At 41.3% G+C, this 56,066-nt stretch carries 49 protein-coding genes (1 of these 49 only partly in view); 19 read left to right on the top strand and 30 right to left on the bottom strand.

What is annotated here, in order from left to right:
* Positions 1 to 331: 331 nt before the first annotated feature.
* The 5 genes from ACT3CD_RS13230 to ACT3CD_RS13210 form a co-directional block, all read right to left on the bottom strand.
* On the bottom strand, positions 332 to 1,099 hold the full coding sequence (locus tag ACT3CD_RS13230; RefSeq protein ID WP_444646116.1) for an MBL fold metallo-hydrolase: 768 nt from the start codon (positions 1,097 to 1,099) through the stop codon (positions 332 to 334).
* A 142-nt stretch (positions 1,100 to 1,241) separates the two neighbouring features.
* A complete protein-coding gene (locus tag ACT3CD_RS13225) occupies positions 1,242 to 2,126 on the bottom strand; it encodes a carbohydrate kinase family protein (RefSeq protein WP_444646115.1) in 885 nt (294 codons plus the stop codon).
* A gap of 2 nt (positions 2,127 to 2,128) precedes the next feature.
* Positions 2,129 to 3,619 (bottom strand): mannitol dehydrogenase family protein, encoded by a 1,491-nt coding sequence (locus ACT3CD_RS13220; RefSeq protein ID WP_444646114.1) that lies wholly within the window; start codon positions 3,617 to 3,619, stop codon positions 2,129 to 2,131.
* Between the two features lie 480 nt (positions 3,620 to 4,099).
* The gene (locus tag ACT3CD_RS13215) at positions 4,100 to 5,818 is read right to left on the bottom strand and encodes a purine-cytosine permease family protein (RefSeq protein ID WP_444646113.1); all 1,719 of its coding nucleotides are present in this window, start codon (positions 5,816 to 5,818) and stop codon (positions 4,100 to 4,102) included.
* Positions 5,819 to 5,842: 24 nt separating this feature from the next.
* Entirely contained in the window at positions 5,843 to 6,670 is an 828-nt protein-coding gene (locus ACT3CD_RS13210; protein WP_444646112.1) for a hypothetical protein, read from the bottom strand.
* A gap of 352 nt (positions 6,671 to 7,022) precedes the next feature.
* Between ACT3CD_RS13210 and ACT3CD_RS13205 the strand changes: the two genes are divergently transcribed.
* The 3 genes from ACT3CD_RS13205 to ACT3CD_RS13195 all read left to right on the top strand — a co-directional run bounded on the left by ACT3CD_RS13205 (position 7,023) and on the right by ACT3CD_RS13195 (position 9,192).
* A complete protein-coding gene (locus ACT3CD_RS13205) occupies positions 7,023 to 7,748 on the top strand; it encodes an NUDIX hydrolase (RefSeq protein ID WP_444646111.1) in 726 nt (241 codons plus the stop codon).
* Between the two features lie 579 nt (positions 7,749 to 8,327).
* The gene (locus tag ACT3CD_RS13200; protein ID WP_444646110.1) at positions 8,328 to 8,915 is read left to right on the top strand and encodes a hypothetical protein; all 588 of its coding nucleotides are present in this window, start codon (positions 8,328 to 8,330) and stop codon (positions 8,913 to 8,915) included.
* Positions 8,908 to 9,192: a winged helix-turn-helix domain-containing protein gene (locus tag ACT3CD_RS13195; protein WP_444646109.1), complete on the top strand. Its 285-nt coding sequence runs from the start codon at positions 8,908 to 8,910 to the stop codon at positions 9,190 to 9,192. Before ACT3CD_RS13200 ends, ACT3CD_RS13195 begins: the two co-directional genes overlap by 8 nt.
* 289 nt (positions 9,193 to 9,481) lie before the next feature.
* Here the strand turns inward: ACT3CD_RS13195 and mtaB are convergent, their stop codons facing one another.
* The 3 genes from mtaB to ACT3CD_RS13180 all read right to left on the bottom strand — a co-directional run bounded on the left by mtaB (position 9,482) and on the right by ACT3CD_RS13180 (position 13,478).
* A complete protein-coding gene (gene mtaB, locus ACT3CD_RS13190; protein ID WP_444646108.1) occupies positions 9,482 to 10,735 on the bottom strand; it encodes a tRNA (N(6)-L-threonylcarbamoyladenosine(37)-C(2))-methylthiotransferase MtaB in 1,254 nt (417 codons plus the stop codon).
* A gap of 218 nt (positions 10,736 to 10,953) precedes the next feature.
* Positions 10,954 to 12,369: a tRNA (N6-isopentenyl adenosine(37)-C2)-methylthiotransferase MiaB gene (miaB, locus tag ACT3CD_RS13185; RefSeq protein WP_444646107.1), complete on the bottom strand. Its 1,416-nt coding sequence runs from the start codon at positions 12,367 to 12,369 to the stop codon at positions 10,954 to 10,956.
* Between the two features lie 449 nt (positions 12,370 to 12,818).
* Positions 12,819 to 13,478, bottom strand: a complete 660-nt coding sequence (locus ACT3CD_RS13180; RefSeq protein ID WP_444646106.1) for an FAD-binding oxidoreductase — start codon at positions 13,476 to 13,478, stop codon at positions 12,819 to 12,821.
* A 250-nt stretch (positions 13,479 to 13,728) separates the two neighbouring features.
* On the opposite strand from ACT3CD_RS13180, the gene ACT3CD_RS13175 reads away from it, so the two are divergent.
* Entirely contained in the window at positions 13,729 to 14,544 is an 816-nt protein-coding gene (locus ACT3CD_RS13175; protein ID WP_444646105.1) for an SAM-dependent methyltransferase, read from the top strand.
* A gap of 563 nt (positions 14,545 to 15,107) precedes the next feature.
* Here the strand turns inward: ACT3CD_RS13175 and ACT3CD_RS13170 are convergent.
* From ACT3CD_RS13170 to ACT3CD_RS13160, 3 genes are all read right to left on the bottom strand, one after another.
* On the bottom strand, positions 15,108 to 16,178 hold the full coding sequence (locus ACT3CD_RS13170) for an NUDIX hydrolase (protein ID WP_444646104.1): 1,071 nt from the start codon (positions 16,176 to 16,178) through the stop codon (positions 15,108 to 15,110).
* Between the two features lie 229 nt (positions 16,179 to 16,407).
* Positions 16,408 to 17,355: a phosphoribosylaminoimidazolesuccinocarboxamide synthase gene (locus tag ACT3CD_RS13165; RefSeq protein WP_444646103.1), complete on the bottom strand. Its 948-nt coding sequence runs from the start codon at positions 17,353 to 17,355 to the stop codon at positions 16,408 to 16,410.
* Between the two features lie 153 nt (positions 17,356 to 17,508).
* Positions 17,509 to 18,450, bottom strand: a complete 942-nt coding sequence (locus ACT3CD_RS13160) for a PhoH family protein (protein ID WP_444646102.1) — start codon at positions 18,448 to 18,450, stop codon at positions 17,509 to 17,511.
* A 135-nt stretch (positions 18,451 to 18,585) separates the two neighbouring features.
* On the opposite strand from ACT3CD_RS13160, the gene mazG reads away from it, so the two are divergent.
* From mazG to ACT3CD_RS13145, 3 genes are read left to right on the top strand one after another with little or no spacing between them, the layout of a single operon-like run.
* Positions 18,586 to 19,365 carry a nucleoside triphosphate pyrophosphohydrolase gene (gene mazG / locus ACT3CD_RS13155; protein ID WP_444646101.1) on the top strand — a complete coding sequence of 260 codons (780 nt, stop codon included), beginning with the start codon at positions 18,586 to 18,588 and terminating at the stop codon, positions 19,363 to 19,365.
* A 60-nt stretch (positions 19,366 to 19,425) separates the two neighbouring features.
* Positions 19,426 to 21,660: an amino acid permease gene (locus tag ACT3CD_RS13150; RefSeq protein WP_444646100.1), complete on the top strand. Its 2,235-nt coding sequence runs from the start codon at positions 19,426 to 19,428 to the stop codon at positions 21,658 to 21,660.
* Positions 21,657 to 22,199: a GNAT family N-acetyltransferase gene (locus ACT3CD_RS13145; RefSeq protein ID WP_444646099.1), complete on the top strand. Its 543-nt coding sequence runs from the start codon at positions 21,657 to 21,659 to the stop codon at positions 22,197 to 22,199. Before ACT3CD_RS13150 ends, ACT3CD_RS13145 begins: the two co-directional genes overlap by 4 nt.
* A gap of 4 nt (positions 22,200 to 22,203) precedes the next feature.
* On the opposite strand, the gene ACT3CD_RS13140 is transcribed toward ACT3CD_RS13145, so the two are convergent.
* Both ACT3CD_RS13140 and ACT3CD_RS13135 read right to left on the bottom strand, forming a co-directional pair.
* Positions 22,204 to 23,577, bottom strand: coding sequence for an SGNH/GDSL hydrolase family protein (locus ACT3CD_RS13140; protein WP_444646098.1), 1,374 nt, complete (start codon positions 23,575 to 23,577; stop codon positions 22,204 to 22,206).
* A 196-nt stretch (positions 23,578 to 23,773) separates the two neighbouring features.
* On the bottom strand, positions 23,774 to 24,985 hold the full coding sequence (locus tag ACT3CD_RS13135; protein WP_444646097.1) for an OmpP1/FadL family transporter: 1,212 nt from the start codon (positions 24,983 to 24,985) through the stop codon (positions 23,774 to 23,776).
* Between the two features lie 847 nt (positions 24,986 to 25,832).
* Between ACT3CD_RS13135 and ACT3CD_RS13130 the strand changes: the two genes are divergently transcribed.
* The 5 genes from ACT3CD_RS13130 to ACT3CD_RS13110 all read left to right on the top strand — a co-directional run bounded on the left by ACT3CD_RS13130 (position 25,833) and on the right by ACT3CD_RS13110 (position 31,334).
* A complete protein-coding gene (locus tag ACT3CD_RS13130) occupies positions 25,833 to 27,365 on the top strand; it encodes a DUF4301 family protein (RefSeq protein WP_444646096.1) in 1,533 nt (510 codons plus the stop codon).
* Between the two features lie 117 nt (positions 27,366 to 27,482).
* Positions 27,483 to 28,907, top strand: a complete 1,425-nt coding sequence (locus tag ACT3CD_RS13125) for a tetratricopeptide repeat protein (protein WP_444646095.1) — start codon at positions 27,483 to 27,485, stop codon at positions 28,905 to 28,907.
* Positions 28,897 to 29,673: a phosphosulfolactate synthase gene (locus ACT3CD_RS13120; RefSeq protein WP_444646094.1), complete on the top strand. Its 777-nt coding sequence runs from the start codon at positions 28,897 to 28,899 to the stop codon at positions 29,671 to 29,673. The genes ACT3CD_RS13125 and ACT3CD_RS13120 overlap by 11 nt, the downstream gene beginning before the upstream one ends.
* 6 nt (positions 29,674 to 29,679) lie before the next feature.
* Positions 29,680 to 30,594 carry a DUF368 domain-containing protein gene (locus tag ACT3CD_RS13115; RefSeq protein ID WP_444646093.1) on the top strand — a complete coding sequence of 305 codons (915 nt, stop codon included), beginning with the start codon at positions 29,680 to 29,682 and terminating at the stop codon, positions 30,592 to 30,594.
* Positions 30,591 to 31,334 carry a shikimate dehydrogenase family protein gene (locus ACT3CD_RS13110; RefSeq protein ID WP_444646092.1) on the top strand — a complete coding sequence of 248 codons (744 nt, stop codon included), beginning with the start codon at positions 30,591 to 30,593 and terminating at the stop codon, positions 31,332 to 31,334. The genes ACT3CD_RS13115 and ACT3CD_RS13110 overlap by 4 nt, the downstream gene beginning before the upstream one ends.
* Positions 31,335 to 31,413: 79 nt before the next feature.
* On the opposite strand, the gene truA is transcribed toward ACT3CD_RS13110, so the two are convergent.
* Positions 31,414 to 32,190 carry a tRNA pseudouridine(38-40) synthase TruA gene (gene truA / locus ACT3CD_RS13105; protein ID WP_444646091.1) on the bottom strand — a complete coding sequence of 259 codons (777 nt, stop codon included), beginning with the start codon at positions 32,188 to 32,190 and terminating at the stop codon, positions 31,414 to 31,416.
* Positions 32,191 to 32,360: 170 nt separating this feature from the next.
* Here truA and ACT3CD_RS13100 point away from each other — a divergent pair, with 170 nt between their 5' ends.
* The gene (locus tag ACT3CD_RS13100) at positions 32,361 to 32,789 is read left to right on the top strand and encodes a hypothetical protein (RefSeq protein ID WP_444646090.1); all 429 of its coding nucleotides are present in this window, start codon (positions 32,361 to 32,363) and stop codon (positions 32,787 to 32,789) included.
* A gap of 242 nt (positions 32,790 to 33,031) precedes the next feature.
* Positions 33,032 to 33,544, top strand: coding sequence for a hypothetical protein (locus ACT3CD_RS13095; protein ID WP_444646089.1), 513 nt, complete (start codon positions 33,032 to 33,034; stop codon positions 33,542 to 33,544).
* A gap of 18 nt (positions 33,545 to 33,562) precedes the next feature.
* Here the strand turns inward: ACT3CD_RS13095 and ACT3CD_RS13090 are convergent, their stop codons facing one another.
* From ACT3CD_RS13090 to ACT3CD_RS13060, 7 genes are all read right to left on the bottom strand, one after another.
* The gene (locus ACT3CD_RS13090) at positions 33,563 to 34,750 is read right to left on the bottom strand and encodes a MalY/PatB family protein (RefSeq protein WP_444646088.1); all 1,188 of its coding nucleotides are present in this window, start codon (positions 34,748 to 34,750) and stop codon (positions 33,563 to 33,565) included.
* Positions 34,751 to 35,253: 503 nt separating this feature from the next.
* Positions 35,254 to 36,339, bottom strand: a complete 1,086-nt coding sequence (locus tag ACT3CD_RS13085; protein ID WP_444646087.1) for a GDP-L-fucose synthase family protein — start codon at positions 36,337 to 36,339, stop codon at positions 35,254 to 35,256.
* Positions 36,339 to 37,454, bottom strand: a complete 1,116-nt coding sequence (gene gmd / locus ACT3CD_RS13080) for a GDP-mannose 4,6-dehydratase (RefSeq protein WP_444646086.1) — start codon at positions 37,452 to 37,454, stop codon at positions 36,339 to 36,341. The genes ACT3CD_RS13085 and gmd overlap by 1 nt, the downstream gene beginning before the upstream one ends.
* A gap of 71 nt (positions 37,455 to 37,525) precedes the next feature.
* The gene (locus tag ACT3CD_RS13075; RefSeq protein ID WP_444646085.1) at positions 37,526 to 38,518 is read right to left on the bottom strand and encodes an SDR family oxidoreductase; all 993 of its coding nucleotides are present in this window, start codon (positions 38,516 to 38,518) and stop codon (positions 37,526 to 37,528) included.
* A 138-nt stretch (positions 38,519 to 38,656) separates the two neighbouring features.
* On the bottom strand, positions 38,657 to 40,186 hold the full coding sequence (gene rny, locus ACT3CD_RS13070) for a ribonuclease Y (RefSeq protein ID WP_444646084.1): 1,530 nt from the start codon (positions 40,184 to 40,186) through the stop codon (positions 38,657 to 38,659).
* Between the two features lie 125 nt (positions 40,187 to 40,311).
* Positions 40,312 to 40,602 carry a cell division protein ZapA gene (locus ACT3CD_RS13065; protein WP_444646083.1) on the bottom strand — a complete coding sequence of 97 codons (291 nt, stop codon included), beginning with the start codon at positions 40,600 to 40,602 and terminating at the stop codon, positions 40,312 to 40,314.
* A gap of 10 nt (positions 40,603 to 40,612) precedes the next feature.
* Positions 40,613 to 40,906, bottom strand: a complete 294-nt coding sequence (locus ACT3CD_RS13060) for a hypothetical protein (RefSeq protein ID WP_444646082.1) — start codon at positions 40,904 to 40,906, stop codon at positions 40,613 to 40,615.
* Between the two features lie 190 nt (positions 40,907 to 41,096).
* On the opposite strand from ACT3CD_RS13060, the gene ACT3CD_RS13055 reads away from it, so the two are divergent.
* Positions 41,097 to 43,046 carry a YgiQ family radical SAM protein gene (locus ACT3CD_RS13055; protein ID WP_444646081.1) on the top strand — a complete coding sequence of 650 codons (1,950 nt, stop codon included), beginning with the start codon at positions 41,097 to 41,099 and terminating at the stop codon, positions 43,044 to 43,046.
* Positions 43,047 to 43,150: 104 nt separating this feature from the next.
* Positions 43,151 to 43,894: a DUF4197 domain-containing protein gene (locus tag ACT3CD_RS13050; RefSeq protein ID WP_444646080.1), complete on the top strand. Its 744-nt coding sequence runs from the start codon at positions 43,151 to 43,153 to the stop codon at positions 43,892 to 43,894.
* Here the strand turns inward: ACT3CD_RS13050 and ACT3CD_RS13045 are convergent.
* The 5 genes from ACT3CD_RS13045 to ACT3CD_RS13025 form a co-directional block, all read right to left on the bottom strand.
* On the bottom strand, positions 43,889 to 44,830 hold the full coding sequence (locus ACT3CD_RS13045) for a TIGR01212 family radical SAM protein (protein WP_444646079.1): 942 nt from the start codon (positions 44,828 to 44,830) through the stop codon (positions 43,889 to 43,891). The genes ACT3CD_RS13050 and ACT3CD_RS13045 overlap by 6 nt on opposite strands.
* A gap of 68 nt (positions 44,831 to 44,898) precedes the next feature.
* A complete protein-coding gene (locus ACT3CD_RS13040; RefSeq protein WP_444646078.1) occupies positions 44,899 to 45,585 on the bottom strand; it encodes an N-formylglutamate amidohydrolase in 687 nt (228 codons plus the stop codon).
* Positions 45,585 to 46,823, bottom strand: a complete 1,239-nt coding sequence (locus tag ACT3CD_RS13035) for a carboxylate-amine ligase (RefSeq protein WP_444646077.1) — start codon at positions 46,821 to 46,823, stop codon at positions 45,585 to 45,587. The genes ACT3CD_RS13040 and ACT3CD_RS13035 overlap by 1 nt, the downstream gene beginning before the upstream one ends.
* 136 nt (positions 46,824 to 46,959) lie before the next feature.
* The gene (locus ACT3CD_RS13030; RefSeq protein WP_444646076.1) at positions 46,960 to 48,411 is read right to left on the bottom strand and encodes a RimK family protein; all 1,452 of its coding nucleotides are present in this window, start codon (positions 48,409 to 48,411) and stop codon (positions 46,960 to 46,962) included.
* Between the two features lie 29 nt (positions 48,412 to 48,440).
* A complete protein-coding gene (locus ACT3CD_RS13025; RefSeq protein WP_444646075.1) occupies positions 48,441 to 49,157 on the bottom strand; it encodes a peptidase-C39 like family protein in 717 nt (238 codons plus the stop codon).
* 166 nt (positions 49,158 to 49,323) lie between these two features.
* Here ACT3CD_RS13025 and ACT3CD_RS13020 point away from each other — a divergent pair, with 166 nt between their 5' ends.
* Positions 49,324 to 50,022 (top strand): 16S rRNA (uracil(1498)-N(3))-methyltransferase, encoded by a 699-nt coding sequence (locus ACT3CD_RS13020; RefSeq protein WP_444646074.1) that lies wholly within the window; start codon positions 49,324 to 49,326, stop codon positions 50,020 to 50,022.
* On the opposite strand, the gene ACT3CD_RS13015 is transcribed toward ACT3CD_RS13020, so the two are convergent.
* From ACT3CD_RS13015 to dapF, 4 genes are all read right to left on the bottom strand, one after another.
* Positions 50,012 to 50,416, bottom strand: a complete 405-nt coding sequence (locus ACT3CD_RS13015; RefSeq protein ID WP_444646073.1) for an RrF2 family transcriptional regulator — start codon at positions 50,414 to 50,416, stop codon at positions 50,012 to 50,014. The two genes, ACT3CD_RS13020 and ACT3CD_RS13015, sit on opposite strands and share 11 nt — an antisense overlap.
* 171 nt (positions 50,417 to 50,587) lie before the next feature.
* Positions 50,588 to 50,800 (bottom strand): hypothetical protein, encoded by a 213-nt coding sequence (locus ACT3CD_RS13010; RefSeq protein ID WP_444646072.1) that lies wholly within the window; start codon positions 50,798 to 50,800, stop codon positions 50,588 to 50,590.
* Positions 50,801 to 50,968: 168 nt separating this feature from the next.
* The gene (gene uvrB, locus ACT3CD_RS13005; RefSeq protein WP_444646071.1) at positions 50,969 to 52,987 is read right to left on the bottom strand and encodes an excinuclease ABC subunit UvrB; all 2,019 of its coding nucleotides are present in this window, start codon (positions 52,985 to 52,987) and stop codon (positions 50,969 to 50,971) included.
* Between the two features lie 32 nt (positions 52,988 to 53,019).
* Positions 53,020 to 53,808 carry a diaminopimelate epimerase gene (gene dapF, locus ACT3CD_RS13000; protein ID WP_444646070.1) on the bottom strand — a complete coding sequence of 263 codons (789 nt, stop codon included), beginning with the start codon at positions 53,806 to 53,808 and terminating at the stop codon, positions 53,020 to 53,022.
* Between the two features lie 295 nt (positions 53,809 to 54,103).
* On the opposite strand from dapF, the gene ACT3CD_RS12995 reads away from it, so the two are divergent.
* Together ACT3CD_RS12995 and ACT3CD_RS12990 are read left to right on the top strand one after the other, a co-directional pair.
* Positions 54,104 to 55,573 (top strand): Do family serine endopeptidase, encoded by a 1,470-nt coding sequence (locus tag ACT3CD_RS12995; RefSeq protein ID WP_444646069.1) that lies wholly within the window; start codon positions 54,104 to 54,106, stop codon positions 55,571 to 55,573.
* Positions 55,574 to 55,649: 76 nt separating this feature from the next.
* Positions 55,650 to 56,066: the start of a sigma-70 family RNA polymerase sigma factor gene (locus ACT3CD_RS12990; protein ID WP_444646068.1), read on the top strand. It continues 444 nt past the right edge of the window; only the first 417 of its 861 coding nucleotides appear in the window; its start codon is at positions 55,650 to 55,652; the stop codon falls past the right edge of the window.

Below are 56,066 nucleotides of genomic sequence, written 5' to 3'. Positions count from 1 at the left end.
TGGTTGATATATTTACAAAACCGCCTACGCATGCCCCCTGACCCCCTTGAGGGGGAACCGCCTGTGCGCGATGTGGCGAGTAATAAATAATTCGGAGTAATTCGTTTAATTCGATAACAAAAATGGACTAGTATAATGCCAAAGAAATAATCAAGTATTCTTTACTGATTGATTGTTGAATTCCCAATAAAATTATAATCCCCTCACGCATGCCCCCTAACCCCCTTGAGGGGGAACCGCCCACGCGCAATGCGGCGGAGCAATAAAGAATTCGCGTTAATTCGCGTAATTCGATGATAAAAAGGGACAAAGTTGAACTATTTTTTAAGCACTAAATGTCAAAGGTAAGGCCATCATAAGCCAGCTCCACCCCTTTGGGAAGCAAGGCATTGACTTCATCGTGCAATCCCATTTGGTGACTGATATGTGTGATGTAGGCTTTTTCGGGTTTTACCTGCGCTATAAAATCCAGGGCTTGTTGCAGATTAAAATGAGAAAGATGTGGTTCAATACGCAAACCATCAACAATCAAGACTTTTGAGCCCATTATTTTTGAGTAGGACTCCTGCGGCACATGATTGGTGTCGGTGAGATAGGTGAAATCGCCGATACGAAATCCCAACACCGGCATTTTATAATGCATCACCCGAATGGGGATAACCGGCACATCGGCCACCTTGAAAGGCTCAACATTAATTTTATGAAGGTTAATTTCCGGTAACCCGGGATATTTATGATCCGAAAAGGCATAGGCAAATTCCTGTCTGAGACTCTTAATAACCATGGGTTCGGCATAAACATGCGCCGGCGTTTTATTGATCCAGTTAAAAGCCCGCACATCATCCAACCCTGCAGTATGGTCCTTGTGACAATGCGTAATCAAAATAGCTTCGAGATGCGCGATGCCCGACCGGAGCATTTGCATCCGGAAATCGGGCCCGGCATCAATCACAATATTTTTATCTCCAACCTGAATCAGAACTGAAGCACGTAACCGCTTATCTTTTATATTTTCCGACTGGCAAACCTTACATTTACACGCAATCATCGGAACCCCCAAGGAAGTTCCGGAGCCTAAAACTGTCACCTTTATTTGCACTCTGTTTCTTTTTGAACAAAGGTAACACTTCTGATGAAACGAACGGCTTTGCCGTAAAACACAAATACAAACTCGCTGTCAAAAAAAATAGTTTTGACAGCGAGCGTAACAAAAAAAAACTTATTGTGCTGACACCAAATCATTATTTCTGTTTCATCAACAACGCTATCTCCCCATCTTCAATTTTAGGGTTGGCCCCTTGCTTAGAAGCCACCAGAGCCCCAACGGCGGAAGCATAATCAAGCGCCACTTGTACCGTTGCACCCGACAGCAATTGACTTATCAATGTGCCCAAAAAGGAGTCGCCCGATCCCACGGTATCAGCCACCACAATCTTATAACCTTTGTTATATGTAAACTTATTGTCCTGAAAAACCACTGCGCCTGCTGCACCTAACGTCACACAGATACTTTTTGTGTGTGTTTTTTCTGCGATAAACCGAATGCACGCTTCAAGCGAATGAGCGTCAGCGTTCATATAATTACATATCTTAAAAATTTCATCGTCATTAAGCTTTATAAAATCGGCTTTCGTCATTAGTTTTAACAACGTATCGAATTCATAATGCGGCGAACGCAAATTAACATCAAACACCTTAAAAAGAGCTGCTTCGAGCAAGGCAAATAAAGTCTCCCGCGAAGTTGATTTACGAGCCGCCAGACTTCCAAAAATAAAGGCATCGGAAGCTTTAACCACTTCAAGGTCTTTGTCCAGCAATTTGATGTCATCCCACGCGCAAGGCATCTTAATCTCATACGAAGCACTGCCGGCCTCATTCAAATAAACCAGGACTTCACTTGTCGCATAATTTTCACTCACCTGCAGGTGGTTAATAGAAGCCGAATGAGCCTTCATCTGTTCCACTATTTCATCGCCGGCAGCATCCTTACCAATGCTGCTAATCACTCTGGCATCGCAGCCAAAGGATTGAGCCCTCAGTGCCACATTTAAAGGCGCTCCGCCTAATTTCTTACCGGAAGGGAGCATGTCCCACAGCACCTCACCATAACAGACAATCTGTTTCATAATCAGGCCAGTTTTTTTTCTAACTCAACAACACATTCTTTTACACTCTTGCTTCGCAGCATCTCCAACGATTTGATGAAGGCAGCAACAAAAGCCTGATTTTTTATCATATCACCAAAAACAGGTTCTATTTCCAGAAACCGTTTGGGATTTTGATGCGATTGGGCCGCAGCACGAATCAACTCATCACTCATGGCATCTTTAATAACATAAGATTTACCCTTCTCATCCACCCCATCGTTGTATTTACACCAGGCGGCCACCACAAAAGCAGCTCGTTCAATATGACCGTCGCCCTGCAACTGGGCCTTAATGGTTGGCAATAAAAAAATAGGAATTTTGGCCGAACTCTCCAGACAGATGCGTGAAATAAGGTCCTTCATGTAAATATTTTGGAAGCGTGCTATGAGGCTCTTCTTATAGCTGTCCAAATCAATGCCTCCCAAATTGCCCAAAGTAGGCGATACTTCGACATCCATAAACGATCTTAAAAACGCATTAAAATCAGCATCGCGTGCCGCCTCATCAATGGTGTCATATCCATGTAAGGCCCCCAGCATTCCCAATACCGAGTGCCCGGCATTGAGCAGTCGCAGTTTCATATTTTCGTAAGGCACAACATCTTTAACGAACTGCGCCCCCACCTTTTCCCATTCCGGACGTCCTGCCACAAAATCATCTTCTATCACCCATTGAATAAAAGGTTCACAAACCACCGGCCACTGATCCTCAACCAAAAACTGATCGGTCACCTTTTGAATATCTGCCGCAACGGTAACAGGCGTGATACGATCGACCATCGCATTGGGAAAGGAGACATTTTTTTCAATCCAGGGAAGCAATTCAGGCTCGGCCGCTTTCACATAATTTAAAAGGGCTTTTTTAGCCACATCACCATTGCCTTGTATGTTATCGCACGACTGGATGGTACATCCTGACACATCCCGTTGCATCCGCAGCTTAAGGGCTTGTGCCAAATAACCAAAGACGGTCTTGGGTGACAGAGGATTTTTCATATCTTCCACAACCACCGGATTGCTGAAATCGAACTGTCCCGTTGCTTCATTCAAATTGTATCCGCCCTCGGTAATCGTCAATGAAATAATCCTGATATCGGGGCTGGCCATTTTTTCAATAACCGCAATGGGATTTTCAGGTGCAAAAAGGAATTCCACCAATGAACCTATAACGCGGGCACTAACCGACCCGTCAAGTTCTTTCACCATCAAAGTATATAAACCATCCTGATCTTTCAGAATATTATAAATACGACGGTCATAATCGAGTAATCCCACGCCACAAATACCACAATCCATTACCCCATAACGCTCCATTAACTCATTGGTAAAATAAGCCTCATGTGATCGGTGAAAATTTCCCACCCCGATATGAACAATACTCGTTCTCACCTTATCTCTATCATAAGAAGGAACTTTAATATTAGGAGGCAATAATCCTAAATTCTCTTGTTTTAACGCGATTGTAGGTTTCATAATTGTTTGTTTTATTTGTAAGTTTCTTTCATCAAAAGATGCTTAATATTTATTGTATAAAGTTCAACTTCTGCGTTACGCTTGCTCTCAAAATGGTCATTTACAGGAGTAAACTCACATTCTTCGAGCGACGCAAGCCTTGAATTTGAACTTTATAGTCCAAACTCACGACTTTATGCACAAGCAAGAAATAGTACTTGCCTGAAAAATCTAACTTCTGCGTTATGCTTGCTCTCAAAATGGTCATTTACAAGAGTAAACTCACATTCTTCGAGCGGCGCAAGCCTTGAATTTGAACTTTATAGTCCAAACTCATGACTTTATGCACAAGCAAGAAATAGTACTTGCCTGAAAAATCTAACTTCTGCGTTACGCTTGCTCTCAAAATGGTCATTTACAGGAGTAAACTCACATTTTTCGAGCGGCGCAAGCCTTGAATTTGAACTTTATAGTCCAAACTCATGACTTTATGCACAAGCACTAAATATATTGAATAAGTGCTTTTTTGCGACGTAGATTCCAATAAGCAAAAACAAAATAGCCAATGGTAAATACGAAAGCATATTTCTGAAACATAGCCTTGTTTATATTATAGGTTTCAATGTCGGGACTACCAAACATAGTGCGGAAAGCCAATACCAAAATAATCAGCAGACATAAAATCGAAAGCGCATTTAAAATTTTAGAAAACAGCGAAGTGTCTTTATGCTGCACCTTTTCTGTTTTGGCTTTTTCCGCCTGATATATTTTGATATCCTTTTGAAGCTGTACTTCCTCTTTTATCTCTTCGGTATAATCGCCTCTGGCGCCAGCTTTTGCGGCCAAAATAGTATATAAAATCAGGGTAAAGAACCATGCAGGAATAAATAAATAGTAAAATGACATCACATTCAATGCATTGAGACCAAAGCCTAAAATAAGACCGGCGAACCATGAAATAACAGCCGGCTTGCTAACCACCATCTTCTTGTAATAAGCCCAATAGCGTGTTAATCCAATCCTGGGAAAGATAAAATGTTCAGCAAAAACAATGGCTCCCACCGGCACCACTAAAAGTCCTGCATAAGTCAACATGGGGAGCATCTTGGTAAATACAAAAGGAAAACAAGCAATAATCACGGTAAATATACCCACCACCAGTGTCGTTCTCTTACGGGAATGATTCTTAAAAATAGCCTGGGCAGCCAGTCCGGCACGATAAAGGTTCGCATTGGCCGTGGTCCATCCGGCAATAATCACGATGACAAATCCCGAAGCGCCTAAGGCGTAATAAGCAACATCTCCCGGATCGAGCGATGCCACAGGTTGATTGAGCAACACAGCTGCACCGGCTCCCATAATACCGGCAGCGATCCATGCCACATAATGGCCAAACAACATTCCAAAACTAGAGTAGACACCATAATAGGATTTCTTGGCAAACCGTAAAATAGCCATATCGATCAACCCCACGTGAGTAATGGTGTTGGCAGCCCATGCAAAGCCAATAACTTCAAACAAACCGATACCTGATTCCCCCGTGTCGGTGACCCCCTTCCAGATAGACTGGTCGCCAATGCTCAAAAACTCCTTCCAACTGGAAATAGAAGTACTTCCGATAACACTATGCGACAGTTCGGGTAACAAAACCAGGGCACCAGCTATAAATAGAGTAAATAACCAGGGCGCACAAATACTCGAAAAGTCGGCGACAGTATTAAACCCGTAAATAGCCACAAATACCACCACCACGCCAACAGCAATAACGACAAGGATGAACCAGATATTTGATGAATACCAGTTGAGCTGAGCGGGGATATTAAATAAAAAACGCACGGCTGACGAGGACACCGTAATCATCGCCGCTGAAATAACAGTGAATATAATGGCATTGGCCCAGTTGTAAAGCTTGGTCATATAATCACCTGCTATCTTATTAAGATAGGTATATAAGCTGAGCCTGGTCTGAACAGCAATTGGCGCCGTAATAAAAGTCCAGCTAAGTACTGCCAGAATATTACCAATAAGTAAACCAAAAAGAATATCACGTGTACTGGCACCCAAAGCTACGAAAGTCGCACCAATCACAAACTCGGTGGCGGCCACATGCTCCCCTGCATATAATCCTGCAAAATGCTTTCCCCCATGTAGTTTGTTTTGTGCGATGGGCAGTTGCTCTTCGTCCAGATGTGAAAAATCACGCATTACTTGGTCTTTCATGATGATAGATTTAATAACGTTAAATTAAAAAAGCATTATGTCGATCTGCAAAGCCCCCTTACCGGATTCAGGATTCCAAAAAGCCGTACCTGAAACAGGAATCTTTTTATTGAGAAACTTCACATCCTGGCTGAGTGTGACTCCCATATTAACGATAGCAGGACTGGTGCTGTAAAAAGTTTTTTCGGTAACAAATGAAAAAGCGCCCCCCACAAAAGCTTTTATTTGAATCTGCTTATCCGCCATAAACAGGTAATTCAACTCAACATAATTGGAATAGGAGTCGGTCACTGTTCCATCTGTCTCGTTGACGTAATCACCACCCTGACCAAATAAAATGGTAGACCAAAGTATGGACAAAGGCATGCGCTCAGAGGCGGTATATGACAAAACGATATCTAAAAAATTTGGAGAAGTATATTTATCATAGCTAAAGATCTTTGGATTTTCAATCTGGCTATAATTATTATGGCTGATTAACTGAGCCTGGAAATTGTTTGTAAATCGGTAAGTCGTATAATAGGAAAACTCCTTATAAGTACCATCAAACCCCGCGCCGCCCCATATTCCGGCGACAAATTTCTGATCATTTGTGGTATATTCCATGCTTGTAGCCATCATTGCTCCCGGGGTAACCACAAAACCTTGCCACAAATGCATGTTTTTGAGACGAAGATCAAGATTAAAATGACTGACAGCGGAATCCTGGGCATAAATGGGTGTAACATTAAACAGAAAGGACATTAATGTGAACACCAGAATCACGTATCCCTTTTTTAAACGTATTTTTCCGTCATCAGTAAAAAAGCGATCCGAACTCATTTTTTCATTGTGATAAGATAGCGTATTCATAAAGAAAATTTTAAGGAGCTTTCAACAAAAAATTAATAAACGTCAATACTACGTTTGTTCGGGCCAAATGTAGGGAATATTATTTAACACCTGCAAATAATTTAACACATAAGTTATGAAAAATTTACTAAAACACTATAATATTGACATTTATAAATTCAATAATTTTAAAAAAACATCTAAAAAAAAAACAATAATCCCGGTATAAACAAACTAAATATTCACACATAACGTTATACATACGTTTATTTCATAAATACATACAAATAGCATTGTTTTTATGGAAAGCAGAATTTCATTCTTATATTTGTAATAATTTTAAAAATCATATAACGTCACAATAACGTTTATTATGGATTTCAGAAAAATACCTAACATATCGGTTGATTGCGTTGTTTTAGGTTTTGACGGCACAGACATTAACATCTTGCTGTCAAAACGCACACTACACATGTACGACGAAAAATACCCCGTAGTTGACGACTGGATACTTACCGGTAATCATGTTTATAAAAGTGAACGACTTGATGAATCGGCATTGAGAATATTTAAAGATCTTACCGGTCTGAAGGATGTATATATGAAGCAATTTCGCACCTTTGGTAATCCCGAACGCATCAAAAACGATAAAGATTTACTTTGGGTAAAAAGCCGAGGTACTGATCCGCGAACAATGTCTGTGGCTTATTACTTCCTGCTCCCTTCCAGTCAGGTTATACTTAAAGACAACAACACCCAATGGTTTTCTATTAATAAACTACCACAACTGGGGTTCGATCATAAAGAAATAATAGCACGGGCCTACACCGATCTCCGACAAAAAGTAATGAGCGAACCGGTTATCTTTGAATTTTTGGAAGATAAATTTACCCTAAACGAGTTACAACTGGCTTATGAAGCGATCCTCGACATACAGATTGACAACCGCAACTTCAGAAAAAAAGCCATTAGCAAAACCTATATAGTCCCTTTGGATGAAAAACGGGTGGGCACCTCCAAAAAACCGGCACAACTCTACATGTTTAGTCGCGACATTTATACTAAAATATCTACCAAACATAGTGTGATTAATATATAGCGTCTGATATGAAGTCTGACTTCGACATTAAATAGTGTTTGTCTATAAAGTCAACTACTTCGTTACGCTTGTCATAAAAACAGTCATTTACAAAAAGTAAACGCCTTGATTTTTATGACTTCGCAAGCCTCGTATATGAACTTTATATTTCAAACACGTAGTTTATGGACAGACTCTAAATATACTCGTAAAATATTCATTTACAGAAGTAAGCCCCCATTGTTAAACAATAGAAATCCTTATTTCATTTCTAATCAATTTCCTTACTTAAATAAGAGTTATTGTTATTACAAATTATTTAATCCCCAATAGTCTTTCAGCCTAATTTGGAAACAACGGTTTACTTTTCAACCGACTTGCAACCTGAAAATATTGCCAAAATTTAATACCAACCTGAATTTCCTCAACAAGTCCCAACACGTTTTTGAAAACGGCTTCTCCCTCGCGATATACTTGTCAGATAGAATATAAGCTATTCACAACACATAACTCTAACTTGTGAAAAGTTTTATAAAATATTTGGTTTATAATATAAACCATTTTATATTTGTGACAACATTAACTATTAAACTTATAATTATGGAAGAAAAACAAATCACCGAAAAAGAGAGTTTGCAACTCATTTCTGAGATGATTGCAAACAGCCATAAACGACTTGAAAACAGCAATGGATATCCTTTTCTTGTGTGGGGATATATTTCCGTGGGCGTGTCGTTACTGATTTATTTCCTATTCTTCAAATTTCAGGATTCCCGAATTCATTACCTTTGGTTTCTCATCCCCATTTTAGGATGGAGTTTCATGAGTTTAAAGAAATCTGGTAAAAAAGAGCGTCCCTATTCCAAAACCCTCATTACAACCATGATAAGCAATATTTGGATAGTTACAGGTATCGCGACACTTTTAACAGCGGTTGGTGCATTTCTGGTTGACATCCCTGTTCTTCAGATCATCGTGCTATTATTAGCCATGGGAGTAACCCTTACGGGAACTGCCATAAAATATCCTTTAATAATAATATTAGGTTTAGTTGGTATGCTTTGGCCTATTGCATTGTTTATGGTAAACGGAATTGAACAAATACTGGTATTTGCAGCAATTTTCCTGATCATGATGATCATTCCCGGACATATACTTCGTTACAAAAATCATAAAACACATGTTTAAACCGCTGAATCCTTTACTTCATTCTGAACTGCGTCTTGCCATAATGTCTATCCTTCTTTCTGTGGAAGAAGCCGATTTTATTTTCATCCGGGAAAAAACGGGCGCCACAGCCGGGAATATAAGCGTTCAGCTTGAAAAGCTTTCTGTTGCCGGCTATATCACAATCAACAAAGGATTTTCCGGCAAACGCCCCCGTACCGTCTGCAAAATTACGCCCCAGGGAGTTAAAGAATTTGAAGCTTATGTAGAAGCGCTCAAGAGTTATCTGAATCCATAAACAGCGTTTGACTATAAAGTTCAACTTTAGCGTTATGAATGCTCGCAAAATGGTCATTTACAGGAATAAGTTTATATTTTAGAGGGTACATAAGCCTCGAAACTTTACAGATCAAACACCGGGCTTTATAGCCAGGCACTAAAAAGTGTCTGGCTATAAAGTTAACAACTTCGGTATGCTTGCCATAAAAACAATCATTTACATGGACAAGCTCTAACAAATTCAATAGAAACTCTTACTATCTGGACATTTTACTCCAAAGACCAATTAACAAGCTTAAATCAGACGGCTATTTTTTATCAGAAATTTTAACTCTGGCTTTTACCACCTCAAAACGGTTGCGTTTTTTATTATCGGAGGCAAACTGCATGGGGACATAATAGTCGTTGTACCCCGATGCCACTCCATCCTTCCATTTTTCCACCAAAATACGTTGCTCGGTGTTGTCAAAACGCGCCTCATAGGCAGCAGTAATTTCTTCGCCCAAAGCGTGTAAACGATGGCTGCGTTCCGTTTTTACCTTGTCGGGAATCTGATCGGGCATACGTTCGGCACGCGTACCCTGACGCACCGAATACTTGAAAATATGCATATGTCCGAAGCCCACCTTACGCGCCACCTCCATGCTCTCTTCAAATTCGGCCTCTGTTTCGCCGGGAAACCCGACAATCACATCAGTGGTGAAGTTAAACAGCGGATCTTTATCGCGAACCCGCTCTACAATTGTCAAAAAATCCTTCACCGTATACATACGTCGCATTTGCATCAAAATACGGTCGGAGCCGCTTTGTAAACACAAATGCAAATGGGGCGCCAGTTTGGGATGTCCAATCAACGTAAAAAAATGATCATCAAACCGGTCGGGCTCAATGGATGAAATGCGAACCCTGAAATCCCCCTCCAGATTCAGAATCATATCCAACAAGCCGGAAAAGCGCACCCCGTCGCTGTCGTAACGACTAATATTCACTCCTGTTATAACAATTTCTTTTGCCCCTTTGGCCACAACATCACGCACATTATCGAGCACCTGCTGAACAGGACGGCTGATTGCGCGGCCCCGCACAAAAGGGATGATACAATAGGTGCAAAAATTATCGCAGCCATCCTGAATTTTAATGAGACTGCGTGTGTGAAACATCTCGGTAAACGACTGGTAGCTAAATAAGTCATATTCATGATTCGACAAATCGGCACTGCCGGTTTTCAGCCATGACTCCACGCTGTAAAAAATTCCACTTTTACCTTTATTGTCGATGATGACAGCTTGCGGGAACTTCTTTTTTAACTGCTCTGAGTGACTCTCTGTCATGCAACCCGTTATCACCATTTTCGCCTTGGGGTTAACACGTCCTGAGTGACTAATGACATATCTTGATTTTTGATTGCTTTGATTGGTCACAGTACAAGTGTTCACCACTATAACATCGGCATCGGCCGCCTGCGCCGACACCTCATAACCGTGCTCTTTAAACTGGGCAGCCAAAGCATCCATCTCGTATTGATTTAACCGGCAACCCAATGTTTTAAACGCGACTTTCATAGTCAATATTTGATTTTTATGGTTACATGAAACTGTGCGAATCAACTCTCATGACCGTTTCATATTGGTAAATTGTACCAGTAATACTTGTCCCCCAAAAGGCCAGCTTCTGCATTATGCTTGTCCTCAAAAAGGTCATTTACAGCAATTGCAAGATGAAACGCAGCGTCATCTCACTAACAAAATTACATTTACTTCAATACCCCGGCCCGTTTTATCTACACTTCAACAGTTTGTTTCACCAATTCCCCTTCGACACTAAAAGGACGAACAGATTCAATTTTAACATCCACAAACTGGCCAATCAGACTCTCGTCAGACGACGGAAAACGGACAATAATTTTGCCTTCGGTATGCCCTGTTAGATAGGCCTCTTTTTTATCCTTTCCGCGTACCAGCATCCGAACTGTTTGCCCTTTCATTTTTTCGGTGTGAACAATAGCCACCTTTTCCAAATCTTTTGTAAGGATGGCATAGCGTTCTTTTTTTACCGCGTGCGACACATCGTCCTGCCAGGCAAAAGAGGCCGCGCCCGGACGTGGTGAATACATGGCAATGTAGGCCATGTTATATTTAAATTCACGCATAGCGGCACGGGTGCTCTCAAACTGCTCTTCGTCTTCGCCTGTGAAACCAACTATCACATCGGTAAACAACGTGGCTGTAGGTAACAGCTCACGAATCCAGGTCACGACATCACGGTACCGGTCCATGCTGTATTTACGGTTCATGCGAATCAGCACCTTATCGCTGCCCGACTGCACCGGGAGGTGTATTTGTTTCGCCAGGGAGCGGTGACGCGAAATGGCTTCAATCACATCACGGGTCATGTCGCGTGGGTGTGGCGATGTAAAATAAACCCACACCTCATTACCTGAGTCGTCGGCCATTTGGCCCAACTGATCCAACAATTCAGCAAACGACAACTCCTCACCTTTTTTATCCAGTCCATACGAATTAACGTTTTGCCCCAGCAAAGTGATGCTTTTATAGCCGCTATTAATGAGTTGCATCGCCTCTTTTAAAATGTCGGACGACGGACGGCTCACTTCTCTTCCCCGGGTATATGGAACGGCACAATAGGTGCAAAATTTATTACAGCCATTCTGAATTGGGATATAAGCCTCAAAACTGCTGTTATATATGGGTTCCACATCCCATGTTTGGGGAGCGGCCGACACATTCGACACCGGCCTGACACCGGCATATTTCAATTTTTGAGCCGCCGTTGCCGGCTTCGCCGCTTCGGCCATATCAGCCTCATAGATCTTTGTTGTATTTGATAGCGGAGTGGTTACACCATACTGACTTAACATAGCCGGAAATGATGCCAGCTCTTTCATATCGAAGACAAGGTCAAACAGTTTCAAAAATTTCTGGCGGTCGTCGGGCAACACACAGCCCGAAACAAAAGTCACCAGATTCTTTTTATTTTTCCACTTGTTCCATTTTGCAATTTTGGAATAGACTTTATCAATCGCCTTTTGACGTACCGAACAGGCAATAATGCCAATCACGTCGGCATCCTCTTCCCGATCCGTGCTTGCATACCCTAACTTAGCCATCACAGCCTGCATACGTTCGGCATCGGCGTGGTTCATTTGGCATCCCAATATTACTAAATGATATTTCATGTGTTTATATTTTGTTTTTTAAGGTCACATGGAACTCACCGGAATTAATCATACTCTCGTATGTAAAGCAATTCCCATGGCTCGTTTCATGTGTTTATATTTTGTTTTTTAAGGTCACATGGAACTCACCGGAATTTATCATACTCTCGTGTGTAAAGCAATTCCCATGGCTCGTTTCATGTCTGTAATTTTTTTATAATATATCTGAAACACCCCTGAATACATTTACCCTCAAATGATCATTTACAAGAATAAATTCACATTTTTCAGACTTCGCGAGCCTTGAATTTGAATTTCCCAGCTCAAACGCATGACTTTTCGGGTAAGCCATAACCAATAAACAGGTCAATCATTGCAAACTGAATATGAAATGTTTCGGCTAAAAAAAAAGCCACTCCCATAATTTTAACGAACAACTATTCCCTGTTTGCAGGTTTAATTCTGCAAAATCAGAAATAGACTTCAGTAAAAATATTAGTTGACTTTACCCCCTGTTTTTCAAGAATATCAAACACATCATAAATCATATCACAATTGCCGCAAAGATAACACAAAGTATCGGGATTTACAGGATTCTTCGCCAGGTAGTCGGTCACCCGGCCATGAAAATCGCCCTTGTGATCACGCGAAGTACAAGCCACATACCTATTGGGATTATACTCGTCACGTTCGTATGCCTCTTCGGCCCACCGAACCCCATGCAACAAGGTATAATCAATTTCGGGATAAGTTTTAACAAAACTATGAAACGGAGAGATTCCGGTGCCACTGGCCACAAATAAAAATCGTCTGCCAGGCGCCACTTCCTTATCAATTGAGAAGTATCCTACGGCATCGTTAATCACCACGCCATCGTCCACGTCAAGCTTTTTCAAAGCAGGAGTCACTAAACCATCTTCCACTTCACGCACCAATATCTCAATAAAATCATCTTTAGGCGTACTATAAACAGAATACTCACGTGTATGAATTCCATTGGGCGGTCCGACCTGAATATGCTGTCCGGCGGAAAACTTCAGCCCGTTTCGCGCCATCCGAAGCACAAAAGTTGAATCTGTTAATACACGCTTGTCGATAATTGTATGTAAATTAAATGAACCTTTACGCATCTTTATATTTTAGTGGCAAATTTGGCAAAAAAGGAAATGATAACCTACGAATAAACAGATTTTAATACCTTCAAGTCTTAATTATCATTTTCTATAAAGTCAAACACTTTCATTTAGGGACAAGTATTAATTAGTATTAGAAAAAACACCATATTTTATTACGCTCGCTTTTAAAACGGTCACTGACACCATAAAACTCACATTTTTCAGTCTCGGCAAGCCTTAACGATAAACATTTCCTGTCAAACACATGAATTTTCGTTCTGATACGGTTGTTTTAGGGCAGGCACAAAGTTTAATTACTGATGTCAGGTCACGCAAAACCCCTCAACTTTTCTATCTTTGCCGTAAAAAAGAACAAATGGCAGGCAAATTATATCTCATACCAAATACCCTTGGCTCGGCAGAAACGGGACATATCCTCCCCACCGAAGTCGCTCAGATGGCTGTTAAATTACGTTATTTTATTGTGGAAGACCTGCGCACAACCCGTCGTTACCTTCGGCAGCTCGACCGGCAAATGGATATTGACGGGTCACATTTTTTCTTGTTGAATAAACGGACAACGCCGGCTCAATTTTCCGAATACCTAAAACCATTAAAAGCCGGTCACGACATTGGCATCATCAGCGAAGCGGGGTGTCCCGGTGTAGCCGATCCGGGCGCAGAAGTGGTACGACTGGCACATCAGGCCGGCATTCAGGTCGTGCCCATGGTGGGTCCCTCCTCTATCCTATTGGCGATGATGGCTTCGGGCATGAACGGCCAAAGCTTTGCTTTTGTAGGTTACATCCCCATAAAAAAAGATGAACGGCTCAAAACCATCAAACATCTTGAAAACAGATCGCGTAACGAGCACCAATCACAAATATTTATTGAGACGCCCTTTCGCAACAATCACCTGGCCGACGATATATTAAAGGCATGCAGTCCGCAAACCCGTTTGTGTATTGCCTGCAACCTCACACTGCCCGACGAATATGTCGTTACCAAAACCATTGCCCAATGGCAAGGCAACCGACCCGAACTACATAAAAAGCCTACCATCTTTATTCTGCAAGGCTAATTAGTCTTTGTCTATAAAGTCAACTTCTGCGTTACGCTTGTCATAAAAACAGTCATTTACGAAAAGTAAACTCCTTGATTTTTATGACTGTGCAAGCCTTGAATTTGAACTTTATATTTCAAACACTTAGTTTATGAACAGGCTCTAATTTGTGTTTGTCTATAAAGTCAACTTCTGCGTTACGCTTGTCATGAAAACAGTCATTTACGAAAAGTAAACTGTCTCCGACTTCTTCCTCCTTGTAAAGCATAATCAAAGCAATAGCTTTGCTTCTGCCTTTACTTCGTTCGTCAGTTCCTTGATTTTTATGACTTCGCAAGCCTTGAATTTGAACTTTATATTTCAAACACTTAGTGTATGGGCAGGCTCTAATTAGTGCTTGCAAGAAAAATCTAACGTCTGGGTTATGCTTGCTCTCAAATGGTCATTTACAGGGGTAAACTCACATTTTTTGAGCTGCGTAAGCCTTAAATTTAAACTTTATAACCAAACTCCCGACTTTATGGACAGGCATTAGGCAGCATAAATGAAAACAGAGAAGCAAACCCTACGCATTACCATCACTATGTCAAGGAAGTAAGGCTCGTTCGGTACAACCCATATTCATATTCAAAATTGGGTGTAAAAACACCTTTATTTAAAGCATCGTCAATTTCACTAAACTGCCATACACGACCGCCATCCAATTCTTCAGGGTTAGGCATAACAGGACCATCGTAACGCATCACAAATGCAAATACCATTTCATTTTCGAGAGGGCACTCCCAATGGTACCGGCCCAATAATTTAACATCATCAAGCTTCACCCCAATCTCCTCAACCGTCTCACGTTGCAACGACAACTCCACCGATTCGTTTACCGTCATGTGTCCTCCCACGGCTGTGTCCCACTTACCCGGCTGCACCAACTTATGCAACGGACGTTTCTGCAGCCACAAGCCGCCATCTTTAATAACCTGAAGATGCACCACCGGATGCAACCAGCGTGTTTTTCCGTTATGCACTACCGACCGGGGCGCTGCGCCAACCATTTTACCATCTGCTTCGACCAACGGCACCCACTCATCGGCCGCCCATTTCTTATTTTGCATACGCTTGCGAGCCAATTCAAACAGGAAAGCAAATCCAATATAAAGATACAACCCGGTACCATTGACAAACGATTGATAATCAATTGGCATCCAAATAATAGCTACCAGCATAACAAGAAAATAGGCGCTCATCCACCAAAAAAAACTCAACATCGTCAGTCGCATCTGCTCCATCTCCCACGGTCCGAAACTCTTATTTTTCAGCAACCGTCCCGACGTCGCCATCAGCACATTATGCTTCGAAAAAGCAGACACCCCAACCATCAACATCATTATAAAAAGATAAATCAACGGTCTGATACGTTCCAACACAGGACCTTCGAGCGTTATGGCCAAAACGCCCAAAACAACCATCAATCCCGTATCGGCCAACGCGTTTTTCTCAAAACGTTTATAACGTATGGCGTAATACGCTAACTCACCCAATCCATAAGCCACTGCCAGCCATAATCCGGTTGCCATTCCCCAGATCCATTCAGCCACAATCAAAATAACCAATGGTATCAATCCGGGAATACTTGTTCGTAATTGATTCAGTTTCAAAATAATTATGTATTAATAGAATCGTCTTCCAACAGGGCATTCATAAAAAAAATATTATCGCCGGCCGAAAGACAAAAAATGACCAAATATCAAAAAAACAAATCAGGACATCACCTGAAGCAATGCCCTGACAAAATAATTTCTTTCAAAATTCAAAACGCAATAGGGTGTCTGCCCTTAGAATCGGGGCATCTGAGCTAAAAATATCAGATATCAAAATGCTCAATACTTATAAAGCTTTAAGGCACTCAACCACATTTTTTTCAATACGAAGCTTCACATCTTCAGCTTTCGCCTTGATAAACCGATCGCCGGTAATTTTCTCAAACAACTCAATATATCGTTCAGACACACTCTTAACAAAAGGCTCATTCATTTCAGGAATTGCTTGTCCTTCTTTCCCCTGAAAATTATTTTCAATGAGCCACTGACGCACAAATTCTTTGGATAATTGACGTTGCGGCTCCCCTTTTTGCAATCGCTCTTGATACCCCTCCTTATAAAAATAGCGTGACGAATCCGGCGTATGAATCTCATCAATCAGATAAATCTGCCCATCTTTACGACCAAATTCATATTTGGTATCCACCAAAATCAGTCCCATTTTATCGGCCATCTGAGTTCCACGCTCAAATAAAGCACGCGTAATACGTTCCAATTCCAGGTAATCGGCTTCCGAAACAATGCCTTGTTTAATAATTTCTTCGCGCGAAATATCTTCATCATGTCCTTCGGAAGCTTTGGTGGTAGGCGTAATCATAGGCTGGTCAAACTTTTGATTTTCCACCATACCATCGGGCATTGGAATACCACATAACTGCCGTTTTCCCGATTTGTACTCACGCCAGGCATGACCAGTCAAATAACCCCTGATGACCATCTCCACTTTAAAAGGTTCACAAAAATGACCCACCGTAACCATTGGATCCGGAACCGCAATTTTCCAGTTAGGCACAATATCTGCGGTGGCATCGAGAAACTTCTCGGCAATCTGATTCAACACCTGTCCTTTAAAAGGAATACCTTTGGGCAGAACCACATCGAAAGCCGAAATACGGTCTGATACAAGCATCACCAAATAATCGTTGTTAATGTTATAAACATCCCGCACCTTACCCACATAAAGGTCTTGCTGGCCCGGAAAATTGAAATTGGTCTGAACAATCGCGTTTTCCATTTTATAAATAGTTAAAATTATATTTTCAAGCACTTAAGTTTTCTTCCTAACACGGCATAATATATATCGTCATTGCAAAAAAGGCCAAAGACTAAATTATTTTTAATAAAAGAAACACCTTAAAATAATTTAATAGAGTCAATAAACCGTCATTTACTCCTTATCGTATGCTTCAACAATATCCTGTACCAATCGGTGACGCACAATATCTTTCACGGTAAAGGTAATCCGTTTGATGCCCTTAATACCCTTTAAAATGCGCATAGCCTGCACCAAACCGGAATTTTGAGGGTTTGGCAGGTCAATCTGAGTCACATCGCCTGTCACCACAAATTTAGCATGATCGCCCATACGGGTTAAAAACATTTTAAGCTGATTGGTGGTTGTATTTTGCGCCTCATCCAATATCACAAAGGCATTATTAAGCGTTCGTCCGCGCATAAAAGCCAGTGGCGCTATTTGTATTGTTCCGTTTTCCATATACTCTTTAAGCTTCACCGCAGGAATCATATCCATTAAGGCATCGTAAAGCGGTTGCAGATAGGGATCAATTTTATCTTTCATATCACCCGGCAAAAAGCCCAGTTTCTCACCTGCTTCCACAGCCGGACGACTTAAAATAATACGTTTCACCACTTTACGTTTCAGCGCTCTCACAGCCAGAGCAATGGCGGTGTATGTTTTACCGCTACCCGCCGGCCCCACCGCAAATAACAAATCATTTTCATCATAAGCTTCCACCATGAGTTGCTGATTTGCGGTTCGCGCTTTAATGGGTTTACCATTCACACCAAATAATATAACACCCGTTTCCTCGGGATTATCAACGCTAGCATTACCAGAGATACCCGTTAATAGTTCGATAATTGTCGACTCCTTTAACACATTATACCGGTGATAATGTTCAATCAAAAGGTTCATTTTCTCTTCAAAAGCCGCAATTTCTTCGGCGTCTCCCATGGCTTTAAGCCAGTTACCCCGGGCAATAATTTTTAATTTTGGGAAATGGGCTTTGAGGATATCAAATTTGACATTTTTAACCCCAAGGAATTCAATTAAATCAATGGATTCAAGATAAATGAGTTTTTCTATCATAAAAAGCAGGTAATTCCTATTTTTGTCCTACAAATTAACGATATTTTTTGCAGAAGGTAAGAGATGTCGCATACAAATTTATGAGAAGGTTGTCTGCTGACACTGATCTCTATTCATTGATAACAGATATATATTATGCCATCAAAAAAAGATACTTTTCAACATTTATTGGAAATTATGGATGAACTACGGACAAAATGCCCGTGGGACAGCGTCCAAACCAATGAGACACTGCGTACATTAACCATCGAAGAAACATATGAATTAGCCGAGGCCTTGGTGCAGGAAGATGAAGAAGCCATTAGCAAAGAGCTGGGCGATTTGTTGTTGCACATTATATTTTATGCCAAAATTGGAGAAGAAAAAGGAACTTTTCACATAGGCACGGTAATGGAGCGACTCATAGAAAAACTCATCTACCGCCACCCACACATATTTGGTGATGTGCAGGTTCGGGATGCCAAAGAGGTGGAAGAAAATTGGGAACAGCTGAAATTAAAAGAAAAAAATGGCAATAAAACAGTGCTTTCGGGCGTGCCCAAAACCCTTCCGGCGATGATAAAGGCCCACCGCATACAGGATAAAGTGCGTGGCGTAGGTTTTGATTGGGAAGAACGTTCGCAGGTTTGGGATAAAGTGGAAGAAGAGCTCAACGAGTTAAAAGCAGAGATTGAAAAAAAGAACCACGATGGCATTGAAGAGGAATTTGGCGATTTATTTTTCTCATTGATTAATACCGCCCGGTTATACAATATCAACCCCGAAAACGCACTGGAACGAACCAACCGCAAATTCACCGAACGCTTTAATTATCTGGAACAAAAAACCATCAAAAAAGGGCGGAATTTAAAAGATATGACGTTAGCCGAGATGGATGAAATATGGGAAGAAGCCAAGCGGCAACAAAAAAAATAGTGAACTTCACTATATCCGGATTTTGTATTACTTTAGGGAGGTAATATTAAGCAATTAATTATGGCAAACAGTAAAATCTCCAATAACAGCGGTTTTGGCACCGCTCCCGTTTTTTTTACAGCCATTTCCACCATCCTGGGAGCTGTTTTATTTTTGCGTTTTGGCATGGCAGTGGGGACTCTGGGCTTTTGGGGTGCCATTGTCATTGTAATCGTCGGCCATATGATTACCTTTCCAACCGCTATGGCCATTTCTGAATTAGCGACTAATACACGCGTAGAAGGAGGTGGTGAATATTTTATTATCTCGCGTTCGTTTGGATTAAAAATTGGTTCCACCATAGGTATAGCGCTCTATTTTTCACAAGCCATTAGCGTTGCATTTTACATAATTGCCTTTACCGAGTCTTTTGAGCCTCTCTTTAACTGGTTCATGGTTCATTTTGAATTTGAACTACCGCGACAGGCGCTGAGCATTCCGGCTCTGGGCATACTGGCTTTTATCATTCTAAAAAAAGGAGCCGCCCTGGGAGTAAAAGCGCTCTACTTTGTAGTCGTTATATTGTTTATATCATTATTGGCCTTCTTTTTGGGTAAGCCCATCGACACCACCGAGGCCCTGCGGTTACCCGGTAATAATTTTGGATTTTTCAACCGCGACAATTTTTTCATGGTATTTGCCATCTGTTTTCCGGCCTTTACGGGCATGACTGCCGGCGTAGGATTAAGCGGCGACCTGAAAAATCCGAGTAAATCAATCCCTTATGGGACATTACTCGGCACCATAATTGGTATGCTGGTTTATTTTTTGGTGGTATGGAAACTTGCCATATCGGCTTCGCAAGCCGATTTAAACGAACACCAACTCATCATGTCCAAAATTGCCATTGGCGGCTCCATCCTGATACCATTGGGCCTGGCAGCGTCAACCATTTCGTCGGCTTTGGGCTCCATAATGGTGGCGCCCCGGACGTTACAGGCACTGGCCTCCGATAGAAGTTTCCCGTTTAAACGCATGAATTTATTTTTAGCCAGAGGAAAAGGTAAAAACAGAGAACCATTCAACGCCTCAATAATATCGTTCATCATAGCCCTGGTGTTTGTCTTGATGGGTAACGTAGATGTGGTGGCACAAATTATATCAATGTTTTTCCTGATAACCTATGGCACCCTATGCCTCATATCCTTTCTAAATCATTTTGGTTCACCACCATCCTACCGGCCCAAATTCAAATCACGTTGGTTTTTCTCGTTATCAGGTTTCATTTTATCCATTTGGGTAATGTTTATGATTAACCCGGCATACACCATTGCTGCTTATATCATTATAATTTTGCTTTACTTATTGGTAGAACATTATAATAAAGACCAAAAAGGGCTCGTTAATATTTTTCAGGGTGCCCTGTTTCAACTTAATCGTAAGATACAGGTTTACATGCAAAAGAAGCAAGCCGATGCTGAAACCAGTGAATGGCGCCCGGCAGCGGTATGTATTTCGGCCAACTCATTTGAGCGCACCAAAGTACTTGATTTAATGAAATGGATCAGTTACCAACACGGTTTTGGAACCTATTTCCATTTTATGGAAGGCTATTACAGCAAGCAAAGCCACAATGAATCCCGTAAGATTCTCACAGAACTGGTAAAACTGCAGAATGAAGACAATAATGGATTGTATATCGACACGATGATTTCGCCGTCGTATACCTCCGCAATAGCTCAGGTTATTCAGTCGCCATCCATCTCGGGAATGGAAAACAACATGGTGGTATTTGAATTTGACAAAAGCCAGCCTCAGGAAATAAACCGTATTCTTGAAAACATCAGTCTGACCAAGGCCGGCAATTTTGATGTCTGCATTTTTGCGGGATCCGGCATTGTACCGCGGTACAAAAACGGCATTCACATCTGGATACGCCCCACCGACTTAATCAACACCAATCTGATGATCTTACTGGGGTATATTATTCTGGCCCATCCCGACTGGCATAAAAGTCATCTGAAAATATTCAGCATTTGTGCACAGGGAACAGAAGAGCAGACCAAAGAAGAACTGGACAATCTCATCGAATCGGGCCGACTGCCCATTACGCTTACCAATATCGAGATTATTGCCCCTCCGGGTAATCAACCCATTCATGAAATAATTAGCAATCACTCAAAACATGCCGGATTGACCTTGATCGGTTTTCGCGAAGAGAAAATAAAGCACGAAGGCGACGAATTTTTCAATAGTTTTCCCGACATGGGCGATATCCTGTTTGTAAACGCATCTGGTTCCAAAGAAATCAAATGATTTTGAGTAAGCAACATTTAATCACTTCAGAATTATTGCGACAACAATTTTGGGCGTTGATGGAAAAAAGTTTTCCTAAAAATGAAACAAGAACATACGAAGACTTTGTGTCTGTACTAAAAAATAAAGACTTCGCAGTTGTTATATTATCAACACAACAATCTAAAATTAAAGGATTTATAACTTATTGGCAGCTGCAGATGTTTCACTTTGTTGAACATTTTGCCATTGCACCTCATTTACGCGGACAAGGCATTGGCTCAGCACTACTTTCAACGTTTATTGCAGAAAATAACCGACCTGTTGTACTCGAAGTGGAACCACCTACAACGGCCATATCCATAAAACGAGTTAAGTTTTACGAACGGTTGGGATTCACATTAACCAATTTTGCCTACCAACAACCGGCCTATCGCTGCAACGAAAAGGCGGTTGATCTTTTGCTAATGAGCAACCAACCGGAACTAATAAACAATAAAAATGGATTTCGGCAGGTTAAAACCGAAATCCATCAAACCGTTTATAAGCACCAACGATGAAATATCAGGGAAATTTCACTGTGCGGTAGTCGTTAATATTTATTGTTGCAACGTTGGCATTATAATGATCGTTAATCGCATTAATAAAGGTATTGGCAATGACTGCATAACCTCTAGGGGTAGCATGAATGCCATCCAGAGAAATTATTCCACCAGTCACAAAATCGGTAGAATAACTTCCGCCATCAATTGTTGTTCCAGCATTAATCTCATTCATCAAAGAAAAAAGGTCGACCAAAGCAAGATCGTAAGTTACCGATAGATCCTTAATTAACAAATTGTAACCTGCTACAGCTGCATGTATTGCTTCTATCTCCTCCAACGCCAACACATATTTGGCCGGCACCGGCACCTGGCTTCCCCAACCCTCTGTCGTCAGCTTCTCCGTAGGAAGGCTCAGCAGTAGTTTCTCTGTGGCAGTCATCTGCCTGAACCGATACGGCTCAGGCAAAAGAACCAATTGCGGGTCTTCAACAATGAGTGCATTTTGTCCGGCGCTAAAAGAAATATTATCGTAACCAACCGAGGCAGCCAAGGCATTATATCCCGAGTACCCCTCGTTTAAAGCATCAGCACTGGCCTGATCGAGCGGCAAGGCATTGTATGGAATCACATTAAAATAGGGCAACGCAACAATATCGGGGATATTTGCGATGGCTCCTTCCCGACCATCTGCCGCCAACTGCCCCACAATCATATTCATATAAACCGCAAAATTGCTGACTGAAGTAATGGAATCCGATTCGCCACCAGCCAATGCAAAACTCAAGACATCATTTCCGCCAATCCACAGCGAAAAAAAAGTGGGATTAGCTAACATGGCATCCGACAACACCGTAGAGACACCTGGCTCAGATGCAAAACGAGCATAGAACGGATTATAATTTCCGGCGCCTTGCGATGGGTCACCAACCAACGGCGTTAACAAGTGAAACGACCGCAACCCGGGCACAGCCATGTTATTATAAGGGCCCTGCTGACCAATCATAGACGCCAAAATTGATTTATCGCCAATTGTTGGAACCGGTTTAAAGCTACCATCCACCACCTTTAGCTCATAATAGCCATTTAAGTCCCCATTTGTGTTAATAACCGTTGTCCCCACACTCTTTCCGTCTGCCGTCAGCGGCTGAACAAACGCACCGCCTCCAGCTGCTTCAAACTGTTGGGCCAACAACGCGGGCAATGACATCAACTGCCCTTCATGCCCCAAAGCCCCATTCATAAAACCTGCCGAATAACTATCGCCCAATGCCACGAACGCTGAAAAATCAGCCGTACCATTAGAAACTTCAAAATCGTCGGTTTTAATATCGCAACCCCATAAAAACAGGGTTGAAATCATTAATGCAAAATATTTAAAACAACTCATTTTCATGTGTTTATAATTTGTTTATTAAGGTCACATGGAACTCGCCGGAATTAATCATACGCCTGTGTGTGAAGCAATTCCCATGGCTCGTTTCATCTGTTTATAATTTGTTTGTACAAAATAGAATGAAACGTCCTTTATACTAATCACTTTGGTAATTTTGTTTTCTGCCACCGGCAGGGTCGTTTCATCGGTGTAAAAATTAAAAATTGATATTAACGCCAAAACCTGGAATAAGCGCATTGGCATTGTAAGTCCCGTAAAAATTAGCAGGCGCATACCCATCCTCCCGTTCCATCGCATCAATATACTGAAGCGAGAAATCGAGCGAAATAAGCTCCGAAAAATGGTATGACAAACCAAACGTGTAATTAAGCTTATTGGCCCCCGGTGTTTCAGGCGTCAGGAAGTCTTCCGGTATGGGGGTTGAATCGTATGCAAACCCAATACGGCCCATTATTTTTGGATGTATAACATATTCTGCGCCCACCCTGTATATCAATGTATTTTCAAAATTACGTTCATTCTGAGAGTCGGGAACAGCCTCAGCTTCAAAATCAAAACTTAATTCCGAATACTCACTCCACAACACATATTGCAGGTCGGCAGCCAACAACAATTTCTCGTTAACCTGCCACCCGGCCCCGAACTGAATGCCGCCTGGCATAGGTAATGCTGCCGTGAAATGGGTATCAGGAAATTGTGAAGCCAGCGAAGCAGGAGTTGAAAAAGAGGCATCGCCCTCAGTCATTTCCATATTAATGGTTGATCGATAACTTAAACCCAAAGAAAACGCGGCATTAACCTGATAAAACAGACCCGCATTAAAACCAAAAGCGTCTGTTTTTCCCGATAATTCAGCCTGCCCGTCGCCTTGCGAATTCTGCACCGGCAATGCTTTATGCAAATCCACATTTCCTACAGCATAAACCAGCCCCGCTCCAACACTAAATTTGTCGTTCAGGCGGTACGATAAGGTTGGTTGAAAATAGATAGCCGCCAAAGAAATATCCTGAATCAGATAACGACCGTCCCAATCGTCGCCCCATACCAATGAATTGCCAAAGGGAGTGGTAATACCCAACCCCGCCACCAAATCAGGTGCTACTTTTGCCGCAGCATAAAAGAAAAATGGCGTTCCCGAAGGATTATCCGATTGATGACTGTAATTGCTGCCTTGTTTTTGAAAAGTATTATTTGAAAAAATGACACTTCCACCCGTTGTAAATCCCATCTTCGAATCCATAAAAGCCAGTGCGCCAGGGTTAAAATGAATTGATGACGGGCCAAAATTAAGCCCCGTTCCGGTATGCCCCATGCCGGTTTGGCGAGCCCCCTGAAGATTAATCTGGTAACCTTCGGCCATCAAGGCCACAGGAATTAAAAATAATAATGCGAAAAAAATACGCCTCATAATAAAATATATTGGTTTAATATCAGCATTTTATGCCCGTTTATCAGGTCTGTTTTTCACGAACAGGCCGACTAAAATAGGAAAAATAATCTGCTAACAAACCTTTTATCTCATTGACTTATTGAACGTTAACGCCATCAAACAAATAGTTCTAAAGTTTAAAAGTTAATATTTGCAATAACTAAAGTCTAAGGAATTAACAACCAAACGGATATAAAAATATCGAAAACATCATCATCCAAAGTTCACGATTCAAGTAACAGTAAATAACTCGAAATTAAAGTTATTTACTGTTACTATTGTCCGGTAAAAAATATATTTTCCATTTAAGTGCTCAAGCCGCACGGGCTTTTACTTTTTTTACTCATTGAAGTTTTTATTTCAAAGGTATTCGTGATCCGCTTCGCTCCACTACAGCAAAAAAAAGTAAACAAAAAATGCCGCCGCTGCAAGTAATTTCCTAAAAATCAATTTCATTGTCTAAAATCCGGGAACTCGCTTCGCTCAAACAACCCGGATTTCTTTACGCCAATAAAATTGATTTTCTTAACGGAAATTTCTTGAGGCGGAAAGCAACCCCAATATCTTCTAAAATCTCTGGCTCGCACATTGGATCTGGGTCTAATCATTTCTATAAATTTTTAGCGGACACCAATAATTTACTGTTTGATATTTCGTATTACATTCACATTCAGTTTTCGGCTCAAAAAGTCCGGATTAATTCTATGATACACTATCTATCGGACCAAAATAAACCTCGGGCAGAATCAGTCGAAAATATAAATACCTCATTCCAATCAAAATTAATTGGCTATATTAGCCTCACTAACCATCAAAAGGACAAAACATGATAAGCAAAACCGACCAAGCATTACTTACCGTGAAAGGCATCTCGCCAGAGAAGTTACAGCAACAACTCACCCGCTTTAAAAATGGGTTCCGCTCTCTAAATGTTCTGCGACCGGCCACCGAAAACGATGGGATTCGTGTTCTTACTAAGAACGACACAATACAACTGATAAATAGCTACGAAGCAGCTTTAAAAGAAAACCTGACTGTGGGGAAATTTGTTCCTGCTTCGGGAGCAGCCACACGTATGTTTAAAGATTTATATCAATTTTTAGAACAGCCTGAAGCTATTGACTCAACCATTGAAAATCAATATATAAATCAGTTCCTCGAGCAGCTGGACAATTTTGCCTTTTTTCCGCTGCTAAAAGCAAAGATGACCTCCGGCGATTTGGAAAACAGAGACAAAAGAAAATTACTGGCCAAAGCAATTGTGTCCGCCGTGTTAAATGAAAATGGACTTAACTACGGGCAGTTACCCAAAGGACTTTTACATTTTCACCAATCGAACGGACGCATCACAACAGCCATGGAAGATCAGATTGGGGAGGGTTGTCGTTATGTCAAAAATGCCGATGGCAGGGTAAAAATTCATTTCACGGTGAGTCCCGAGCATCACCCGTTGTTCAGTCAAAAGCTGGAAGAGGTGCGTAACATGGTAGAAAACCTTTACGACAGCAAATTAGATGTAAGCTTCAGCTTTCAAAAACCGCACACCGACACCATTGCTGTTACGCCCGAGAATACCCCCTTCCGCGATGAAAATGGAGAACTGGTCTTTCGTCCCGGAGGACACGGTGCACTCATCGAAAATTTAAACGACCAGGACTTTGAACTTATATTTATAAAAAATATCGATAACATTGTTCCGTCCTACTTATGGTCGGAGACGATTACCTATAAAAAAGCATTAGCAGGTCTTTTGCTTCAATTGAAAAATAAAATTTTCGCCTTTCTACGTCAGCTGGATAATAACAGCACACCTGAACTTTATTCAGCCATAGAACAATTTCTTAAAGACGATTTACACGTCCGGATTCCGCCATCGATTGGTCAACAACCCGGCGACGAACAAAAGGCTTTTTTCAAACACTACCTGGACCGCCCCATTCGGGTTTGCGGCATGGTACGCAATGAAGGCGAACCCGGTGGCGGCCCGTTTTGGGTGGCCGGGGAGGCAGGCCTTGAATCGTTACAGATTCTTGAAAGTTCGCAGTTAAACCTGTCAGATTCTCATCAGGCTACGATGATTAAGGAGGCCACCCATTTCAATCCGGTCGATTTGGTTTGTTACACTTACAATTACCGGGGTCAGAAGTTTAATTTAACCAGATACACCGATCCGGAAACCGGTTTCATATCAAACAAAACGCTAAATGGCAAACACGTAAAAGCTTTGGAACTCCCCGGCTTATGGAATGGCGCCATGGCGAATTGGGTAACATTGTTTGTTGAAGTACCCATTAGCACTTTTAACCCGGTAAAAACGGTAAATGATTTACTGCGTTCTCAGCATCAACCAAAGAAATAAACAACGAAAAGGCTTTATTAGTAAGGAATACAACATCAAACCCATTACTAATTGCATCCCTTTAGTCGAAAGCTCATTATAATTGAGTAAATTTGCATCATAATCATTGTTTATTTTATGTACGAATCCTGGCAAACCAACTATAACGAGATAAAAGGCGAAATTGAACGTTTTGAACGAATGGATAGCGGCGAAAGAAGCTTTTTTTTCGACGTTCATACCATCGAAACCATATTTGACTTTTTTACCGATAAATACCAATTTGACAAAGCAGAAAAAATACTGTCTATAGGCATACTTCAGCACCCCAATGCCACCTCTTTAAAAGTGAAACAAGCCATTATTTTAATGGAAAAAGGGGATGATAAAAAAGCGGTACGACTGCTTCAAAGCCTATCAAAAATAGAAACTTCAAATCCTGAAGTATATCTTAATCTTGGTTTGGTATACCTGCGTAACGATCACACAGAAGAGGCAGAAACCTGTTTTACCCATGCTCTGAATATAGCTTTTGATGATCGCGAAGATATACTACTCGATATTGGTGTTTTCTTCAATCAGCAGGAAGCCTTTAAAAAATCAATTCAATTTCTGAAACCTGCCTGCGACGAATATCCAGACAATGAAAATATGCTGTTTGAATTGGCTTATGCCTATGATAAAGAGTTTGACTTCAACAATGGTCTCAAGACATATTTAAAAGTTATTGATTTGAATCCATTTTCCGAGAATGCCTGGTATAATCTTGGCATTTTATATATTAAGGACGATGAATTTGAAAAGGCCATAAATTGTTATGATTACGCTCTGGCTATTATGCCCGACCATGGTGAAGCATTATTTAATAAGGCCAATGCTCTGGTAAGCCTGAACAGACCGGCCGAAGCCATTGACTGTTATATCGAATACATATCACTTGGTTTCGATACTGTTTTGCCTTATCATTACATTGCCGATTGTCTGGAACAGATGGGACAGGCAGAAGAGTCGTTACGGTATTATCGTTTAACGACAACCAAAACCCCCGACTATATGCCGGCGTGGTTAAATTATCTGGCCACTCTCATCAATCGAGAAATGGTTGATGAAGCCATAGAGGCTTCGACGGTGGCGCTGAATCACCACCACGACATTGGTGAATTATGGTACTTAAGAGCCCGCGCATTGCTTCTGAACAACGACAAAAAACTGGCTCAGAAAGCCTTTGAAAAGGCATTTGAAGACGATCCCGACAGCTTGCGCAACCTGTATGAATTATATCAATTAAAAATTGAATTGAACCCTAAAGCTACCGGATTTGATTTTTTAAACAAATGGAAACAAAAATATCCGGAGTCGTCTGCGGTGCATTATCTGTTTTGCGCCCATTATCTTCTGGAAGAGAGAAATTTAAACAAAGCCGTTCACTATCTCGATTTGGCGTTGGAAGCCGATCCGGGTATTGATTTCTTTCTGGATTTGTTTCCCAAAGTTGAAAAGATGATAAAGAAGAGTAAGAAATTAAGTCAAGTCATTGATAAACATTTAAATCATGAACTTTAACATCGATTTTTTACCGCAAAGACCTGAAAAACCCCGTACCAACGGCCTCACCATCATGACCGACAAAAGTCTGAGTGTAAAAGAAGCCGAAAATTTTACCGAAGGTAATGTGCCTTACACCGATTTTGTCAAAATGGCCTTCGGAACCAGCCTGTTAATACCCAGTCTGGAGTCGAAGCTCAATATTTATCGGGAAGCTGACATCAAACCTTATTTTGGTGGCACCTTATTCGAAGTATTTGCTTATCGTAAAGCCATGAACGACTATTTCCGCTATCTGGATAAATATGGCATCGAATATGTTGAAGTTTCGGATGGTACCATTCAGATTTCGCATGAGAAAAAAATAGAATATATCAAACAACTCAACATCGACTACGATGTAATAAGCCAGGCCACCAATTTTACCATTAACGGATTTATATCCTTTGACACCTGGCTATCAAAAACACAGGAAGAACTGTCTGCCGGAGCAAAATTCATCATTGTCAAAGAAAGTATCCAATTGCCGGTATACGGAGAAGAAGGACTCGCCTCCTACATTGCCGCCTATAAAATGAATGAAATCAGCATTGATCAACTGATTTGGGATGCACCCTTAAAAGATCAACAAATTGAATTAATAAATCTGTTCGGTAATAATGTAAATTTGTGCAACATCGCCCCCGAAGACATTATTCCTTTGGAGACCAAACGACTTGGACTGCACGGTTCCACATTATTAAAACTCATTGCTCCGGGTACAGAAGAAAACGATACAGAATAAACCATTATGATAAAGCAGTTTTTGACCCTCCTGTTAAAAGGGATGGCAATGGGAGCCGCCAATGTTATACCGGGTGTTTCGGGTGGAACCATTGCCCTGATTACAGGTGTCTTCGGACGATTGATAAACGCCATTAAATCGTTTGATATTAAAGCCCTTAAATTATTACTTACAGGCAATTTTAAAAAATTTGCCATCTATACAGATCTGGCATTTTTAACCTCATTATTTCTCGGTGTAGGTATTGCCATCCTGTCGTTGGCTAAACTGCTTGATTATCTGTTCAAGCATCAACCGGTGTATGTCTGGGCATTTTTCTTTGGATTGGTACTTGCTTCGGTTTGGTTCGTGGGCAAAACCGTTAAAACATGGCACTTTGGTTCGGTTTCCACATTTATTGCAGGCACTGCAATTGCATTGGCCATCAGCGTGATGACTCCAGCCTCCGAAAATACCTCATTTTTCTACTTAATAATATGTGGCATTGTAGCTATCTGTAGTATGATACTTCCGGGTTTAAGTGGTTCCTTTGTTTTAATTCTGATGGGCAACTACCAACTCATCATGATACAGGCTGTTAGTCAGTTTAATTTTGCGATATTACTGCCTGTTGCTATTGGTTGCGTAATCGGGTTAATCGCCTTTTCCCACTTTTTATCGTGGCTGCTGAAACGATTTCCTGATTCAACCATCTCATTGCTCACCGGTTTTATACTTGGTTCGTTAGGTATTTTGTGGCCATGGAAGACAGAACTGGTACAAACCTTTGGCGAAAAAACAAAAGTAATTGGTTATCAGTGGCATTGGCCCGAAATAAATGAAACTCTTGGCTGGGCTATTCTTTTTATTATACTTGGACTGGCAACCATTACTGTCACTGAGATTTTAGGAAAAACAAAAAGCAAAAATACACCATCATGAAAACGTATGGATTAATAGGGCATCCATTAGGACATTCATTTTCACAAAAGTACTTTACTCAAAAATTTGCGGATGAAAAAATGGCGGCACGGTATCTCAATTTCCCCATTCCCTCCATTTCCGAATTCGAAGGTTTGCTTCAGCACCATTCATATATTGCCGGTTTAAATGTCACAATACCCTATAAACAACAAGTCATTCCTTTCCTGGATGAATTGAATGAGGAAGCGGCCAATATAGGCGCCGTAAATGTGATTAAAATTGACTGGAAAAATAAAAAGAGAACGCTAAAAGGATACAACAGCGATGTGATTGGTTTTACCCAATCGTTACAGCCTCTTCTTAAACCGTGGCACACCAAAGCGTTGATACTGGGAACCGGAGGTGCTTCAAAAGCAGTAGCCCGCGGGTTACAAAAATGTGGTATTCCTTATCTTTTTGTCTCACGAGCTCCCCAAAATGTAAATCAAATTTCATATAACGACCTAACGCAGGAAATTTTATCGGAATACAAAATAATTATCAATACCTCGCCACTTGGAACATTCCCCAATGTTGATCAATGTCCTGACATAAATTATAAAGTCCTAACCAATCGGCATCTGGTTTACGATCTCGTTTATAATCCTGATGAAACTCTATTCATGAAAAATGCCTCCAAAAATGGAGCTGTCGTAAAAAATGGATTGGAAATGTTACATCTTCAGGCTGAAGAAGCCTGGCGAATATGGAATTTATAATTTTAAGGCTAAGGGCGAAGGCAACAATATGCAAATCGCATATTTGCTTAGTACAACAGACCACGAAGCGACCTTATAATTAACTTTCATTAAATCTTTTATGAGTCGGTTGAAAAATATCGGTCGGATATACTACATCCACCAAATACAAACCTTCGGCGGCTACAGACGTACCGGCTGCGCCGCGATGTTTGCACTCTATCACCTTGCCAAAACCATCAATATCAAGCTTACCACGACCGACCTCCAGTAGTGTTCCAACCACCGCCCGCACCATGTTACGTAAGAAACGATTTGCTTCAATGATAAAAACCCACCGATTGCCGCGCGGCTCCCAATAGGCTCTCGTAACATCACATAAATTGGTTTTGGCATTGCCATGTAGTTTACTAAAGCTTGTAAAATCCTTGTATCCCAATAACATCTCAGCGGCTTGATTCATCGCATCAAAATCAGGCATATAATTTAAACGCGTTGCCAAACCACGTGTAAAAGGATTTTTCCCTATCGTTACATGATATTCATACCGTCGTGCAACGGCATCAAAGCGACTGTGTGAGTCATCAGCCACAGGAATAACACTAAAAACTTCAATCTCAGCAGGCAAAAAACGACTTAAATGACGGGCCAAATCAGCGGGTGATTGAAGCGGCTGTTGCACATCAAAATGAGCCACCATATAACTGGCATGCACTCCGGCATCGGTTCTGCCGGCACCGGTTACAGAAGTCGGAACCCGCAAAATAGTGCTCAAAGCCTCCGCCACCAACCCCTGCACTGAAACGCCATTGGGCTGAATTTGCCATCCGCAAAAATGAGAACCATTATAAGCCAGTTCCATGAAATAGCGCGCCATAAAAACATCATTTAGATGCAAAGAAAGCCAGTTTTTTCGGATTCTACAAGTTTGTTATACGGATGTGAATTTTTGTTAATTACCCGCTTTCGTTTGACTGAGCCTTCCTTTAGTTGTAAATTATGAAGACTTTTAATTCATGATTATTTCACTAAAAAAACAGATGCTTTATGAAAACAGAACTAGGTATTTGGCTGGATACCAGCAAAGCCTTCATAATTAGTATGGCTGATGGTGACACCCCAAATGTTCACGTGATTAAATCAGAAGTAGAGTCGCGAACCCGCATCCCCGGAGAACGCAAAGCATCACGTATTGGGAGTCTGTTAACCAATGCCGAAAATAAAATTACCAACCGACGAAAGCAACAAAAACAACACTATTTGAATGAGATAATCAAATCACTGCCCCACAATACAGAAGCAATTTTTTTATTTGGTCCATCAAAAACAAAAAGAGAACTGGAAAAAGAACTTCGTAAACAACCAATTTTTTCTAACAAATCCATCTATTTAGAATCGGCCGATAAAATGACCGAACGACAAATGATTGCTCATGTAAAAAGTTTTTTTGAAAAAATGCAATTGAAACAAGCCTGATAAAATCTGTAAAGACACAATAAAAGATATTTGTTTTTTCACCTAAGACTTTTAATATTTGTGTCTTTACATAAATTACTTAGTGCTTGCAACAAAACTCTTGTGGCAGATTAAGAAAACTTCATTTTTGAAACTTGCGCAGCTTGAAAAACAGGAGATTACTGGTGTTAATAACCATTTTAAAGGCGAGCGTAGCGAAAAAATTGGAGTTTTCTTGCTAACACGACTTAAACAAATTACCTATGGATTGGCCGGAAACCCTAATAAGTATTAAATCGGGCGGACAAAGCAAATACTTCTCCAGCTACCTGCAACAGCATCCCGAGGAGTTACCTGAACTCATAAAGACCATTTCGCATTCTGAGCCAAAAATTGCCTGGCGAGCGGCATGGGTAGTCGATAATCTGGCGCGCAATAAACGACACCTTGTTGAACCCTATCTGTCGCAATTGACCAATATAGTATTAAAGACCTCACATCATGGCGTGCACCGGCATATCACCAACATACTACGAATGATCGATCCGGCTGATATTGACAATGGTCATCTGGTAGATACCTGCTTTCATTGGATGACAAATTCCAACACGCCGGTAGCCTTGCAAGCCAACGCCATGGAAATCATCGCCAACCTTTGCACCATCTATCCAGAGCTGGCCAATGAACTAGTCAGCATCATCGATGCAGGCTACGAAATGGGTAGTCCGGGATATCGCAGCCGTGCTACAAAAATCCTAAAAAAACTCAGAAAATAATAAACGAAATAGTCCTCACTAACGTACTTCTGACAAAAATTCTTTCCGCGCATCCCGCAATTGAATCAGCGCCTTCTCAACAATGCGTCGCGGACTGGCCACATTCATCCGCATAAAGCCTTCGCCCATTCGTCCGAAAGTACTTCCATCATTCAATCCCAGACCGGCCTTATCAGTCATAAAACGTTTTAAATCAGACTGACTCATACTCCAAGCCCTGAAGTCCAGCCACAAAAGATAAGTCGCTTCCGGCATCACCATTTTCACCTCAGGCAGGTGTTCTGTCAAAAAATTATGCATCAACATCACATTCCCTTCGAGATATTCCCTCAACTCGTCGAGCCACTCTTCCGAATGGTTATAGGCAGCCTCCAAAGCCAAAGCGCCAAAGGTGTTCCCCATGTGCAAATGATAACCAAAAAGTTGTTGGCGCATTGCTTTGAGCAGTCGTGTATTTGACGCTATGAAGTACGAAGTGCTAAAACCCGCCAGGTTAAACGTCTTACTTGGCGCCATGCATGTCACCGTAATATCGGCTATTGACGGGGATACTGTGGCCAACGGTATGTGCTTATGACCAAACAGCGTAAGGTCGCAATGAATCTCATCTGAAATAATAATGACGTTATGTCGTACACAAATTTCTCCCATTCTGCGCAACTCCTCTTCACTCCATTCGCGACCGACAGGATTATGCGGATGACATAGCAAAAACAATTTATTATTATCGTCGGCAGCCATTGTTTCAAAATGATCAAAATCTATTTCATAGTGATCGTCCTTTTCCACCAAATTATTTTCAACCACTTTACGGTTAAAATCGTTGATGACGCCAAAAAAAGGCGGATATACCGGGGGCTGAATAATCACCCCTTCGCCGGGTTGCGTAAAAGCCTGCACAGCCAGTCCTAAACTAGGCACTACGCCCGGTGAGAATTCAATCCAGCTGTTTTCGACCGACCAGTTATGACGCCGCATCTGCCACTCACGTATAGAATCAAAAAAGGACTCCGGACGAACGGTATAACCATATATGGGATGTTCAATGCGCTGCTTTAATGCCTTTTGAACAGCTGGAGGTGCCGCAAAATCCATATCTGCCACCCACAATGGCAACACATCCTTACGGTTAAACAACACAGAACACCTTTCCACTTTCAATGCACGTGTATCCGCCCTGTCAATAATTTCATCAAAATTCGACATAACTATTTTTTGATTTTAATGCTCTACAAAAAAAACAGTATGTTCATAAAATACCATACCGAGAAAGTTTAAATTAACAAAAAAAAACAACGATACGAAAAATCACAAAGCCTTTTTTATTCCTGAAAAAAGTTAGTCTCAACGACTCACCGTTCAAAAGTCAATCCATAAAAAAAACAACCCTGGTAAGCATTTGGTTGCTCCCGGGGTTCATTATTTAGTGTTTGTCTATAAAATCAACTACTTCGTTATGCTTGTCATAAAAACAGTCATTTACGAAAGGTAAACTTCTTGATTTTTATGACGTCGCGAGCCTCGTATTTGAACTTTATATTTCAAACACTTAGTTTATGGACAGGCACTATTTAGTGCCTGTCCATAAAATGACCTGATTATGATTGTCTTCAAAATAGTCATTTAGCAGAGGAAAATCATATTTTTCGGACTTCACAAGCATGAAATTAGAACAGTAATAATCAAGCGCATGAATTTTCATGCAAGTACTAACTCAAATATTTTTCATAAACACTTTTCACACCATCTTTCAATGAAATGGAAGGCTGCCAGCCCAAATCGCGCAGGCGTGAAATATCCATAAGTTTTTGATAAGTCCCATCAGGTTTGGAATCATCCCAGTTAAGATTTCCCTGAAAACCAACAATTTCTTTGACTAAACCAGCCAACTCGGCAATTGTCATATCTTCTCCAAAACCGATATTTATGTGCGTATTACGCACCTCTTCAAGACCACGTTCTTTTACCACATCCTTAAAGCTGATATGATTCATCACAAACACGACCGCTTGTGCCAAATCATCGGAATGAAGAAATTCACGACGCGGTTTACCACTACCCCACAAACGCAATTCCACCGTTTCGCCATCTTTAAATAGGCCAAACTCTTCCAGCGCTTTAATAATATCACTATCGCTCATGGTATTTGAGAGCCCATCCATGGGGCGCGCCTCCAAATCACGACGTACCCCTGCCATATCATTATTCATCAGACACTTGGCCAGATGCATCTTACGTATAAAAGCCGGTAAAACATGCGAACCTCTCAGGTTATAGTTATCGTTCAACCCATAGAGGTTAGTTGGCATTACCGAGACATAATCGGTTCCATATTGCAAGTTAAATGACTCACACATCTTCATTCCGGCTATTTTGGCAATGGCATAAGGCTCATTGGTGTATTCAAGAGGCGCCGAAAGCAGATGCTCTTCCTTCATAGGCTGGGGACAGTCGCGCGGATAAATACAAGAACTGCCAAGAAAAAGCAATTTTTTCACGCCCGTTTTCCATGCCGAATGAATAATGTTATTCTGGATCTGTAAATTCTGATAAATAAAATCGGCTCTATAAATACTATTAGCCATAATTCCACCGACTTTGGCAGCCGCCAGAAAAACATACTCGGGTTTTTCGGTTTCAAAAAAAGTCATCACCGCCACCTGATCCAATAAATCCAACGTTTTATGGTCCGGCAATATCAGATGGTTATAACCCGATTTCTGCAGTTCACGAGTAATAGCCGAGCCGACCAGACCACGATGACCTGCAACATATATTCTACTATCTTTATTCATTATTCAAAATAATTTAAGGTCTGATATCCACCATCACGCAGATACTTATCCTTTTTCATCAATTTAAGATCTGAACTCATCATGTCTTCCACTAATGTTTGCAAGGTATATTTAGGCTCCCAACCCAATTTTGCTTTAGCTTTAGCCGGATCACCAATCAATAAATCAACTTCGGTAGGTCTGAAATAACGAGCATCAACCTCAACCACACATTTTCCTTTCAGATGTTCAAATTCAGGGTTTGTGCAGGCCACAATCCAGCCTTTTTCATCTACGCCCTTACCGCGAAACTCGACTTCACATCCCAAAAAAGCAAATGACATACGGACAAAATCGCGTACAGAGGTAGTAACACCGGTAGCCACCACATAATCGTCGGGCTCATCCTGCTGTAACATCAGATACATTGCCTTCACATAATCTTTGGCATGCCCCCAGTCACGTTTAGCCGACATATTTCCAAGGTAAAATTTCTCCTGTAAGCCCAGTCCTATTCGTGCCACCGCACGCGTAATTTTACGGGTTACGAATGTTTCGCCCCTGATGGGAGATTCGTGGTTAAACAAAATACCATTACAAGCATACATTTTATAGGCTTCACGATAGTTTACCGTAATCCAGTACCCATATAACTTAGCCACCGCATAAGGCGAACGCGGATAAAACGGTGTGGTTTCACTCTGTGGTACCTGTTGCACCAAACCATACAATTCACTGGTTGAGGCCTGATAAAAACGCGTTTTATCAACTAACCCTAATAAGCGAATGGCTTCCAAAAAACGAAGCGTCCCAATTCCATCGGCATTAGCCGTATATTCAGGCGTGTCGAAACTGACACCCACGTGCGACATCGCTGCCAGATTATAAATTTCATCGGGCTGCGTTTCCTGAATGATACGTATGATATTGGCCGAATCGGTCAAATCGCCATAATGAAGCGTGAAATTCCTGTTTTCGGTGTGCGGATCCTGATAAATATGATCGATGCGCTCGGTATTAAAAAGTGATGAACGCCTTTTAAGGCCATGCACAACGTAACCTTTTTTCAACAGGTACTCCGACAAGTAAGCACCATCCTGACCGGTAACACCGGTAATTAATGCTGTTTTAGACATTTTTGGGTATTATTTTTATGGTGTTGATATTCGAAAAAAGAACAATTTTCTAAACTATTATTACTTTTTGGTTAATCTCTCATTATAAAAAAATCCCGATACCAACCAATAGCTTCTTTCAAGCCGTCGTGAAACTGATGAGAGGGACAATAGCCGAGCAATGTTTTTGCCTTTTCAATACTGGCCAACGAATGAGGAACATCCCCCACTCTTTCAGGTCCGTATTCAGGTATAATGGCTGAGACTTCGGGTTGATATTCAGTCAGTAATTCTTTTATGGATGCCACCAATTCGTTTAACGACACCCGCGACCCGCAAGCCACATTATAAACGGTATTAATCGCTTCTTTAGTATGGACCGTCGCCGCTCTTTCGTTAGCCTGTACCACATTGGCCACATAAGTAAAATCACGTGAAAAAGACCCATCGCCATTAATTTTGGGTGGCACCCCATTTATCAATGACTTTACAAATAAAGGAATTACAGCTGCATAGGCACCGTCCGGATCCTGACGCGGTCCAAAGACATTAAAATAGCGCAACCCTATTAATTCCATACCGTAAACACGGGCAAAAACAGAGGCGTACAATTCATTTACATACTTGGTAACAGCATAGGGCGATAAAGGCTGTCCGATGTGATCTTCCACTTTAGGCAGTTGCTCATTATCACCATAAGTAGAGCTACTGGCCGCATATACAATCCGCTTTACGCCAGCATCACGTGCCGCAACCAACACATTCAGAAAACCGCCCACATTAACCGCATTACTGGTTAACGGATCGTTTACGGAACGAGGAACCGACCCCAATGCGGCCTGATGTAATACAATATCAATATCTTTAGTGGCTTCGCGGCATACCAATAAATCCCGGATATCCCCTTCAATGAGTTTAAAAGATGAATTGGTGAGGTAATTTGCGATATTCTCACGCTTTCCGGTGGCAAAATTATCCAGACACACAACTTCATTATTTTGTGTCAGTAATTTACCGATAATATTAGAACCGATAAAGCCAGCTCCACCTGTCACCAATACTTTTTTATTCTTAATAATGCTCATCTGTTATTCCTCTTAATGGCAAAAATAGGCAATTTATTTCTTTGAGCCTCATAAAAATTACATCGCAAAATAAACGTGTACAAATAAAAAATGCGAAGTTAAAAACTCCGCACTTTTTATCTTTATTATAGCACGCGCTTATTTGGCATAATTAATGGCCCTGGTTTCGCGAATAACGGTAATCTTGACCTGACCCGGATAGGTCATTTCCGTTTGGATTTTACGGGCGATATCGTAAGAAAGCTGTTCGGCATCCTTATCCGACACTTTTTCGCTTCCCACAATTACGCGCAATTCACGTCCTGCCTGAATAGCATATGTTTTCAAAACACCTGGGTAATTCAACGCCAGGCTTTCAAGGTCTTTCAAGCGTTTGATGTAAGCATCAACCACTTCCCGACGTGCGCCAGGACGTGCCCCTGAAATAGCATCGCACACCTGAATTATCGGTGCAATCATTGTATTCATCTCCACCTCGTCGTGGTGGGCTCCGATGGCATTACAAATATCCTGTTTCTCTTTGTATTTCTCGGCCAGCTTCATACCCAAAATGGCGTGCGGTAATTCCGGATCCTCATCCGACACCTTACCAATATCGTGAAGCAACCCGGCCCGTTTGGCCCGTTTGGCATTCAATCCTAACTCAGCCGCCATAATACCACACAAATTGGCTGTCTCACGACTGTGTTGCAACAAATTCTGCCCGTAGGATGAACGGTACTTCATCTTACCCACCAGCCTTATCAATTCAGGATGCAAACCATGAACCCCCAGGTCGATGGACGTCCGTTTACCAATTTCAATCACCTCTTCTTCCACTTGCTTACGAACCTTATTAACAACTTCTTCGATTCGTGCCGGATGGATACGACCGTCGGTAACCAACTGGTGTAAGGCCAAACGAGCAACCTCACGCCGCATAGGGTCAAAAGCCGACAGCACGATTGCTTCAGGGGTGTCATCCACTATTATCTCTACGCCGGTAGCAGCTTCTAAAGCTCTGATATTACGTCCTTCACGACCAATTATACGTCCTTTAATCTCATCCGAATCAATATGGAAAATCGTCACAGAGTTCTCTATGGCTGTTTCGGTGGATACACGCTGAATTGTATTAAGGACGATTCGTTTCGATTCTTTGTTGGCATTAATTTTCGCCTCATCCATAATATCATTCACAAACGACATGGCCTCAGTTTTTGCTTCAGCTTTCAACGATTCAACCAGCATTTCCTTGGCCTCATCGGCTGACATCCCCGAAATACTTTCGAGCTGCTCAACCTGCTGCTTGTGAAGTCTTTCCAACTCATCCGTTTTACGCTCTACAATCTCAATCTGACTGTTTAAACTTTCGCGAACCGTATCAACCTCCTTTTTCTTACGCTGATACTCTTCCATTTTTTGAGAAAAAACAGACTCTCGTTGTTTCAGTTTATTCTCAAGCGACTGCATCTTAGCATTGCGACTGTTAATCTCCTTTTCATACTCACCTTTAAGGTGTAAAAATTTCTCCTTAGCCTGAAGTATTTTATCTTTCTTTATAACTTCAGCTTCAGCCTCAGCCTCACGAATAATTTTACGTGAACGCGATTTTAGTGCCTGACTTATCGCAAACCAAGCCACCAAACCACCAGCCAAAAAACCTACTGCTCCTATTAGTATATCCATTCTTATTTCTATTTAGTTGATACTATAATATAAAAAAACGCATTTCTTTCCTGCCATATCAATAATAGGCCACCAAAAGCAGCCCCAGGAAAAAAATACGGGTAAAAAATATCTATCTCAAGCGGTTATTCGTCCGATAAAACCTGTTCAAGTTTCTGGTCCATTGCAGCAACGGCGTCAAGCACCGGCATCAAATCCTGACCATTTTCCAGTTCCAACGCCTTAATGACATACTGCAAAGCGGCCATGGCCAAAAAATCCTGAACATCTTTATCGTTATAACGCTGCTTATATTGTAATACTTTATCATTAATAAGTTTCGCTGCCTTTCGGATGCGTTCTTCATCGTTCCGATCCACACGCAACGGATACGAACGCTCTGCTACCTTCACATTTATCGAAAGTTTGTTATCCATAATAAGGCCTTTAACGATTCAAAAGAGCTATACACTTATCAATTTCCCGCACTATTTGATTAATCCGCAGCTTGGTTTCCTTAACATCTTCGGACGAGGCCTCCAATGTCTTGGCAATCTTCAACTTATCGTAATTTTCCTCCAGAGAAGTATAAGTAGCCGAAGCCTGACTCAACTGATTGGTTAACTGTGATACCTGATTGCGAAGCATTTTATTCTCCTCTTTTTCAGCCCGGTACCGCTCTATCAGCAGATCTATTTTCTCCTCTAATTTTACGATTAAGTCAATATTTGGATTAACCATGGTTCAAATTATCCTTACAAAATTAACATTGGTTTTAAAATTAAAAAAAAAAGTTGAACTCTTTTGAAAAAAAATAATTTAAGTAACAAATTGCCCTTTTTATTATACATATAACCAACTTCTACAAAATAAACATTATATCAGGTTTTAAAGGCATCGTTGAAAAATCTATCTTTGCAATAAAAAATAGTTGAAAGATTTCAATTCAAAACAACGCTGGCTGCCAATATCAGTAAAAGAAATGAATTTATTGGGATGGGAACAGCCTGATGTCATTCTTTTTTCGGGCGATGCCTATGTGGACCACCCCGCTTTTGGGGCCGCAGTGATTGGTCGTCTGCTCGAATCAATGCATTTAAAGGTGGCCATTGTGCCACAACCAAACTGGAAAGACGACCTACGTGATTTTCGGAAATTCGGGCGACCGCGACTTTTTTTCGCCGTCACAGCCGGAAATATGGATTCGATGGTCAACCATTATACTGCCGGGCGCCGATTGCGCTCTGACGATGCCTATACTCCTGATGGGAAAGCTGGTTTTCGGCCCGATTATGCATCGGCAGTTTATACCAAAATTCTCAAAAATATATATCCGGATGTGCCGGTCGTTTTAGGAGGCATCGAAGCCTCTTTACGCCGTTTAACCCATTACGATTATTGGCGTGATGAATTGAAACCCGGCATCTTACAATGGTCGGGAGCTGATTTGTTAGTCTACGGCATGGGAGAATTACCTATGCGCGAAGTGGTTCGACTTGTAACAAAAGGTGTTCCATTCGACCATTTGACCACCATTCCGCAAACAGCTATTATTCAAAATATTGACATACCTCTGCCACCTCACAAAAAATGGGATAACATCGAGCTGGCTTCGCACGATATTTGTTTGGTTGACAAAAAACGATTTGCAAACAATTTTAAGCATATTGAAACCGAGTCAAACCGGATGGAAGCGGCACGCTTGCACCAGGTGTGCGGCGACAAACGAATTGTCGTGAATCCGCCCTATCCCCCCATGAGCGAACAAGAGCTGGATAAGACCTTTGAGTTGCCATTTACCCGATTGCCACATCCCCGTTATCTGAAACGAGGCCCTATTCCGGCCTACGAAATGATAAAGCATTCGGTAATTCTGCACCGTGGCTGTTTCGGTGGATGTAGTTTTTGCACCATTTCGGCGCATCAGGGAAAATTTATCAGTTCCCGATCCAAAGTATCCGTCCTTAACGAGGTTAAACAAATTAGCGGGATGGCCGATTTTAAAGGTTACATCTCTGATTTGGGCGGGCCCAGCGCTAATATGTATAAAATGCAGGGTAACGATTTAACAATTTGCCACAATTGCAAGCGGCCCTCCTGCATCTTTCCATCCGTTTGCAGCAACTTAAATACATCACACCAGCCATTGCTCGATATTTACCATTCGGTTGATCAATTGCCAGGCATTAAAAAATCCTTCATAGGCAGTGGTGTGCGCTATGATATGCTATTAAATCCTAAAGCTTCGCCAGAAGAACAGCAATCGCACAAAGCCTACACCAAAGAACTTATATTAAAGCACGTATCAGGACGACTGAAAGTTGCACCGGAACACACATCGGATGAAGTTTTAAAAACGATGCGCAAACCATCATTTAACCTTTTTAAAAAATTCACCGGCATCTTCAACGCCCTAAACGAAAAACACGGACTAAAGCAACAATTAATTCCCTATTTCATCTCAAGTCACCCGGCCAGTACCGAAAAAACGATGGCGCAATTGGCCGTGGAAACCAAACAGTTAAATTTTAATCTTGAACAGATTCAGGATTTCACCCCAACCCCCATGACTGTAGCCACCGTTATATACTACTCCGGTTATCACCCGTATACGCTGGAGCCGGTTTATACTGCACACAGTAAAGAAGAAAAACAGAAACAACGGTTATTCTTTTTCTGGTATAAACCTGAAGCAAAAAAAGACATCAGCCTTATTTTGCGCAACAACCATCTGGAATCAATTGAAAAACAACTATTTGACAAACCTCCAAAATCAGAAGAAACCAGAACCAATGAAAAAAATTCAAACAAAAATGGAAAACATAAGTTTAACACAGGTTATAAAAGGGGATCTTTTGATTATAAACGAAAGGCAAAATAGTGTCTTTTCTTAAAGTCCGAGTTTTGAGTCTGAAAGCTCAAATCAAAAGATTGCTTTGCCAAAAGAAACCTCTCAATTTTAAAACTATTACTAATTAACTATTTATGAAAAGATTTTTTTTCTTAGGTCTGATTGCTACCACGGCACTAACCAGCTGCGATGAAGCAGCTGATATTATAGATGAAATATACAATGGCGAACTCACAGAATCGGTGGTCGTCAATGGGTTAAAGGAAGCATTAGAAATTGGAGTCGACTCTGCCGCCTCAGGTTTATCAATAACCAACGGCTATTACGCAGATGAACTGGTAAAAATAGGGCTTCCCTCCGAAGCCGATATTATTGTTGAGAATATAAGTTATATTCCGGGCGGATCAGCTCTCGTTGAAAAGGTAATTTTAAGTATTAACCGTGCGGCTGAAGATGCAGCCAGCGAAGTTGCGCCAGTTTTTTGGGATGCCATTACCGACATGTCTATTCTGGATGGTTTTGAAATTCTTAACGGGGATAACGATGCGGCCACTCAATATCTGAAAAGCAGCACCTATGATGATTTATTCGAGTTGTATCAACCTAAAATACAGACTTCATTAGACAAAGATATTATTGGCGGAATAACGGCCAATGACGCATGGGAAAATTTAACGACACCATGGAACAATTTCGCAAGTTCACTTTCAGGGCAATTACTAAATTTTGAAACAGTAAATACCTCTCTTGACGAATATCTTACCAATAAAGCACTTGACGGTTTATTTCTGAAGTTGGCCGGAGAAGAAGAAAAAATACGAACCGACCCGGCAGCACAAGTAACTGATTTGTTACAAAAAGTGTTTGGCTCATTATAATTTAAACAAACGCCCTTGCCAGGTATCACGTTCGTCCAGCCGTTTTTCGACCAAACGAGCCACCTCAAAATTTTTCAGGCCCCACCTCGGCGCTAGCAATAGTGCCTGGGGCGCCTGACTGGCAAAACGTTCCATTACAATATCGGGACGAACCCGCTCTAAAAAATCGATTATAAGCTCCACATATTCGTCAATTTCAAACACCCTGTATTTTTCAGGATTTTGGAGGTAATCGCGCCCCATTGATGAGCCTTTAACATACTGTAGTTGGTGTATTTTCAAATATTTCACAGGAATCTTCGACATGGCATCGGCATGAGCCAGCATTTGATCTTTGTCTTCGCCGGGGAGTCCCAAAATAAGATGTGCTCCCACTGGTATTTTTTTTGCTGAGAGCCGTTGTACTGCATCACAAGTGGTGGCAAAATCATGTCCCCTGTTCACTCGGTCTAACGTGGCGTCGTTGGTCGACTCCACCCCCAGTTCTACATTCACATATACACGTTGCTGCAATTGTTCAAAATAGTCCAGTAACTCATCAGACAAACAATCGGGCCGTGTACCCACAATCACCCCCCTAATTAAAGGATGGCTAACGGCTTCTTCATACAAACTGATGAGATGTGACAGTTCACCATAGGTATTGGTATAGGCCTGAAAATAAGCCATAAAATCAGTATAGGGATGTTTTTTTTGAAAAAACTCAATTCCCTTATCGATTTGCAGGGTAACCGATAAATCAGACTTACAATAATCAGGATTGAACGTTTCATTGTTACAAAAAGCACATCCCCCCACACCTTTACTACCGTCGCGATTGGGGCAGGTAAAACCGGCATTAATGGATATTTTCTGAAATCTGTGACCAAAAACAGAACGTATATGCCGACTAAAATCATTATATCGTCCACTGTGTCCCCAGGAATAGGTTGTCATTGTATCATTTACTCAATGGTGTATCAGACAAAAGTAAGAAAATAAAAATTAAAGCGATGTGTGTTTTATTATGCCGGTCTGTTACAAAGCCGATGATAGGCATTTACAATACCACATCGCACCCGCTCATCATCGGCGTATTTATTATTCATTTCCAGTTCAATGCCGGCATAATCAACTCCAAACCGAAGGCGCAAAGCAGCAACATGCCCGTCAGTCTTGCCCAGATACGGATAATTAAACCGGATACGAAAATTCGGAAATTCTTTCTGTAGCTCCTGTTTCCACCTAATTGCCCACTTTTTTTCATCACCGTGACCGGGATGAAATAACAAGCCCAAATCGGCATTACGAATCTTACCTTTAAACACAGGGGTAAACGAATGTACCGACACATGAAAAATTTTGGCTCCCTTTAACAGGACTGCTTCAGCAGCATCACCAAAAGATTGGCGAAACGGATAATAATAACCATTAAGGACCTCCTCTTTCTTTCGGGCTGAAAGAACCGCAGAAAACTCGGAGAACAATGTTTTTCGGTTTATAGAACGGTTTAAATCAACCAACAAACGGGTTGTTTCGCTATAAATGGAAAAGGAAGTCGCATCGGAAATCATCGCGCGATAAAGAGACAAAGCCCCGGGGTCCCACCCTCTGTGAGACTTTAATGCTTCGTCGGCATCCGTAAATAAAAATTTATATTCCGGCGGGACTTGATTACCACCATGCTCACACGACAAAAAACAGGATACCATCAGGCGTTAAATAATTGATTGTTTGCCAATGCATCGGCCACCCCCTGGTAAACCTGCTTTATTTTACCATGTGACAAATCTCCCTGAAGTGCTCTAACAATACGTGAACTTAATGTACCGGCACGAACAATTCTGGAAGCCGTCTGGAAAGCTTCGGCCGACAATAACGGTTGTAGTTGCTCCAACAAATGCCCCCAAACATCGCCTGCTTGTGCCGACAGATTGTCAATGCCCCATATACTCAAATATTCAGCATCCGTAATGAGTGCCTTTCCGCCATCTCTGATGGTCGACACCAATATTGCTGCCAGAGAATCTTCGTGCCATTTTTTTTGCTCTGAATAAGCGACTCCTTTTTCACTAACCAACCATTTCAGCAATGCCACAACGACTTCAACAATAGCGAGGTCGGCCTTAGGAGATTCCTGAATATCAATCAACCGTATTTCGATGGCGCTACGATCAAACCGTGCGATGGCGCCCCGCGAATTCAAAAAATGATGGTCCAGCACACCCTCATGGTCATAGGGCCGTATGTCGCGCATTATGGGATTAAAAATCTGTTCATAATAGGCCTCTTCCGTAAACACCGCTTCCGGAATCACTTTACCGGCAATAGAAGGTATTTTCTTTTGATTGTTGCGATATTTCTCGAGACGGCTGTCAGAAAACCCCGTCAGTTGACTATCCAACAAAGGGGTACTGGCGCACAAAGCCGGCAAAAGTGGTAATACCAGACGAATGGCCGCATGCAACCGGCCAAATTCTTCATCGCCCGAAAATGGCAAATTGATATGAGTACTTTGTAAATTACTCCAGCCATGTCCTCTACAATCAAAAATACGATTATAAAGTTCATAAATCTGGTTGTATTCATGTTCCCAAAGACAGGTTTCAGTAAACGGATCCATCCACGGATGAGCGCCCGTAGGCAAAAGCATGGCATTGAAACGCCCCAACAAGTTATTTATCTGTTGGATATTCTCGTAAAATATTCCATCAGCCCCTTTCAGGCTCACCACCGGACCATTGGTCTTCAGTTCCACCACATGATTCACCAATTCGTTGGACCAGGCCACTGCGCCATTTTCATAATCGGCTGTTATTTCACCCGTAACCTCTTGCAAAAGTTGATCACAAACCGGCATCACCGACAAGGTATCCCGGTTCACAATCATATATTCCAATTCAACCCCGGTCACTTCAAAAAGTGAGTACGGCCTTTTTATTTCTGACATCTGAATTAACTATCAATTTATAACATTGAACACACTCAAACCAGTCGACAAAATGGCAATTAATGATGTTTTGCCAGGATTAAGAAGCAAGCTCAACGATAAGATGCTGAACCAACTCCATGAACCCCTTCTGATATCATCGAACCACCAGACTTAAAAGATATTCAATCACCGTATCGTAAATTTTTTCGTGCAACAGCGAGTCTTCAATACCTGCATCAATGTTAGGATTATCGTTAATTTCAATAATCATAACCTTTCCGTCCACCTCTTTCACATCCACGCCATAAAGCCCATTACCAATAAGCTTCGTTCCTTTCAGTGCAATATCAATAACCTGAGGCGGCACCTGATCTATTTCAAAAATATCAAAATTACCTGTGATGTCATTTTTATTTTTACTGCCCCAATTATATATCTGCCAGTGATCTTTGGCCATATAATATTTACAAACAAATAAAACTTTATTATTAAGCACCCCCACCCGCCAGTCGTAATTGGTAGGCATGAATTCCTGTGCAATAATAAGCTCTGAAACCTTCATCATTTGCCTCACCTTAATCTTCATCTCCTCGGGTGTATCGACCTTAACCACGCCTTGCGAAAACGACGAATCGGGCAATTTAAGCACGCAGGGAAAGCCCAGCTTGTTTTCAACCCCCTTAACATTTTCGGAATGGATAATAATCGTTTTGGGCGTCGCAATTTTATTTTGCGACAGCAGCTCGGCCAGATAAACCTTATTGGCACATCGCAAAATCGATTCCGGCGAATCAATAACTGCCAGTCCTTCACGCTGGGCCCTGCGCGACATGCGATACGTATAATGATTGACAGCCGTGGTTTCCCGAATAAACAGCGCATCAAACTCGCCAATACGGCTGTAATCTTCTTTCGTAATCAACTCCACATAACAACCTTGTTTTTCGGCAGCATCCACAAAATTGGAGATGGCCTTTTTGTTGGATGGCGGTTCCGACTCATCGGGGTTTACCAAAATCGCCAGGTCATACTTAAACTTTTCGACTTTGGCCTTATCATATCTTTTAAGCGTGAAGTAGTTTTTGGCCGTATCATAAACAAAATCCAGATGATGTTCCGGAATTTCCTTAAAGGGAATCGTCTTTACCGATTGAATTTCCCATTTCTTACCGTCAAAAATAAACCGCGCTCTAAGCAATGGCGCCTGAAACAATTTATAGAGCACATGTGCCAGCTTGTCGTACTGAGGAGAAATATTGCGTCCAAAATAAACACTCAATACAAATTCTTTGGAGCGAATGTGCTTTAATTTCTTCTGAATTAAATCATCTTCAGCCTCCGAAATCGACTTTACGATAGCCTGCGCTTTTAAATCCAGAATATTTTTAACGGAAGGGATTACTTTCTGTCCTCTGGCAGCTGCCAGCAATGACACATAATAACCGCGGGTTTGATAGGCATAATCGAAGCAAAGATTAAAAACCCGAGCATTCTTCATTTTAGCGTATGTTTCCGATTCCAGGTAAGTTTTTGGGGAAACAACATCGACATCGGAAATTTCAAAATTCCACTTATGTGGATGATTTATTACAATTATTTTTTTCATGAAAAATCTGGAATATCTGTTTTATGTATTTATGTAAACTGACCTTTGGGTATAACAATTAACATGTTGGCATCGTAAGTGACACTACCCAGCAAAATTGAATTTATCAGTCGATTAATATTCACCTCATAGTAGTTATTCCCGGATATGGGATTTTCCTTGTAAGGGTCGGCTACAAATACGGATGAATCTTTCATTCCCGATAAAACCACAAAATGACCCATTGGCTCCCCACGTAAATCATCAAAAACAGATTTGTTCTTTCTGTTGGTATATTCACGTGGTGAGTTGTAAAGATAGGTTGCACTGAGCCCTGTAAGAATAGGAATATCTTTATCGAAGTAAGACTTAAAAATAGCAGGTTGCAAATCTTCAAATAAAATTTCGCCCCCAAGCATGAGAAATGTCTGATACGCACGAGTGGCTTGTTCAAACTTTTTACCCGTTTTAAACTGAAGCTGCTTCTCAAGTAATTCGACCAATTCACTGTTGGAAATACCCTCCCATGAGGGATCAAACATTTTTAGATTATAGCTGTAAATACGGGTTGAGAAACCTTTCTTCAAAGCATCAATACCTAACATTACAGCCAACGTTCCACCCCCCTCCAGCGATTTAACCGAACCAATTACGTCGTCGAGGTCAATAGATAGGCCGTAATGGTTATAGATAGCATGTAAACTGGTAGGACCGCAGGTGATGTCGTCGGGCTGCGACATCATCTTAATAAAATTAACAGGTTTCATTAGTTAAGTATTTAATATATAAGCTAAAAGCACATTGCATCAAAACGCCGTATTGCACTTTGCTTAACCCTTCAAATGAACACATTTTTTTGATTTGATGTACCCGATGACTGTAATTATTTTACTAATTATTTACCTTTGTGACTCAACCAAATGAATTAGGCACATGCAGCTGTTTTATGAACCCGAAATACTCGTCAACGGAGGTGTTCTTAGCCCGGAAGAATCGAACCATTGCATCCGGGTATTGCGACATCAGGCCGGTGATGTTATAAATATACTGAATGGCAAAGGGCATTTATTTGAAGCCCGCATTACTGACGCGTCGCCCAAAAAATGCCGCGTAGAAATTCAAGCTAAAAAAGATGAGGCGGCTCCTTTGTATATCTGTCATATCGCAATAGCACCAACAAAAAATATAGATCGAACAGAGTGGTTTATGGAGAAGAGTACTGAAATAGGGATTGAAGAAATCACCCCCATATTCTGCAGTAACTCAGAACGTAAAGTCATCAAACCCGAACGACTCGAAAAGGTCATAATTGCAGCTACTAAACAGTCTATCAGTTTGTGGCGGCCAATACTCAACCCTGCCATAACCTTTAGTGAATTTGTAAAGAAACCTTTTGCTGGTGACAAATTTATTGCCCATTGTCAGGAAGGCAATACCGTCCATCTGAAGACAGCGGCCCAAAAAGGCAATAACACCCTCATTCTTATCGGTCCGGAAGGTGATTTTAGCGAAGCAGAAATAAAAATGGCTTTAGAATATGGATTTAAGCCTATTTCGTTGGGTCGCAAAAGGCTACGCACTGAAACAGCGGCCTTAACAGCTTGTCATATTATTCGTATAATTAATGATTAATATAGTCGCTCAGCTTTTTATTTTTCATATAATCACGAATATCGCGAGAAATGCGCTTCGACATATCGCCCAAGATGCAACTATCAAAAGGACAGGTCTCCTTTGCTCCCGGACAAGCCTGAACATCCAGAGTGCCCTCAATGGACTCATAAATAGCAAGTAAAGAAATTTCATCCGGATCCTTTCGGAGAGTAAAACCACCACTGGGGCCCCGGTTGGAAGAAATAAATCCCTCTTTGGCCAACCGCTGTAAAATTTTTGCTACATGATGACGGGAACTAAAAATTCTAGCAGATATTTCACCTACATTAAGAACTTCATTGGTCTTCGCAATAAGAACCATACTGTGAAGAGCGATTGATGCTGCCTCTGACAAGGCCACGATATTCGACATAGTTGAATGAGTAAGGTATAATATTTAGGGCTTACAAGAAAAGTCCAACATCTGCGTTATGTTTATCCTCAAAATGGTCGTTTATCATATTAAGCCCAAATTTATCGAGCTGGGCAAGCCTTGAATTTGAAATTTAAGGCTCAAACTCCTGACTTTATGGAGAAGCACTAATTAGTGTTTGTCTATAAAGTCAACTTCTGCGTTACGCTTGTCATAAAAACAGTCATTTACGAAAAGTAAACTGACTTCGTCTTCTTCCTCCTTGTAAAGCATAATCAAAGCATTTATGAGATAAATCCACAACAACAGCTTTGTTTCTGCCTTTACTTCGTTCGTCAGTCCCTTGATTTTTATGACTTCGCAAGCCTTGAATTTGAACTTCATACTTCAAACACTTAGTTTATGGACAGACTCTAATTAGACTACAAATATAAAATAAGGAACTCTATTATCAAATAAAACACTAAACACCACTCATAAAAAAAGCAGATACAACGCTATAAATAAACTATATACATATATAACAGTAACAATAATCTATTTAATATAATTTTATGAATTGATTTTATCTTTCAGCAATGCTTCAAGCCGAAACATTTCATCACGGTATTGTGCTGCTGAGACAAAATCCAACTCTTTGGATGCCGCTTCCATCGCTTTTTTCGTTTTTTGAATGGCTTTTTCAAGGCCATGAATACTCATATAAGCAACCACCGGATCCGCTGCCACATCTGACGATTCAGACTCTACATAAGCTTTTGCCGATGCGGCAGGCGCACTTCCCGGTATAACAGACCCCTTACGGCGGACGGCCTGATGCGGCACAATCTGATTGGCCACATTGTATGCCAACTGTTTTTCACGACGATAATTCGTTGCATCAATGGTCTCCTGCATTGAATGCGTTATTTTATCGGCAAACATAATTACCCTGCCATTCAGGTTACGGGCCGCCCGTCCGGCAGTCTGTGTTAAAGCACGTGCCGACCGAAGAAATCCTTCCTTGTCGGCATCCAAAATAGCCACCAGGGAAACTTCGGGTAAGTCCAGTCCTTCGCGCAAAAGATTTACTCCCACCAAAACATCAAAAAGCCCCTCGCGTAAACCTTCCATTATTTTAACACGCTCAATAGTATCAACATCCGAATGGATATATTCACAGCGAATCCCCATTCTTGTGAGATAGGCCGATAGTTCTTCCGCCATTCGTTTGGTCAGTGTCGTAACCAGAACACGTTCTTCTTTTGGTATACGAATTTGAATTTCATTAATTAACTCATCAATCTGATTAAGCGAAGGACGAACTTCTATTTCAGGATCCGGCAATCCAGTGGGCCGAATAACCTGCTCAACAATAACACCTTCGCTTCGTTGCATTTCATAATCGGCAGGTGTTGCACTAACATATATCACATTTTTGGCCAAAACCTCAAACTCTTCAAATTTCAGCGGCCGGTTATCCAATGCCGATGGCAGACGAAAACCGTACTCCACCAAATTCTTTTTGCGGCTGAAATCGCCTCCATACATGGCCCTTATTTGCGGTATTGTAACATGACTTTCGTCAATCACGATCAAAAAATCTTTTGGAAAATAATCCAACAAACAGAAAGGACGGGTTCCTGCTGGCCGACCATCAAAATAACGACTGTAATTTTCGATTCCCGGACAGTATCCCAACTCTCTGATCATTTCAAGATCATAATTAACACGTTCATCCAGTCGTTTGGCCTCCAGAGCTTTACCTTCCTCACGCATAAAAGCCAAATGAGCCGTTAAATCATCCTGGATATGCGAAATAGCCTCATGAATTCGTTCTTTGGTGGTAACGAAAATATTCGCAGGATAAATAAGGAATTGGTCATGATCCTCCAATTTTATATTATTAACAGGATCAAAAGTCTCAATTGATTCAATTTCATCCCCCCAAAAAATCACCCGGCAGGCTTCGTCAGCGTAGGCCAGGAAAATATCAACAGTATCACCTTTCACCCTAAAATTGCCACGATTAAACTCCACCTCATTACGCGAATAAAGACTATCAACCAAGTGACGAAGAAATTGTGTTCGGCCAATACTAGCTCCCTTTTTAAGAGAAATAACATTGGCATGAAAATCTTCCGGATTACCAATACCATATAAACATGACACCGAAGAAACCACAATCACATCCTTGCGGCCCGAAAGCAAAGCCGATGTCGCACTCAAACGTAATTTTTCAATCTCTTCATTGATGGATAAATCCTTTTCAATGTATGTATCGGTCACCGGGAGATAGGCCTCAGGTTGATAATAATCATAATACGAGACAAAATATTCCACCCTGTTATTTGGGAAAAAATTTTTAAACTCGCCATACAACTGGGCCGCCAGAGTTTTGTTATGACTTAATATTAAGGTTGGCCTACCCAGCTCCTGAATCACATTGGCCACTGTAAACGTCTTTCCTGAGCCGGTAACTCCCAGAAGCGTTTGTGCATTGCTTCCGTCTTTAAAACCTTTCACTAATTTAACAATAGCATCAGGCTGGTCGCCTGTTGGCTCAAAATCCGATGTTAGCTTAAAATCCATATATTATAATCCCCTGTATCTCCACGCAAACACTAAAAAGAATAATGACCTTCAAAAACAAATTTAGCCGGACCATCCAACCATATATTTTTATACACCCCTTTGGAAACGGGCTCAAAACTAACCTTCAGTTCTCCACCAAGAACAGACACCTGATAGTTATTCTTTTTTCCATGCACATAATAATCGGTTAAAACAGAAGCCACACATCCGGTACCGCAGGCCCATGTTTCATCCTCAACACCCCGCTCATAAGTTCTAACCTTAATATGTCCGTCACTGATCACCTCTACAAAATTAACATTAGTACCTTCTGTTTTAAAACGGTCACTATACCGAATTTCCCGGCCTTTGCCAAAAACATCCAGACCATCAATCTGAGGATGAAAACTAACATGATGCGGTGACCCTGTATTCAAATAATAGGTTCCACCGGACTCATCAATGCCACTAACATCAACCATTTTAAGACGCACATAATCCGTCTGACAAATAGCCTCATGTCGCCCGTCAACCGCCTCAAATTCAAACAACTTACCCTTATCAACAAGGCCCATTTTTTCGGCGAAGGCAACAATACAACGCCCCCCATTACCACACATGGTGGCTTCGCGACCGTCACTGTTGAAATAACGCATCGAAAAAGCATAGCTTTTCGAATTTTGCAACAACATAAGCCCGTCTGCACCTATACCAAACCTGCGATGGCACATCGCTTCGATTAGCTGAACCTCCTTTGCATCAAAGAAAAGCGAACGGTTATCAATCAAAATAAAATCGTTACCGGCACCGTGATACTTATAGAATTTAATATCAGACATAGAAAAACAATTAGGGCACAAAGATAAGGAAGAGGAGTCACTCCTACCAATCAAATCGAATTTTTCAATTGACATTAGTGCTTAATTAACTTAATTTTATGTCATTCAAGCCCCCTTCGGTGGCATTTCGGTTTTGTTTAAGGATTAGGGTAGGGTGACCGGAATATCTCCCAGGGGGTTTCTTCACTCCAAAGCGCACCTTAAATCAAACACAAGCCTCGTTAAATTTTGTTAACCGATATTTTAAAGGCATATAATTTGATTGTTATATGCAAACCTTTAAAATTAATATGTCATGAAAAATAAGAAACAACTTTTTGCAACCGTTGCAATATCAATCATCAGTGCTTTTATTGGTGTTTTTATTTTTTCCAAAATTAATGGACCTTTGGTACAGCGGGTCGAAGTCCCTGTTGAAGTGAACCACTCAGCTCGCTACGCTTCCTTATCACAGGAAAAACCGACGACAGGCTATCCTGATTTGACATATGCCGCCGACCAATCGGTTCATAGCGTCGTACACGTGCAAACCAAAGCCACATCATCAGTATCACAGTCATATATGGACAATCCATTATTCGATTTTTTCTTTGGGCCAAACGGTTACCAGCAACGGCCAATGGAAAGACAGGTTATGGGTTCAGGCTCCGGGGTCATTGTCTCAGCTGATGGATTTATTGTCACCAATAACCATGTTATAGACGATGCCAACGAAATTGAAGTTATTCTGAACGACAAACGAACGTTTAAAGCCGTTGTTGTAGGCACCGATCCCACCACCGACATTGCACTTTTAAAAATCGATGCATCCGAATTGCCTTATATGCAATATGGTAATTCAGATGATTTAAAAATTGGCGAATGGGTGCTTGCAGTCGGCAACCCTTTTAATTTGACCTCCACCGTAACGGCAGGTATTGTGAGCGCCAAGTCACGTAGTATTCAGATTCTCGGACAAATGAGCATAGAAGCATTCATTCAAACCGATGCTGCTGTAAATCCGGGTAACAGCGGAGGCGCGTTGGTCAATACATCCGGAGAACTGGTTGGTATTAATACAGCTATTGCCTCACAAACAGGATCATACACAGGATATTCATTTGCCGTTCCGGTGAGTATTGTACAAAAAGTGGTATCAGATCTGATGGAATTTGGCGAAGTACAAAGGGGACTGATTGGTGTTAATATTCGGGAAATGGACAACGAATTAGCCAAAAAAATGAACCTCGACCCCGGCACCGGAGTTTATGTAGTTGAAGCCATAGACGGTGGTGGCGCACAAGTGGCAGGCATCAAATCGGGTGATGTAATAGTCAGTGTAAATGGCGATAAAGTCAATACCGTACCCCAATTGCAGGAAAAAATAAGCCGATACCGTCCTGGCGATAGTGTACAAGTAGAAATAATACGTGACGGTAAAAGAAAACCTTTTACCATTACCTTACGTAACATTCAAGGTAATACTGATATTGTTAAAACAACTGGAAAATTCGGTCAGCTGGGAGCCACATTTGAGCCACTATCCAGCAGCGAAAAACAACGGTTTGGATTACGCAATGGATTAAAAGTTAAAAATGTAACTTCAGGAAAATTCAAAGATGCAGGCGTCAGCAAAGGCTATATAATAACCCAGGCCAATAGGGTGCCTATCAACAGCGAAGAAGACCTGAAAAAAGTAGTAGAAGTTTTAAATGATGGACTTTTTCTGACCGGAATTTATCCGAATGGAAAAGTCGCCTATTATGCGATAAATCTTCAGGAATAATAATAATGTAATACACCGTAGACCTATTGCTTTAGTCTGAAAAAAAGCGTACTTTTGCGGCGTATTTGGAGGAGACATGAGACAACTAAAAATAACAAAATCAATCACCAATCGCGAAAGCGCATCATTGGATAAATATCTTCAGGAAATTGGTCGTGAGGAACTAATATCTGTTGAAGAGGAAGTAGAACTGGCGCAGCGCATAAAAAAGGGAGATCAAACAGCCCTCGAAAAGCTGACCAGAGCCAATTTGCGTTTCGTAGTATCGGTAGCCAAACAATACCAGAATCAGGGCTTAAGTTTGCCCGACCTTATAAATGAAGGTAATCTGGGACTAATAAAAGCAGCTGAGAAATTTGATGAAACCCGTGGTTTTAAATTTATCTCATATGCTGTATGGTGGATTCGTCAATCAATATTGCAGGCTTTGGCCGAGCAGTCAAGAATTGTACGTTTGCCACTGAATCAGGTTGGCTCATTAAATAAGATAAAT

This window comes from Geofilum sp. OHC36d9 (assembly GCF_052400685.1).
In the GTDB taxonomy this organism is placed as follows: Bacteria; Bacteroidota; Bacteroidia; order Bacteroidales; family Marinilabiliaceae; genus CAZHHH01.
Note: the sequence above shows the minus strand (reverse complement) of the source record. Positions and strands in the feature narration are given on the sequence as shown.

Coding starts and splice junctions, on each gene's coding strand:
- ACT3CD_RS13225 (WP_444646115.1), bottom strand. CDS start 2,126: ATGAAACAGATTGTCTGTTATGGTGAGGTGCTGTGGGACATGCTCCCT.
- ACT3CD_RS13220 (WP_444646114.1), bottom strand. CDS start 3,619: ATGAAACCTACAATCGCGTTAAAACAAGAGAATTTAGGATTATTGCCT.
- ACT3CD_RS13215 (WP_444646113.1), bottom strand. CDS start 5,818: ATGAAAGACCAAGTAATGCGTGATTTTTCACATCTGGACGAAGAGCAA.
- ACT3CD_RS13210 (WP_444646112.1), bottom strand. CDS start 6,670: ATGAATACGCTATCTTATCACAATGAAAAAATGAGTTCGGATCGCTTT.
- ACT3CD_RS13205 (WP_444646111.1), top strand. CDS start 7,023: ATGGATTTCAGAAAAATACCTAACATATCGGTTGATTGCGTTGTTTTA.
- ACT3CD_RS13200 (WP_444646110.1), top strand. CDS start 8,328: ATGGAAGAAAAACAAATCACCGAAAAAGAGAGTTTGCAACTCATTTCT.
- ACT3CD_RS13195 (WP_444646109.1), top strand. CDS start 8,908: ATGTTTAAACCGCTGAATCCTTTACTTCATTCTGAACTGCGTCTTGCC.
- mtaB (WP_444646108.1), bottom strand. CDS start 10,735: ATGAAAGTCGCGTTTAAAACATTGGGTTGCCGGTTAAATCAATACGAG.
- miaB (WP_444646107.1), bottom strand. CDS start 12,369: ATGAAATATCATTTAGTAATATTGGGATGCCAAATGAACCACGCCGAT.
- ACT3CD_RS13180 (WP_444646106.1), bottom strand. CDS start 13,478: ATGCGTAAAGGTTCATTTAATTTACATACAATTATCGACAAGCGTGTA.
- ACT3CD_RS13175 (WP_444646105.1), top strand. CDS start 13,729: ATGAATTTTCGTTCTGATACGGTTGTTTTAGGGCAGGCACAAAGTTTA.
- ACT3CD_RS13165 (WP_444646103.1), bottom strand. CDS start 17,355: ATGGAAAACGCGATTGTTCAGACCAATTTCAATTTTCCGGGCCAGCAA.
- ACT3CD_RS13160 (WP_444646102.1), bottom strand. CDS start 18,450: ATGATAGAAAAACTCATTTATCTTGAATCCATTGATTTAATTGAATTC.
- mazG (WP_444646101.1), top strand. CDS start 18,586: ATGCCATCAAAAAAAGATACTTTTCAACATTTATTGGAAATTATGGAT.
- ACT3CD_RS13150 (WP_444646100.1), top strand. CDS start 19,426: ATGGCAAACAGTAAAATCTCCAATAACAGCGGTTTTGGCACCGCTCCC.
- ACT3CD_RS13145 (WP_444646099.1), top strand. CDS start 21,657: ATGATTTTGAGTAAGCAACATTTAATCACTTCAGAATTATTGCGACAA.
- ACT3CD_RS13140 (WP_444646098.1), bottom strand. CDS start 23,577: ATGAAAATGAGTTGTTTTAAATATTTTGCATTAATGATTTCAACCCTG.
- ACT3CD_RS13135 (WP_444646097.1), bottom strand. CDS start 24,985: ATGAGGCGTATTTTTTTCGCATTATTATTTTTAATTCCTGTGGCCTTG.
- ACT3CD_RS13130 (WP_444646096.1), top strand. CDS start 25,833: ATGATAAGCAAAACCGACCAAGCATTACTTACCGTGAAAGGCATCTCG.
- ACT3CD_RS13125 (WP_444646095.1), top strand. CDS start 27,483: ATGTACGAATCCTGGCAAACCAACTATAACGAGATAAAAGGCGAAATT.
- ACT3CD_RS13120 (WP_444646094.1), top strand. CDS start 28,897: ATGAACTTTAACATCGATTTTTTACCGCAAAGACCTGAAAAACCCCGT.
- ACT3CD_RS13115 (WP_444646093.1), top strand. CDS start 29,680: ATGATAAAGCAGTTTTTGACCCTCCTGTTAAAAGGGATGGCAATGGGA.
- ACT3CD_RS13110 (WP_444646092.1), top strand. CDS start 30,591: ATGAAAACGTATGGATTAATAGGGCATCCATTAGGACATTCATTTTCA.
- truA (WP_444646091.1), bottom strand. CDS start 32,190: ATGGCGCGCTATTTCATGGAACTGGCTTATAATGGTTCTCATTTTTGC.
- ACT3CD_RS13100 (WP_444646090.1), top strand. CDS start 32,361: ATGAAAACAGAACTAGGTATTTGGCTGGATACCAGCAAAGCCTTCATA.
- ACT3CD_RS13095 (WP_444646089.1), top strand. CDS start 33,032: ATGGATTGGCCGGAAACCCTAATAAGTATTAAATCGGGCGGACAAAGC.
- ACT3CD_RS13090 (WP_444646088.1), bottom strand. CDS start 34,750: ATGTCGAATTTTGATGAAATTATTGACAGGGCGGATACACGTGCATTG.
- ACT3CD_RS13085 (WP_444646087.1), bottom strand. CDS start 36,339: ATGAATAAAGATAGTAGAATATATGTTGCAGGTCATCGTGGTCTGGTC.
- gmd (WP_444646086.1), bottom strand. CDS start 37,454: ATGTCTAAAACAGCATTAATTACCGGTGTTACCGGTCAGGATGGTGCT.
- ACT3CD_RS13075 (WP_444646085.1), bottom strand. CDS start 38,518: ATGAGCATTATTAAGAATAAAAAAGTATTGGTGACAGGTGGAGCTGGC.
- rny (WP_444646084.1), bottom strand. CDS start 40,186: ATGGATATACTAATAGGAGCAGTAGGTTTTTTGGCTGGTGGTTTGGTG.
- ACT3CD_RS13065 (WP_444646083.1), bottom strand. CDS start 40,602: ATGGATAACAAACTTTCGATAAATGTGAAGGTAGCAGAGCGTTCGTAT.
- ACT3CD_RS13060 (WP_444646082.1), bottom strand. CDS start 40,906: ATGGTTAATCCAAATATTGACTTAATCGTAAAATTAGAGGAGAAAATA.
- ACT3CD_RS13050 (WP_444646080.1), top strand. CDS start 43,151: ATGAAAAGATTTTTTTTCTTAGGTCTGATTGCTACCACGGCACTAACC.
- ACT3CD_RS13045 (WP_444646079.1), bottom strand. CDS start 44,830: ATGACAACCTATTCCTGGGGACACAGTGGACGATATAATGATTTTAGT.
- ACT3CD_RS13040 (WP_444646078.1), bottom strand. CDS start 45,585: ATGGTATCCTGTTTTTTGTCGTGTGAGCATGGTGGTAATCAAGTCCCG.
- ACT3CD_RS13035 (WP_444646077.1), bottom strand. CDS start 46,823: ATGTCAGAAATAAAAAGGCCGTACTCACTTTTTGAAGTGACCGGGGTT.
- ACT3CD_RS13030 (WP_444646076.1), bottom strand. CDS start 48,411: ATGAAAAAAATAATTGTAATAAATCATCCACATAAGTGGAATTTTGAA.
- ACT3CD_RS13025 (WP_444646075.1), bottom strand. CDS start 49,157: ATGAAACCTGTTAATTTTATTAAGATGATGTCGCAGCCCGACGACATC.
- ACT3CD_RS13020 (WP_444646074.1), top strand. CDS start 49,324: ATGCAGCTGTTTTATGAACCCGAAATACTCGTCAACGGAGGTGTTCTT.
- ACT3CD_RS13015 (WP_444646073.1), bottom strand. CDS start 50,416: ATGTCGAATATCGTGGCCTTGTCAGAGGCAGCATCAATCGCTCTTCAC.
- ACT3CD_RS13010 (WP_444646072.1), bottom strand. CDS start 50,800: ATGAAGTTCAAATTCAAGGCTTGCGAAGTCATAAAAATCAAGGGACTG.
- uvrB (WP_444646071.1), bottom strand. CDS start 52,987: ATGGATTTTAAGCTAACATCGGATTTTGAGCCAACAGGCGACCAGCCT.
- dapF (WP_444646070.1), bottom strand. CDS start 53,808: ATGTCTGATATTAAATTCTATAAGTATCACGGTGCCGGTAACGATTTT.
- ACT3CD_RS12995 (WP_444646069.1), top strand. CDS start 54,104: ATGAAAAATAAGAAACAACTTTTTGCAACCGTTGCAATATCAATCATC.